The sequence below is a fragment of the Exiguobacterium profundum genome (assembly GCF_001909285.1).
Classification (GTDB): Bacteria; Bacillota; Bacilli; order Exiguobacteriales; family Exiguobacteriaceae; genus Exiguobacterium; species Exiguobacterium profundum.
This window is the reverse complement of sequence record NZ_MRSV01000002.1, coordinates 1-57,671: the sequence shown is the minus strand read 5'-3', so window position 1 is coordinate 57,671 and position 57,671 is coordinate 1. Positions and strand designations below refer to the sequence as shown.

General features: G+C 45.2%; 59 protein-coding genes (1 of these 59 running past the window's edge). 35 read left to right on the top strand and 24 right to left on the bottom strand.

What is annotated here, in order from left to right:
• The 7 genes from BBB58_RS14850 to BBB58_RS14815 all read right to left on the bottom strand — a co-directional run.
• Nucleotides 1–417, bottom strand: the 5' portion of a protein-coding gene (locus tag BBB58_RS14850) for a hypothetical protein (protein WP_074038028.1). The gene continues 384 nt to the left of window position 1, outside the view; 417 of the gene's 801 nt are visible here — the first part of the coding sequence; its start codon is at nucleotides 415–417; its stop codon lies beyond the left edge, outside the window.
• The gene (locus tag BBB58_RS14845; protein WP_167365538.1) at nucleotides 414–1,175 is read right to left on the bottom strand and encodes a ParA family protein; all 762 of its coding nucleotides are present in this window, start codon (nucleotides 1,173–1,175) and stop codon (nucleotides 414–416) included. The genes BBB58_RS14850 and BBB58_RS14845 overlap by 4 nt, the downstream gene beginning before the upstream one ends.
• 11 nt (nucleotides 1,176–1,186) lie before the next feature.
• Complete coding sequence (locus BBB58_RS14840; protein ID WP_074038026.1) at nucleotides 1,187–1,870, bottom strand: hypothetical protein; 684 nt, start codon at nucleotides 1,868–1,870, stop codon at nucleotides 1,187–1,189.
• Nucleotides 1,867–2,649: a ParA family protein gene (locus tag BBB58_RS14835; RefSeq protein WP_074038025.1), complete on the bottom strand. Its 783-nt coding sequence runs from the start codon at nucleotides 2,647–2,649 to the stop codon at nucleotides 1,867–1,869. The genes BBB58_RS14840 and BBB58_RS14835 overlap by 4 nt, the downstream gene beginning before the upstream one ends.
• Nucleotides 2,650–2,979: 330 nt before the next feature.
• The gene (locus tag BBB58_RS14830; RefSeq protein WP_074038024.1) at nucleotides 2,980–3,225 is read right to left on the bottom strand and encodes a hypothetical protein; all 246 of its coding nucleotides are present in this window, start codon (nucleotides 3,223–3,225) and stop codon (nucleotides 2,980–2,982) included.
• A 571-nt stretch (nucleotides 3,226–3,796) separates the two neighbouring features.
• Entirely contained in the window at nucleotides 3,797–4,864 is a 1,068-nt protein-coding gene (locus tag BBB58_RS14825; RefSeq protein ID WP_074038023.1) for a hypothetical protein, read from the bottom strand.
• Nucleotides 4,865–5,712: 848 nt separating this feature from the next.
• On the bottom strand, nucleotides 5,713–7,149 hold the full coding sequence (locus BBB58_RS14815) for a hypothetical protein (protein WP_074038021.1): 1,437 nt from the start codon (nucleotides 7,147–7,149) through the stop codon (nucleotides 5,713–5,715).
• Between the two features lie 232 nt (nucleotides 7,150–7,381).
• Here BBB58_RS14815 and BBB58_RS14810 point away from each other — a divergent pair, with 232 nt between their 5' ends.
• The 5 genes from BBB58_RS14810 to BBB58_RS14790 all read left to right on the top strand — a co-directional run bounded on the left by BBB58_RS14810 (nucleotide 7,382) and on the right by BBB58_RS14790 (nucleotide 12,762).
• A complete protein-coding gene (locus BBB58_RS14810; RefSeq protein ID WP_074038020.1) occupies nucleotides 7,382–8,905 on the top strand; it encodes a PDDEXK family nuclease in 1,524 nt (507 codons plus the stop codon).
• A 270-nt stretch (nucleotides 8,906–9,175) separates the two neighbouring features.
• Nucleotides 9,176–10,027: a hypothetical protein gene (locus BBB58_RS14805; protein WP_143180280.1), complete on the top strand. Its 852-nt coding sequence runs from the start codon at nucleotides 9,176–9,178 to the stop codon at nucleotides 10,025–10,027.
• Between the two features lie 55 nt (nucleotides 10,028–10,082).
• On the top strand, nucleotides 10,083–11,702 hold the full coding sequence (locus BBB58_RS15220) for a hypothetical protein (protein WP_167365537.1): 1,620 nt from the start codon (nucleotides 10,083–10,085) through the stop codon (nucleotides 11,700–11,702).
• 291 nt (nucleotides 11,703–11,993) lie between these two features.
• The gene (locus BBB58_RS14795; protein WP_074038017.1) at nucleotides 11,994–12,380 is read left to right on the top strand and encodes a hypothetical protein; all 387 of its coding nucleotides are present in this window, start codon (nucleotides 11,994–11,996) and stop codon (nucleotides 12,378–12,380) included.
• A gap of 16 nt (nucleotides 12,381–12,396) precedes the next feature.
• Nucleotides 12,397–12,762 (top strand): helix-turn-helix domain-containing protein, encoded by a 366-nt coding sequence (locus BBB58_RS14790; protein ID WP_074038016.1) that lies wholly within the window; start codon nucleotides 12,397–12,399, stop codon nucleotides 12,760–12,762.
• Between the two features lie 116 nt (nucleotides 12,763–12,878).
• Here the strand turns inward: BBB58_RS14790 and BBB58_RS14785 are convergent, their stop codons facing one another.
• On the bottom strand, nucleotides 12,879–13,904 hold the full coding sequence (locus tag BBB58_RS14785; protein ID WP_074038015.1) for a tyrosine-type recombinase/integrase: 1,026 nt from the start codon (nucleotides 13,902–13,904) through the stop codon (nucleotides 12,879–12,881).
• Between the two features lie 302 nt (nucleotides 13,905–14,206).
• Between BBB58_RS14785 and BBB58_RS15010 the strand changes: the two genes are divergently transcribed.
• Both BBB58_RS15010 and BBB58_RS14775 read left to right on the top strand, forming a co-directional pair.
• On the top strand, nucleotides 14,207–16,648 hold the full coding sequence (locus tag BBB58_RS15010; protein ID WP_084543135.1) for a DUF8426 domain-containing protein: 2,442 nt from the start codon (nucleotides 14,207–14,209) through the stop codon (nucleotides 16,646–16,648).
• Nucleotides 16,645–17,943: an McrC family protein gene (locus tag BBB58_RS14775; RefSeq protein WP_074038014.1), complete on the top strand. Its 1,299-nt coding sequence runs from the start codon at nucleotides 16,645–16,647 to the stop codon at nucleotides 17,941–17,943. The genes BBB58_RS15010 and BBB58_RS14775 overlap by 4 nt, the downstream gene beginning before the upstream one ends.
• A 132-nt stretch (nucleotides 17,944–18,075) precedes the next feature.
• Here BBB58_RS14775 and BBB58_RS14770 read toward each other — a convergent pair whose 3' ends face one another.
• From BBB58_RS14770 to BBB58_RS15650, 3 genes are all read right to left on the bottom strand, one after another.
• Nucleotides 18,076–18,882, bottom strand: a complete 807-nt coding sequence (locus BBB58_RS14770; protein WP_074038013.1) for a hypothetical protein — start codon at nucleotides 18,880–18,882, stop codon at nucleotides 18,076–18,078.
• Nucleotides 18,883–18,932: 50 nt separating this feature from the next.
• Nucleotides 18,933–19,688, bottom strand: a complete 756-nt coding sequence (locus BBB58_RS14765; protein ID WP_074038042.1) for a hypothetical protein — start codon at nucleotides 19,686–19,688, stop codon at nucleotides 18,933–18,935.
• A 550-nt stretch (nucleotides 19,689–20,238) separates the two neighbouring features.
• Entirely contained in the window at nucleotides 20,239–20,430 is a 192-nt protein-coding gene (locus BBB58_RS15650; protein WP_369126282.1) for a helix-turn-helix domain-containing protein, read from the bottom strand.
• A gap of 367 nt (nucleotides 20,431–20,797) precedes the next feature.
• Here BBB58_RS15650 and BBB58_RS15005 point away from each other — a divergent pair, with 367 nt between their 5' ends.
• The 19 genes from BBB58_RS15005 to BBB58_RS14660 all read left to right on the top strand — a co-directional run bounded on the left by BBB58_RS15005 (nucleotide 20,798) and on the right by BBB58_RS14660 (nucleotide 37,458).
• Nucleotides 20,798–21,292: a helix-turn-helix domain-containing protein gene (locus tag BBB58_RS15005; protein ID WP_167365536.1), complete on the top strand. Its 495-nt coding sequence runs from the start codon at nucleotides 20,798–20,800 to the stop codon at nucleotides 21,290–21,292.
• A 298-nt stretch (nucleotides 21,293–21,590) separates the two neighbouring features.
• A complete protein-coding gene (locus BBB58_RS14745) occupies nucleotides 21,591–21,773 on the top strand; it encodes a hypothetical protein (protein WP_074038011.1) in 183 nt (60 codons plus the stop codon).
• A gap of 12 nt (nucleotides 21,774–21,785) precedes the next feature.
• Complete coding sequence (locus tag BBB58_RS14740; RefSeq protein WP_012390467.1) at nucleotides 21,786–22,010, top strand: hypothetical protein; 225 nt, start codon at nucleotides 21,786–21,788, stop codon at nucleotides 22,008–22,010.
• A gap of 66 nt (nucleotides 22,011–22,076) precedes the next feature.
• Entirely contained in the window at nucleotides 22,077–23,177 is a 1,101-nt protein-coding gene (locus BBB58_RS14735; RefSeq protein ID WP_074038010.1) for a hypothetical protein, read from the top strand.
• A 14-nt stretch (nucleotides 23,178–23,191) separates the two neighbouring features.
• The gene (locus BBB58_RS14730) at nucleotides 23,192–25,555 is read left to right on the top strand and encodes a VirD4-like conjugal transfer protein, CD1115 family (RefSeq protein WP_143180279.1); all 2,364 of its coding nucleotides are present in this window, start codon (nucleotides 23,192–23,194) and stop codon (nucleotides 25,553–25,555) included.
• 16 nt (nucleotides 25,556–25,571) lie between these two features.
• Nucleotides 25,572–25,814 (top strand): hypothetical protein, encoded by a 243-nt coding sequence (locus tag BBB58_RS14725; RefSeq protein ID WP_074038008.1) that lies wholly within the window; start codon nucleotides 25,572–25,574, stop codon nucleotides 25,812–25,814.
• A gap of 16 nt (nucleotides 25,815–25,830) precedes the next feature.
• Nucleotides 25,831–26,247, top strand: a complete 417-nt coding sequence (locus tag BBB58_RS14720; protein WP_074038007.1) for a hypothetical protein — start codon at nucleotides 25,831–25,833, stop codon at nucleotides 26,245–26,247.
• A gap of 15 nt (nucleotides 26,248–26,262) precedes the next feature.
• Nucleotides 26,263–28,221: a pLS20_p028 family conjugation system transmembrane protein gene (locus BBB58_RS14715; RefSeq protein WP_074038006.1), complete on the top strand. Its 1,959-nt coding sequence runs from the start codon at nucleotides 26,263–26,265 to the stop codon at nucleotides 28,219–28,221.
• Between the two features lie 6 nt (nucleotides 28,222–28,227).
• Nucleotides 28,228–28,527, top strand: coding sequence for a DUF5592 family protein (locus BBB58_RS14710; RefSeq protein WP_074038005.1), 300 nt, complete (start codon nucleotides 28,228–28,230; stop codon nucleotides 28,525–28,527).
• A 1-nt stretch (nucleotide 28,528) separates the two neighbouring features.
• Nucleotides 28,529–29,149 (top strand): TraC-like domain-containing protein, encoded by a 621-nt coding sequence (locus tag BBB58_RS14705; protein WP_074038004.1) that lies wholly within the window; start codon nucleotides 28,529–28,531, stop codon nucleotides 29,147–29,149.
• 17 nt (nucleotides 29,150–29,166) lie between these two features.
• The gene (locus BBB58_RS14700; RefSeq protein ID WP_074038003.1) at nucleotides 29,167–31,119 is read left to right on the top strand and encodes a VirB4 family type IV secretion system protein; all 1,953 of its coding nucleotides are present in this window, start codon (nucleotides 29,167–29,169) and stop codon (nucleotides 31,117–31,119) included.
• Nucleotides 31,119–32,225 carry a lysozyme family protein gene (locus tag BBB58_RS14695; protein ID WP_084543133.1) on the top strand — a complete coding sequence of 369 codons (1,107 nt, stop codon included), beginning with the start codon at nucleotides 31,119–31,121 and terminating at the stop codon, nucleotides 32,223–32,225. The genes BBB58_RS14700 and BBB58_RS14695 overlap by 1 nt, the downstream gene beginning before the upstream one ends.
• Before the next feature lie 30 nt (nucleotides 32,226–32,255).
• Complete coding sequence (locus BBB58_RS14690; protein WP_074038002.1) at nucleotides 32,256–32,834, top strand: hypothetical protein; 579 nt, start codon at nucleotides 32,256–32,258, stop codon at nucleotides 32,832–32,834.
• Nucleotides 32,835–33,674: a coiled-coil domain-containing protein gene (locus BBB58_RS14685; RefSeq protein ID WP_074038001.1), complete on the top strand. Its 840-nt coding sequence runs from the start codon at nucleotides 32,835–32,837 to the stop codon at nucleotides 33,672–33,674.
• A 192-nt stretch (nucleotides 33,675–33,866) separates the two neighbouring features.
• On the top strand, nucleotides 33,867–34,118 hold the full coding sequence (locus tag BBB58_RS14680) for a hypothetical protein (protein ID WP_074038000.1): 252 nt from the start codon (nucleotides 33,867–33,869) through the stop codon (nucleotides 34,116–34,118).
• A complete protein-coding gene (gene mobP2, locus BBB58_RS14675) occupies nucleotides 34,111–35,265 on the top strand; it encodes a MobP2 family relaxase (protein ID WP_074037999.1) in 1,155 nt (384 codons plus the stop codon). The genes BBB58_RS14680 and mobP2 overlap by 8 nt, the downstream gene beginning before the upstream one ends.
• A 9-nt stretch (nucleotides 35,266–35,274) precedes the next feature.
• A complete protein-coding gene (locus tag BBB58_RS14670; RefSeq protein WP_074037998.1) occupies nucleotides 35,275–35,724 on the top strand; it encodes a hypothetical protein in 450 nt (149 codons plus the stop codon).
• Nucleotides 35,725–35,729: 5 nt separating this feature from the next.
• Nucleotides 35,730–36,017 carry a hypothetical protein gene (locus BBB58_RS14665; RefSeq protein WP_074037997.1) on the top strand — a complete coding sequence of 96 codons (288 nt, stop codon included), beginning with the start codon at nucleotides 35,730–35,732 and terminating at the stop codon, nucleotides 36,015–36,017.
• A 4-nt stretch (nucleotides 36,018–36,021) separates the two neighbouring features.
• The gene (locus BBB58_RS14660; protein ID WP_074037996.1) at nucleotides 36,022–37,458 is read left to right on the top strand and encodes an ImmA/IrrE family metallo-endopeptidase; all 1,437 of its coding nucleotides are present in this window, start codon (nucleotides 36,022–36,024) and stop codon (nucleotides 37,456–37,458) included.
• A gap of 133 nt (nucleotides 37,459–37,591) precedes the next feature.
• On the opposite strand, the gene BBB58_RS14655 is transcribed toward BBB58_RS14660, so the two are convergent.
• From BBB58_RS14655 to BBB58_RS14645, 4 genes are all read right to left on the bottom strand, one after another.
• Entirely contained in the window at nucleotides 37,592–38,158 is a 567-nt protein-coding gene (locus BBB58_RS14655; protein ID WP_074037995.1) for a hypothetical protein, read from the bottom strand.
• Nucleotides 38,159–38,322: 164 nt separating this feature from the next.
• On the bottom strand, nucleotides 38,323–38,412 hold the full coding sequence (locus BBB58_RS15680) for an ASCH domain-containing protein (RefSeq protein ID WP_500683365.1): 90 nt from the start codon (nucleotides 38,410–38,412) through the stop codon (nucleotides 38,323–38,325).
• 52 nt (nucleotides 38,413–38,464) lie between these two features.
• Nucleotides 38,465–38,689, bottom strand: coding sequence for a DUF3006 domain-containing protein (locus BBB58_RS14650; RefSeq protein WP_074037994.1), 225 nt, complete (start codon nucleotides 38,687–38,689; stop codon nucleotides 38,465–38,467).
• On the bottom strand, nucleotides 38,686–39,528 hold the full coding sequence (locus BBB58_RS14645; RefSeq protein ID WP_074037993.1) for a ComEC/Rec2 family competence protein: 843 nt from the start codon (nucleotides 39,526–39,528) through the stop codon (nucleotides 38,686–38,688). The genes BBB58_RS14650 and BBB58_RS14645 overlap by 4 nt, the downstream gene beginning before the upstream one ends.
• A gap of 304 nt (nucleotides 39,529–39,832) precedes the next feature.
• Here BBB58_RS14645 and BBB58_RS14640 point away from each other — a divergent pair, with 304 nt between their 5' ends.
• A complete protein-coding gene (locus BBB58_RS14640; protein WP_074037992.1) occupies nucleotides 39,833–40,213 on the top strand; it encodes a hypothetical protein in 381 nt (126 codons plus the stop codon).
• 398 nt (nucleotides 40,214–40,611) lie between these two features.
• Here BBB58_RS14640 and BBB58_RS14635 read toward each other — a convergent pair whose 3' ends face one another.
• The 5 genes from BBB58_RS14635 to BBB58_RS15215 all read right to left on the bottom strand — a co-directional run bounded on the left by BBB58_RS14635 (nucleotide 40,612) and on the right by BBB58_RS15215 (nucleotide 42,962).
• The gene (locus tag BBB58_RS14635) at nucleotides 40,612–40,857 is read right to left on the bottom strand and encodes a hypothetical protein (RefSeq protein WP_074037991.1); all 246 of its coding nucleotides are present in this window, start codon (nucleotides 40,855–40,857) and stop codon (nucleotides 40,612–40,614) included.
• 47 nt (nucleotides 40,858–40,904) lie between these two features.
• Nucleotides 40,905–41,357: a hypothetical protein gene (locus tag BBB58_RS14630; protein WP_074037990.1), complete on the bottom strand. Its 453-nt coding sequence runs from the start codon at nucleotides 41,355–41,357 to the stop codon at nucleotides 40,905–40,907.
• Nucleotides 41,358–41,456: 99 nt separating this feature from the next.
• Entirely contained in the window at nucleotides 41,457–42,083 is a 627-nt protein-coding gene (locus BBB58_RS14625; protein WP_074037989.1) for a helix-turn-helix domain-containing protein, read from the bottom strand.
• Between the two features lie 343 nt (nucleotides 42,084–42,426).
• Nucleotides 42,427–42,810: a hypothetical protein gene (locus tag BBB58_RS14620; RefSeq protein ID WP_074037988.1), complete on the bottom strand. Its 384-nt coding sequence runs from the start codon at nucleotides 42,808–42,810 to the stop codon at nucleotides 42,427–42,429.
• The gene (locus BBB58_RS15215) at nucleotides 42,810–42,962 is read right to left on the bottom strand and encodes a hypothetical protein (RefSeq protein WP_167365535.1); all 153 of its coding nucleotides are present in this window, start codon (nucleotides 42,960–42,962) and stop codon (nucleotides 42,810–42,812) included. Before BBB58_RS15215 ends, BBB58_RS14620 begins: the two co-directional genes overlap by 1 nt.
• A 266-nt stretch (nucleotides 42,963–43,228) precedes the next feature.
• On the opposite strand from BBB58_RS15215, the gene BBB58_RS14615 reads away from it, so the two are divergent.
• The 4 genes from BBB58_RS14615 to BBB58_RS14600 all read left to right on the top strand — a co-directional run bounded on the left by BBB58_RS14615 (nucleotide 43,229) and on the right by BBB58_RS14600 (nucleotide 46,923).
• The gene (locus BBB58_RS14615; RefSeq protein ID WP_244150798.1) at nucleotides 43,229–43,612 is read left to right on the top strand and encodes a hypothetical protein; all 384 of its coding nucleotides are present in this window, start codon (nucleotides 43,229–43,231) and stop codon (nucleotides 43,610–43,612) included.
• Nucleotides 43,613–43,970: 358 nt separating this feature from the next.
• Complete coding sequence (locus BBB58_RS14610; RefSeq protein ID WP_074037986.1) at nucleotides 43,971–44,753, top strand: ABC transporter permease; 783 nt, start codon at nucleotides 43,971–43,973, stop codon at nucleotides 44,751–44,753.
• A 21-nt stretch (nucleotides 44,754–44,774) separates the two neighbouring features.
• Nucleotides 44,775–46,268 (top strand): hypothetical protein, encoded by a 1,494-nt coding sequence (locus BBB58_RS14605; RefSeq protein ID WP_074037985.1) that lies wholly within the window; start codon nucleotides 44,775–44,777, stop codon nucleotides 46,266–46,268.
• Nucleotides 46,269–46,281: 13 nt separating this feature from the next.
• Nucleotides 46,282–46,923 carry an ATP-binding cassette domain-containing protein gene (locus BBB58_RS14600; RefSeq protein WP_074037984.1) on the top strand — a complete coding sequence of 214 codons (642 nt, stop codon included), beginning with the start codon at nucleotides 46,282–46,284 and terminating at the stop codon, nucleotides 46,921–46,923.
• Between the two features lie 471 nt (nucleotides 46,924–47,394).
• On the opposite strand, the gene BBB58_RS15210 is transcribed toward BBB58_RS14600, so the two are convergent.
• On the bottom strand, nucleotides 47,395–47,571 hold the full coding sequence (locus BBB58_RS15210) for a hypothetical protein (protein ID WP_167365534.1): 177 nt from the start codon (nucleotides 47,569–47,571) through the stop codon (nucleotides 47,395–47,397).
• A 715-nt stretch (nucleotides 47,572–48,286) separates the two neighbouring features.
• On the bottom strand, nucleotides 48,287–49,729 hold the full coding sequence (locus BBB58_RS14595) for a caspase family protein (protein ID WP_074037983.1): 1,443 nt from the start codon (nucleotides 49,727–49,729) through the stop codon (nucleotides 48,287–48,289).
• Nucleotides 49,730–50,301: 572 nt separating this feature from the next.
• Here BBB58_RS14595 and BBB58_RS14590 point away from each other — a divergent pair.
• A complete protein-coding gene (locus BBB58_RS14590; RefSeq protein ID WP_074037982.1) occupies nucleotides 50,302–50,850 on the top strand; it encodes an Abi family protein in 549 nt (182 codons plus the stop codon).
• A gap of 738 nt (nucleotides 50,851–51,588) precedes the next feature.
• On the opposite strand, the gene BBB58_RS14585 is transcribed toward BBB58_RS14590, so the two are convergent.
• The gene (locus tag BBB58_RS14585; protein WP_074037981.1) at nucleotides 51,589–52,629 is read right to left on the bottom strand and encodes a hypothetical protein; all 1,041 of its coding nucleotides are present in this window, start codon (nucleotides 52,627–52,629) and stop codon (nucleotides 51,589–51,591) included.
• Between the two features lie 267 nt (nucleotides 52,630–52,896).
• On the opposite strand from BBB58_RS14585, the gene BBB58_RS14580 reads away from it, so the two are divergent.
• Genes BBB58_RS14580 through BBB58_RS14570 form a run of 3 tightly spaced genes read left to right on the top strand, consistent with a single transcriptional unit; the run spans nucleotide 52,897 to nucleotide 56,190 of the window.
• On the top strand, nucleotides 52,897–53,886 hold the full coding sequence (locus tag BBB58_RS14580; protein ID WP_143180278.1) for a P-loop NTPase family protein: 990 nt from the start codon (nucleotides 52,897–52,899) through the stop codon (nucleotides 53,884–53,886).
• Nucleotides 53,887–53,908: 22 nt separating this feature from the next.
• Complete coding sequence (locus BBB58_RS14575) at nucleotides 53,909–54,865, top strand: AAA family ATPase (protein ID WP_074037979.1); 957 nt, start codon at nucleotides 53,909–53,911, stop codon at nucleotides 54,863–54,865.
• Nucleotides 54,862–56,190 carry a hypothetical protein gene (locus BBB58_RS14570; protein ID WP_074037978.1) on the top strand — a complete coding sequence of 443 codons (1,329 nt, stop codon included), beginning with the start codon at nucleotides 54,862–54,864 and terminating at the stop codon, nucleotides 56,188–56,190. The genes BBB58_RS14575 and BBB58_RS14570 overlap by 4 nt, the downstream gene beginning before the upstream one ends.
• 482 nt (nucleotides 56,191–56,672) lie before the next feature.
• Here BBB58_RS14570 and BBB58_RS14565 read toward each other — a convergent pair whose 3' ends face one another.
• Nucleotides 56,673–57,434, bottom strand: coding sequence for a helix-turn-helix domain-containing protein (locus BBB58_RS14565; RefSeq protein ID WP_074037977.1), 762 nt, complete (start codon nucleotides 57,432–57,434; stop codon nucleotides 56,673–56,675).
• Between the last annotated feature and the right edge of the window lie 237 nt (nucleotides 57,435–57,671).

Below are 57,671 nucleotides of genomic sequence, written 5' to 3'. Positions count from 1 at the left end.
GAAGGAAACGAATCGGTTTACCTGAGAATGCGACATCCCAATCTTCGCTAGGAAATCTTGCCAGTTCCCCTCTTGCTCCTTGAATCCGTCCCTTGTGTCAGGGTCGCGGAACAGGCTGCTCGCATGGGCCAGTATCCGACATTTTTCGACAAAACTCGTGGCTTGAATGGCATCGATGTGGTTATAGTACTGTACGATGCCCGCCATGTCCTCGGGAAGCCTCTTCGTGATGACACGCGAGAGGCCCGTCGCCGGCAGGGACTGGTAAGGGTTCGCCACGGTCGATGTGGCAGAGAACTCCTTCACCGCCTCGACTTGCTCGCTTCGATTGTCCGAATCCCCTGATCCTTGTCTCACCGGCAGGTTTGCATTGAACGTTGAGATCTTTGGTGTGTGCTTTTTACGATTACGGTTCATAACGAGAGTACCTCCTGTGCAAGCTGTAGGTATGCGTCCGTAGCGGGACTCTTGTGGTCGATGACCGGTCGGGACTCACGCTGCAGTGTCTGAACCTTCACCGCATACGGTATCGTCGTCAGGACCGGGATGCCCACCTCTTCCCCGAGCTCCTCGAGTTCCTCCACGGTCGTCGTATCCCCCTTGGAACGGGCGCTCACCATGGTGGGGATGAAGGCCGCGATATGAATGTCTTCTCGGAAGCGTTTCATTTCTTCCAGTTCCTCGGGAGCCGAGTAGACCGCGTCCATCGAGAACTTTTGCATCTGGACAGGCATGATGATCCGGTCCTGGGCGACCAGCGCGCAGCGCGCATAGGGATTCAAGGCGGATGTCGAACCCGGGCAGTCAATCAGGCAGATATCGAACAACTCTTCGAGTTTCGCAAGCTCCTCGCTCAGACGATATTCATAACCGATCTGACTGGTCAGGTCGCTCGGCGAGGCGGATCGTCTCGTCGGGACCAAATAGATTGTTCCTGTCTCGTATTCGCAGGTCACGATGACCTGTTCGATCGGTGTATAGAACGGGTCGTTCTCCTCTAATAGACAATCCAATAACACCTTGCCCTCATAGTCGTTCGTCAGACCTAGGCCGTTCGTCGAGGACGCCTGGTCATCGGCGTCGATAACGAGTACACGCAACCCGTCCCTTGCATAGGCGTGAGCTAGATTGATGGTCGTGGTCGATTTTCCGACCCCTCCCTTACGGTTGTACAACGCGATTTTTTTCATGACTGTTCTCCTTGTTCATCTATGTCGTCGATGATGTTGTCTGATACGGTTCGTTCAATCATTTCTGCCAGTAACTCGCTGACACTACGGTTATGGGCATGAGCATACTGCTGAAATTGTTCCGACAGGTCGCTCGGGATACGAGCGGACAAGATTGCCGATGACTTCTTCTCCTGTTGGAACGGTCTCACCTTGAGTGGCGTGTGCGTTCCTCCCTTTCGGAGGTCACGGATCTGTTTCACAGTGAGCTCCTCGACTTGCTTCCTCTCACCGTCGATGTATAGGCCCTGCTCGATCACCTCATCTATATTATCCAGATACATGAGTTCAAAGATTTTGGATGCGGGGAGGCTCGACAATGATGATTCTAGTGGATGTAACGTGTCATAGGCTTTGATGTATCGAGATGCGAGCGAGGCGGACATCGAGACGGCCTCTAAAAAAGTGCCCCACTCCTTTTTATCATGCATCTCAGATCGTGCGATGACGAGTCGTTTCCCGATTTCGAACACTGAGATTGTCTGCACTTTTGCGAGTTCATTGATCTCATAGACGAGATCTTCGACTTCCTTCGAGACAGGGAGCTTTTGCACGAGGGAACTGATATTCGTCAGCCCGCTCTGGTAAGGGTGTTGCTCACTCGGTTTGACCTTGTGGATGTTTCGGTTCCTTGCCTTCATACGGAATCACCCCTGGATGCTCGTACAATTTTCGCCAACTCCCGAAACGGTTCGGATAACTGCTTTGATTCCTTCGAGCGGTATTGGATGACACTCTTCCCACTGTCCGCCGCCTTTTCAATGAAGGTCGAACGTTTCACGACAGGCAAGATGGACAACGATTCAGCCGACGCGATTTGTTCCATCGCCTCGAAGTATTCTTTATCTGCCTTCAGCGTATGGTCCATCGCCACAGGTAGGACACCGGCGATCTCCAAATCCGGATTATAGAATTTTTTTACCTTTTGTACCGTACGGATGGTGCTTGCAAGCTGATCAAAGACGAGCTTTTTCGGCATGAACGGGATGATGGTCATGTTCGAAGTCGAGAGGACGACTTTTGAGAGCTCATTAATAGAAGGGACCGAGTCCAATATGATCCAATCGAACTCATCCTCGAGCGGCGAAATCATATCCTGTAATAGGAAAAGCTTGTCTTGTTCGGAAATCACATTGATCAACCTGGCATTTCGTTCATTCGAGGGGAGAAGGCTGACATGATACGTTTCATCATCGAACAGAATGTCCTTGATGTCTAGATTTCGTGTGTGTACATCGAACATGGTCATATATTTGATTGTGTCGGACTCTTTCAACATCAGTTTACTCAGAGAGCCTTGGGGGTCCAAATCGATGAGGAGGACACGTTCCCCCAATTCACCTAGCGCATAGGCCATATTCAAGGAACATGTTGTCTTACCAGACCCGCCTTTCGAGATATAAAACGTCAAAATATTCATTTTCTCTCCCCTTTCTATGTTTAATGATGCCATACTCTTTTTTTGGATACAACAAAAACAAAGGTCAGTCCAGGTTATAAAGCTAATTAAATTGTATACGAAACAAAAATAGCTCGTATACGACTTAAAAGAATTGTATACATTACATTTCACCATAAATTACCGTATACATTTCGACGTCGAAATCTCTCATACATCATTCACTGCCAAATAAAATAGACTCCAATCCGATTTAGGAGTCTATTTTTGAAAAAACACGTGTACATTTCCATGTCGAAATGTACACGTGTTTTTTCAAAATCTATATTTTATAGTTTTGATACTTCAAGATCAATAATACGTCCAAGGTTCTCCCTCTTCCTCATAGAATCCAGGAGGATTTAAGTACATTTCTACACCATCTGATTCACGGCGATAATAAATATAAAACACATCATCTGGTCGTTTGCTCAAAAGGTATTCTATTTTTCGTAATGTCACCATTTTACTGTAATAGTTTTTACTGAAAAAAGGCGAAGTAGCATAATCGCGATAGCCTACTATAGTCCAGATTTCATTACAATCCTGCTTGGTCATAAAATAGCTCCTCACTTAATATAGATAGAAAAATAAAGGTGATTATAATTTATTGCAGTAGTGGAGTAATTAGAGTACTTTCAACAACAGATATTCAACTGTCCATCATTTAACTCCTTTTTTGTTGCTGAAAGTTTAAATAATTTATTATGACTATATGATTTCATAAAAGAATAAAAGACCATATTCTTATGAATATAAAAGATTATATAGAATGAATAAGGATTAAAGAAGGATTGAAAGAGTTGGAAAAATGGAGGACGCATAAATCCTTGTGATACCAACGTTCACACGAAATAAAGAGACTTGCATATCTGTCATGATCAGTTTCTTTCCTTCAAAGAGCTTTCTTTTTTTTTCGTACCACTTTTGATAAATCGAACGACTTCTCTCTTTTTTTTCATGAGAAATTTGAAATAAAGATCAATAGATTTGATTTTTTTCCAAAGAGCCTAATCAAAGGAGGTCCATGACCCGGACGGTCCTCATTTTGATGGAAGACGAAGAGATATATCGCATATTCATATGGTTTTCATACAATTTTTCAAAAAAAGGCATGCCAAAAAGGCCATCATGCGATAGCCGATTTTTCAATTCTGGTCTTTAATTGCTGATGGAGGTAGAGGATCGGCTCACTGAAGAAGAGTCGATGCTCACTAGAATGCACGAGATCCTCACGGTGGTGGAGGAACGCTTGTTTCAAGTCGGACAAGACCTCACGGAACGCAGATGCCCCGAACGTGTCACTCATCGAATAGAGGGATTCGCGGCTCACCTTCAACACATCGAAGTCGAAGAACTCGCCTACCCGTTTCCGCAATTCGAACCAGGCGATCTGAGTCTCTGAACGTTCTTCCTCCCGGATGAGTTTGCTGTCCCGCGCGCTGTCCAACTTCATCTCAACGAGGACAGGTCGAGTGATGTCCTGTACACGTTTCTTGAGCGTCATGTTCTGCTTCACCACATTCAAGAAGTGGCGGCTGTCCTCTACGAGTGAGACCTGGAGGAACTTCAACCGTGACATCATCTTTTGGATGGCAAGTTTGTGGCCACAGTATCTTGGCAAGAACCCCTTGATCTCGTCATAAGTGAGGATCGCCTGCTCATTCGACTGTACATGTACATCTTTTTCGACTTGGACGAGCGTACGTAACGCAAGTCGTAAAGCGTTCACATTATCAAGCGAGAGGAGTTCAGCGAGAAGGTCATGCCAAATAGACGTGTACCCGGTCTTCGAGACGACAGAGGCTCCGTCTACAAAAAGGTCACGATAGTTTTCAAGATAATCGTTCAGTTCGATGGAGAGCACCCCAGGAAAATGACGGACAAGTCGCAACAATCCATGGCTCTCGAACATTTTCAGGTTGTTATGTAAAGAACGGACAGAAGTATGGGCGGAAGTGGCAAGCTCCGTGTCTTCCATGAATTCGATCTTGCCTTGGTCGTCTGCATAAGAAAGAAGGGTCAGAACGTGACGGATCCGCGATTTTGTCCATTTGAAGGAAGTGAAGCATGCAGGGATGTTATAGTGATGCTGTTCGTATCGATAATGTTCATCTCGTTTCGTCCAACGAGTCAATCCACTCATCGCGACAAGTAGTTTGTTCGCGACTAAAATGTGACGGTTTCTATAAGCCACCTACCCTACACCTCCTCTATCCTAAAATATGCTAGTTTCAGTATCTTGTTCTTTCGAGATGGTGTCAAAGTGTGGGTTTGGTACGATGAATTGCGACCAAATTTGATGAAACGTTGATGTTAAGCCATTTTAGCGCTATAAAATTGTGTCGTTTCAGTACGACTTTTCGCGACCAAATTAAGAGGGATTGCTTAAGAAAGCCGTTTAATACTCTTTTTAAGTAGAAATTTCAGCAGAATAGTATTCAAAATGTCGTCTCAGTACGACGGTCTGCGACCATTTTCATAAACATGTCGTCTCGGTACGACCAACCACGACCAAAACCGTCAATAATGCAGTTTCGGTACGACGGTCTGCGACCATTTTCAAGAAATGAGGGCTGATTTTTTTTTGAAGATTCTTTCGAAATGGTACGATCGGTCGCCCCGGTACGACAAATTGCGACAAAAATCTTGCATATGTCGTCTCGGTACGATGATTCACGACCAAATTGCAGGTGATGTCATTCCAGTACGACGGTCTGCGACCAATTCTTATAAAAATGTCGTTCCAGTACGAGGAATTTGGCGTATTTCAGCATACATATATCAAATTGGTAAATTTGATACCGTTTTTGTTAGTCAAAAATGTCATTTCAGTACGGCCAGATTCACCTGTGACCTTTCTCAAGTCAAATCTAGGACGCGAGACCGCGAAGCCCCAATCTTTTCCGCTCATTTGTACCCTCGGATGTCTTGGAGTCAAAGACGTGACAGATATCATTTCACGTGAAACATCAGATATTGCGAACGAACACAAAAAAGAAGCCCTCGGACCGAGAGGCTTCCCTTGAACTTTTCGAATCCCTGTCAGAGGAGCAATGTGTCCGTCTGATTCAATAGCTCCCATGACTCGAGCGGATAGAACGTGAAGAAGTAGTAGTCACCCGAGCGGTGCCAGTCCTTCAGGATGAACCCATGCTCTTTGATGCGATCCAGGTTCACCTCGAGCTCCCGTAAGTTCTCCGACTTGCGGGACTTGTTGAATCGGATCGAATAGGTGAACTGACGCCAATGTCGGCGGACGGGGCTCTGCTCCCCTGTCTGGATGGAGGCGATTCGTTCCTTTTGGAGCACGAACGCCAGGTGATAGGCGAAGCTCCCCTTCAGCTGTTCGATCTGCTCGCCGTATATGCTGACGACCTGTTGCTTGAGCAGGTCGTCATAGACCTCCTCTGCCACGGTGACGACCACCTGGCTGTCAGCGAGGGTCGTCGCATTCTTGATCGTGACGGATGAGAAGAGCCCACGGATGAAGAGGTCCCCATCGTCGTTATGGCCCGCGACCCGATAATACCCGAGCTTCATCAGGCGTTTCGTCGTCAGGTCGTAGCTCTTCCCGCTCTTGTTGGAGTAGAGTTTCTCGACCAGGCGGACCAGCGGGAAGATGATTTTCCTACTCGTCTGGAACGAGATGTCACGGTAGGACAGTATCTCGGTGAATGCCTCGAAGTCCTTCGGGTCAAGGTCGGGTACTTTCCCGTTCAGTTCCTGGATGAACTCCTTGCTGACAAGGACGGAGAGGTTCTGTGGGACCCCCTCCTTGTACTTCGGTACGACCGACTCATAGTTCAAGAGCTCGAGATTGAGCTGCGATGCGTCATTGAGCTTTTCATCGAGTTGATCGGTCTTGTTCTTGATACGGTCGGACATCCCGAAGAACGGGATGTCCACCGCCAGTGTCGGAGAATGATGGGCCACCCTCTTCGTGGAATCGATCTCCTTCGCCACCTCACCCAGTATCATCAGCACATCCGTCTTCAATGTCGTGGTCTTCTGATTCACGGTCTTTTGAGACCAGTATGGATAGGTGTGAATCAACTGGTTCGGGTCCTCTGCCCAGTCCTCGATCTCGGCGATACAGAGATTCATATAGTCCTCGATCGTTTTCACATGAAACTCTTTCTGGAGTCCCTCGACACCCGCCACCTTGACGTAGGCGGAAATCATATCATGTTTTGCCCGGAGCTCCCTGTTGTACCCACGTGACTCCTGGTAGTTGCGGACTGCCGTCCTCACCCAGCGACGTTTCAATTTCATGAAAGAATAATAGCGTATCTTCTTGTATGCGCTCTCGATGTTCTCGAGCGCATAGTGCTCCTGGTATAGCGCTGCGACGAAACCATTGATGTCAAATATGGAGACGCTATGGAGGATTTCTTCCATACCGTGCTGTTTGATAGTATTAACCGCTTGAGAAATGATTAGTTGTTGGGAGCGGCTATTGGAGTTCAAATGGTTCTCCATGCTGATCACCTCTTCTCATCTAAATATAGCATAGCACCGCGGGATAAGACCTTAAAAATCACAATGCTTTATTATTTCAAATACCGTATATTCAATTATGTGCGCCGGCGCACACTTTTTTATGATGCGAAGAAGACAAGAAGTGAATTATACTAATATTGTAAGATACAAAACATTGAAACTTATAAAGGTTTCTCCTACATAGAAAAGTTACAAAGAAAGAGGGAACATCATGAAAGAACATCTTGGTGTGTTTGATACATATATCGGTAAGGGTGCGAGACAGTTGTCGTGGGACGTCGGTCTGAACCCTGATCTGAACGAGAGCAAGGCGAAAACGTCAAACATCACGAAGCGACTCATCGACCGTCACAAGGAGACGGTCGAGCATCTGGAGAACGGCATTGAGGGACGATTGATGGTAAAGTCCGTCAACCTCAACAAAAAAGGCAAGTCGAAACAGAACACGGTCCTCGAGGTGATCGATTTCCTCTCCTGGGTGGAGACGGGATGGGAGGACAGTGCCATCATGAGATGTCTCGGGAAGACGACATACCTTTTCATGGTGTACGGGGAGAACAAGGAGGGGGATGAGTTCTTTCTCGGGCCGCTGCTCTGGAAGCCATCTGATGAAGAGGTCCAAGGTCTTAAATCCTATTGGAAGATGGTGACAGACATATTGATAGAAGGGGTTCAGATTTGGGAAGCCCCTTGGGGAAAGGAAATAATCACAAAGAACAACCTTCCTGGGCAGCGGGCGCACGAAATGGTGCATATAAGACCAAAAGCGAACAACAAGAACGACGTCACGCTCCTTCCCGACGGACAGACGATCACCAAACAGGGGCTCTGGTTGAACGCGAAATACGTGAGCGATATCGTCTCGCCACTCTTCGAGATTCGAAAGGATGAAATCAATCTGAAGAGGGACATGGTGTCGGAAGGGATCGAGCTGGACGAGACGGAGCTGGACTCCTTGAAAGGGATTGTAACGGAGGATGCTTACACCCCGGAGACCTTCGTGGAGGCTTGCAGGCAGGTCATCCGAGATTTCAATTTGGACTGGATCAGCAAAGACATGGTGGAGAGCCTCGGCTATAGGATCTCATCTCCATACATCCTCGGAAAAAAATACTTGGACAGCCGTTCATACATCGAGGAGGTCATCTTGGGGAACGACTATTTCAAGATGGAGGACACCCCAATCCTTTCCCATCCTTATGCATCGAGGATGATTGCGAAGATGAGGGACGGTTGGAGAATCATCGAGATAGAGACGGACCTCTACATCACGGAACGGGCGCTCTCCAAGGCCGGCATAACCGTCCGTTTGCTGGAGTCCTATCGCGAATCGGTACTCGGTCAGATGGAGACCGGTCTCTTCTATACGATAGAGCAGCTCGTCGACCTCATGGAGAACGACCCGCTCGAGGAGTATGGGTTCGATGAGAGGGTCTATGAAGGGATTCTGAGGAGGCCGGGGAAAATCTCCAATGTGAGGGTCGGGGAAACCTATCTATTCAATAGCGGAATGAGCCGAAACCTTCCTCAATCATTGCTGGATGACCTGATGAAGCGGCGTCCGTTCCTGCGGTTGGCCGATCTACGCGAAGAGATGGAGGACACCTACGAGAAACCTTTCGGAGAGGGAGACCTTGTTTCCTTGCTAAAAAGGTCGTCCTATCATTTCGCTTCTGATATCGACATGGTGTTTGAGTCGAAGGATGCTTATCTGTCTTACCTCTACAACGTATGATGTCATATGGGCCCCGTCAAAAGTGTGCGCCGGCGCACACTTTTGACGGGGCTGTTTAATGGATTGTTGTTCAGATGATGTAGATGACCGGACGACAGCGGACAGGTCTGACACAGACATGCTGAATGTCAACAGGTCGAGTAAGAAGATAACATAAGATTCGATGATGCAAACGATTGGTAGGATATTCAGGAATTGATAGAGAACTGGTTCATCAATGCACCCGAAGAGGTGTTTGAAAAATCTTTTAAGTTGAATGGAGGTAATGGGGTGGAAGCGAGCAAGATGTTCATCAACCTCATCCAGCTGTCACCGGTTGACCGAGGGTATGCGCTCGACGCCATGGGCTATATCGTGGAGGAGGGCACCGGGGGACGACACTTGGATGAAGTTCATAAGAAAAATTTTCGAATGACGACTTCAGAATATATAAATGTTTTGAAGAAAAGCTTGGAAGATTTCAGTCAATGGGTATGGGTCTACAAGGCCATCTCGGAATGGTATGGGACCTTCGAAAAGGAATATCAAGACCTGAACATCAACCAGTTGAAAAGCAGATGGAAGACGACACCCATACACACCTGGGTACACTTCCTATTGAATGGGGAGCTTCACCGGTTGAGGGAACTCGATCAGTCGGAGATGATTTTGGTTGAAAAAGAGACCTGGGAAAGAACGCACAAACTCTCTTTGAAAAAGAATTTGATTTCGAACATAGATGATGTTCAGGACAAAATGAAGAACCATGAAGAATTGAAGGAAGAGCTCATCAAATTATATCGTAGTGATGAAGACACGAGGGTGAAGGTCTCCTTACTCGACAAGAAGCTGGCGTTATTTTTAGATACACCATATGACGAGGCCGCCATCAACGAATACAAGCAAAGATACAATCTCCAGAAAATCACCCAGTATTCGTCGATAGAGTTGACTGAATTCAGCGTTCAATATGATATTTACGTGTTCTTGGGGAAAAGGGCCACTCACGCTGCTTTCAACAAGCTCAAAAGCAAAATATCTAGGGAACGCTTATTACAAGTGAGCGGTCAAAACATAGACATGGTGTTCAACGAAATCACGCAACAGTTAAAGGGGAAGATAGACGATGCAGCAGACCAATGAAAATTCAGTACTTTTGAACCGTTTGTCCGATGGTACGAAAGATATGTCTCGTCATTTGGAAGGTAAAGAACGAAAAAAATTCCTGTACAAGAAAATCGACCTTGCACAGATGGGTGACAATGAGATAGCGGATGACCTCCTCACACTCAGGTATATCGCAGACAATCGGAAGAGTGAGTACGAGAGCATATTAAAAGAGAAGCTGGATGATTATGAGGATGCATTGATAAAAGCCGTCGAAAATTCGTTCACTGAGCGAATTTCACGAAACATGGAGTTACTTGAAATGGTAGAAAAAGAGCTAGTTCCATATTATCATGGGCGGTTCCAAATCAACCTTTCTAGAGAAATCAGTTTCTTGCCGTTGGAACTACGCCTTCTAGTGTATACGAGACTACTTGCCATCGAAACCCGTCAAATCACCCGCTATCATCTGATGGATCGAATCTCCTTGACGTTGTACAAGTCAGGAGACGCGAGACTCGGCGAATATGCCGCTTTCCTGAAAGCGATTCTTGGCGCCGAATTGTCACCGGTTATATTCGGCACGAGAAAACATTTTGACGAACTGTTCTGGCCTGACATCGAGGCTTGTAGGAAAATCGAGACCGTGAAAGAAGAAATCTTGGATAAGGCAAGCCTTTTTTCGAAAACCGTTGAACGCGAGTTTTGGTACGGCTTCAAGGGCATGAGCGATTTGAAGAATATAAATGATGTGAATGCGGCCAAACTTTGCCTGAGGGCATTCACGCTGTATTTCAAAAAGATCTTCGAGGTGTCGAACCGTATGGAAGAAGTGTTCTTGAAGTACTATGACACGAAGAACCGAAAACAAGTGGAGCGTCTGTTGAAGGAAGAAGGGCTTGAGAACCTCGTCATCAAGCCGCGCTACAACGTGGGAACGATAGGACAAACAGGGTTGAGAGAGATGACCTCAGAAGAGGTGGAAAAATACGAAGAAGGAATGGCGAAAAGGGCAAAAACATGGAGCAGCGTCGGCCGCGATAACCTGCTGATGAACAAAGGGAAGACAAGGGCAAGAGAAGAGGTTTACCAAGCCCCCGAGGTGCTGGATCAATCCGCTGCTCGTCTCCATCTCAACAACTTGGTCGAATTGTTAACCAATCGTTCTTATACACTGGACCAGTTTGACCGATATATGTTCGGCCTGGCACTGTCCTCCCTAAAGTCAAAAGAATGGGACAAGAAACGTCTGAATCTGTTCTTGGGAGTTCTCAGAGACGTCCATTCCATGCTTTGGATCAGGAACGACAAGGACCCGGTAATCTTATTGAAAATCACTAACGATCTCATTGGACAGGACGGATTGTTAGAGTCCCACGGCGAGGGGTGGCCGATTTGTATCATAGTGAACGAGATGGGGAGGATATCTAAAAAGGATTATCTGGTCGTGTTCGAGGAAATCGAGCGGGATAATGTCTTTGCAGGGTTTGCATTCGTCTCTTCTCCTGAACCTCTTGGACAAAGCAAAATGAAACAGTCGGAAATCGAGAATGACATCGTCCAGCCGCTGTATTCAATCGCGACAGATTGGAAGAGAATAGGGCGTAAGATGGGTGCGACGAAAAAAGAATCCGCACTTCTCCAAGATGGGTTGAAAGAATTGTCGAGAGAGAAGGAAGCAATGCTTTTGATGAATTCCAATAAACGATAAGTTATGTCTTGAAACAAATGAAAGAGGCCATCGAATTCCTCTACGGGAAGACATTCGGTGACCTCTTTTGATTATAGAGTCAACAAATTGATGTTAATCATATTTTAGTTTTAGGGCGAAAATGTACCTCTTTCAAATATTACTTTTCTTCGTATCGGAAATTAGACATCTGTTCGTTTACCAAAGAATCATGTTCCTTCATGTAAAACGTATCTAGGAGGTTGTCGCTTGAATACTACGATATAATCGTATATAATCAATTTATAAAGTCATGTAAATGGAGCGAATCGAGTGAGAAAACAAAAATATAATGAAAATGTTGAATTAGTCTTTGTTTACACGGAAGTATTCAATAAAATTTGGGATCACTATGGGTTATCGGAAACAGATAAAAAGAAATTTGAAAAACAAGTGAGAGAATACGAAGAGAGCAACACGGACCCAAGCAATGTTTTGGGAGACATTATTGCAAATACCGGAGGGGCTATAAAACTTAGATTAGATAGCTCTAATGACAATGTCGGAAAAAGTGGTGGTTATAGAATTATTTATACTAAATATGGTCGACGTATTTATGCAATGCTGTTAATTTATAAGAAGTCCGATAAAGAAACACTTACAGATAAAGAAAAAAGCATTATCAAGAGTAGGATAAAAGAATTGAAGAAAACTCAGTAAGAAGGTGGTGGCTAGAATGGAATCGAAAAAATTGGATTTTGAAAGCTTAATTGAAGAAAGTGTCAGTCAGATAAATCAATTTGCCGAGGGTAATTTAGAACATGTCGAGGTTATTACTTATAAATTACGCGACTTACCCGAAATCGATCTCACTTCGATTAAAGAATTAAGAAAGTCTTTAGGTGCTACTCAGAAAAATTTTGGTGATATGCTCGGCGTATCTACACGTACAGTAGAGGCATGGGAGATTGGTCGTTCTACCCCTAACGGTTCTGCGGCAAGATTAATGCAACTCATGTTGGATAACCCTACTATTAAGGAATCCTTCAAACAGACTATTAAAAACGAGAACTTGATGAAAAGAGAGAAATCGTTTAGTTGAACAAAAATAACTGGCTGGCTAACTAATTAGGATAAATACTAATTTCAGTAAGCATAATGAATTAAATCCCCAATGAAAGTAGAATTATACTATCTTTCACTGGGGACTTTTTATTTCTATTCAAATGGTAAGTCAGTATTTGATATGTTAGATAGCTGGTTTAAAGATTGAAGGTAAGCATTTGTTGTGTTTATTGATTCGTGCCCAACCAGCTGCATCACATTGATCAATGGACTTCCATTCGCCAGGAGCTTCGTGATATAGGCGCGACGGAACCAGTGAGGGGGAGTATGTTCGCCTGTAGCAACGTGCTCCACCGCTTGGTGCGTCAGCAGTCGGAGCGCCTCATAGGACATCGCTTTGCCTGTTTTTTTTGTACTGAAGGCGATGTAAGGCGAGGTTTCCTCCTCGATCATCATTAATGTCTGAAGACGGTTGATGAGATAGCTCGCCCTCTCGGTGAGCGGGACGCGTCGCCACTTGTCACGCTTCCCCTTCACCTCGATATAGAACGCGTTTTGATTCCGTTTCACATCGGTGAACTTGACCGATAGGAGCTCGGCCGCCCGCATCCCCGTCGTCAGAAGCAGATATCCAATCGTCTCGTTCCGGAGCTCCATGAGCTCCTTTTTCTTGGCACGTTTGACGGTATGGCGGAAGGCCTCAGAAATCCGCTCGATCTCCTCGAAATCTATCTCACGACGGATCGGCTCGGGCCTTCTCTGATTCTTCACATGAAAGGCCAGGTTGTGTTGATGGTAATGGTTGACGTGAAGGTAGGTCAAGAGCCTCTTTAGCATGTTGTTCTTCCGCTTCGCGCTCCGTGGCGCGTATCTCTCGTTCACCTCGAACAGGTAGCGATGGACATCCAGCACCGTCAGACGCTTCAGCCCCTCAGATTTCGTCATCACGAAGTTCAGTACGAACTCGAGGTCCTGTTTGTAGGCCCGGCGCGTGTGAGGGCTCTTCTCGACATAGATTGGGAAGAGCTCCGTCGCCCAGAAGACCTCGATGATCTCGATGTCCGAAAGCGTCTCAAGATTGATGTGGTCGTTTCTCAAGGCGTCCACGAGCCGCGGGTTCGCCCCTGTCATCTCCTTCAGCGCCATCTCGAACATGGCCTGTCTCTTGTCGATTTCCATGTCTCTCCCTCTTTCCATAAGAAATTTTCTTCGACTTTCAAGTCTTATGATGTTCCAAGCCTGGATATCGTGTATTACATATGTAATAAATTAAATTTCACAATAAATAAGGCATATTCGTGTTGTAATTTAAGTAATACATTGAAAGTATATAAACAATTTTATTTTATTAACTTGTGATAACCACATATTATCACAAGTTAATTGTTAGATGTAGTAATTAGGTAAGTATAGAAAATGTGCCCTTGAGAATTTGAGATGGTGTAAAATAATTTTAAATAATGGATGTGAGGTGATCAATATTGGGTACTTTTGTATTTTTTTCTTCTGACCCCTCTTTTTTCAGGACGATGGCACTCCTGGGAGAATGTTATTGGCCCTTGGGATTGGCGAGGAACAAAGTGCGGACCGACGAGCGCGTCGGAGATGATGTTTTTATCATCGCTGGAAAAAAACTTCATAATGGTCTGAAATCTAAGCATGAATCCCATCTGAAACGCAAGATTATAGATGATGACTCTCGGAAGGCACCGACAATCGTCTATCATGGAAAAATTGACGCGATTCATCAGAAACCCTTAATCTACTATCTCTACACCGATAATAACGGTTTGGATTACAAGGTCCCTATCGAGGCGATACCTAGATTCCTTGAAAGAACATTGAATTTCCCCGCATTGCTGGATACAGAACGAGAATGGATGTCACAAGTATATGAGATCTACTCATCATTGTATAAAAAGAATGAGTTATCCTTTACCAATGCATATCGAAATAACGATAAAGACTATCGTAAACAAAATGAGAGAAATGGTGCCTTGAAGGCACACTCCGATTTTTTGATCTTATCAGGGGAGAACACCTATTACTGCTTGGATTCTGATTTATCGACGATTGAACCCGAACAGGATTTAAAGTTCCATAAGAATAAAGAAATATTTTTATTTTTATCCAGGGAGTCCCTGAATAGAATCAGTGAACTGTGTAGCGAATCAGGTAAAGAGATAGTGAAGCGTCTGGGAGCATTCAAAGGAGGCGAGTACTCACACGCGAGGTTATTGCACGAACCCTCTATACATATTCCTTCCCAAGAGAGACTCCATCAGGGCACCAGTACTATCGGATTGGATGATATCAATCACGACAGTCCGGAACTGGATATAGCGATTCAAGGACTCGTGAGGAACTACCTTCACACCTTCAAAGGAGACGATAAGATGACACATGGCAAAAATACAATCCTTTTCGGTCCACCTGCGACGGGTAAGACATACTCGGTGATGGAGAAGGCGCTGGCCATCGTCGCCCCTAACGCTTATCAAGAATTTCTTGACCGCCAAGCACCAAGAGAAGAGATGACCGCACTCTACAGGGAGTATGTCAAGGAACAGAGGATTGTATTCTGTACCTTCCATCAATCTTATTCCTACGAGGAGTTCGTCGAAGGGCTCAAGAGTGACGGTAACGGAAACTTCGTTCCTGAATCCGGAATCTTCAAATCAATATGTAAGAAGGCTGAAGGGGTCAAGAAGCTGGACACATGCTCATTGGAAATCCCTAATCTGTTTAAAATCTCACTCGGGAGGAAGGGTCAAGATTTAAACACCCATTGCCTCGATAATGGTCTTATCACCTTGGGGCATGGTGACGACGTGGACTTCACCGGTTGTAATGACAAAGACATGGTCTCTAAAAAGGTCAGGTCTAAATATCGTGGTCGAGGGAAAAAAGAAACCGTGATACAACAGGTTCACACATTCAAAAATGAACTGAGCATCGGCGACTTTGTTGTGGCCTCTCATGGCAATTTGAAGGTTTCGGCAATAGGCAGAGTTGTCGGTGATTATTTCTATGATAATTCTCGAAAGATTCCCTATTCTCAGTTCAGGAAAGTAGAATGGTTAATTCGATATGATGGTGACGAGAAGAGGGAAGCATCAGAGCTTGTAACTGGCCGATTCATGCAGAAGGCGATTTATAAAATCAAATTGACAGATGTCGTGATGTCGAATCTTCGCTCCCTCCTCAAAGAGATTGACTCAGACGATAATGGGAAATCTGATGAAGAAACCGAAAACTATGTTCTTGTGATTGATGAAATCAACCGAGGGAACATATCACGGATTTTTGGAGAGCTCATCACCCTGATTGAGGACGATAAGCGAAAGGGTGAGGTCAATGAGATAAGTGCCACACTGGCATATTCAAAAGAGTCTTTCCAGGTCCCATCGAATGTCCATATAATCGGTACTATGAATACGGCCGACCGTTCGATCAGTCTCATGGACACAGCTCTGAGACGTCGATTCGATTTTATCGAGATGAGACCTGACGATACGGTCCTGCCTAAAGATGTCGATGGTATCGACCTCAAGAAGCTTTTAATAGTTATGAATAAAAGGATTGAGTACCTATATGACAAGGACCATCTATTAGGACATGGTCTTTTCATCACAGATTCTCCCTCAAAGGAAAAAATAATGAAAATAATGACCTCGAAGATAATACCGCTATTACAGGAATATTTTTATGAGGACTACGAAAAGATTTCTCTCGTACTTGGAGGTTCTAGTGAGAATGAGAATGAAAAAAATAGGTTCCTCTACAAAGAAAAAATTGACGGCGCGACCTTGTTTGAAGGTGGGTACGGTTCGGAAGAAAGGAGCAAGGTACGATACCGGCTTGTAGATGACCCTGAGTTTGAGGCGATTCTCAACATTTACAAGGGATATGCTGGGTCATGAAGGTCATCACCATCAAAGAAGGCCAGGATAGAATAGGAATCAATCTTGAAGAAGAAAGTGACTTTGGTTTGACGTTCCAGGAATCAAAAATGCTGGAGGAACACATTTTATCGAAGGGATACGACCGTCAATCTTTTTTGTGGGGAAGGTCTTCCCTTCAAATTGTAAACTATGTCGGTGTGATACAGTTGAAAACGTTCAGTATTGAGATTCTTCCGAAGGTATCGCTTCAAAAATCTGATAACTTTATGGAGATGCGTAAAATCCTGTTGATGATGTTGAGAGAGTCCGGCTATTTAAAGATAGATGTGAATGACATCTCAAGATTCGACATGGTCGACGAGCCATTGTTCGAAATCCTGGCTTCTGAATACTCCAAGCAACTTTTGAAAGAGTTGAGAAGGGGCGTTATCAACCGCTACGAGGAAGTACAGGAGAACATCTCATTCTTGAAAGGTTCCATTAGAATTGGAAATCATATAAGAGAAAACTTGAGTCGAGACGTTCGGCATAGAGTCCATTGCGAGTATAGCGAGCTCAGCCCCAATCATATAATCAATAAAATTTTTGTTTACGCCAACGAGATCCTCTTGAACGTCGTGAGAAACAATGATACGAGAAGACGCCTTGAGTTAGGTAATCACCTCCTATCAGACGTGATTGCGTATCGGGGTATTGAGGAAATCGTCAATCATGCAAGGCTGGACCGGACAGAGATTCGTTATGATAAGTCGCTACAGATTGCCAAGCAAATCATATTGGCACGTTCAGCAAATCGGCACTCTAGACAGGAATATTCCTTTTCAATCCTATTCAAGATGAATGAGCTTTTTGAGGTTTATATCCGATCATTGCTACAAAAGGAGTTCGGAGAATATCTGCTCGACCCTCAGGATTCGAAGCATCTCTTGAAAGAAAAGTGGCCGAACGAGGATAGCGACATACTACGACTTCGCCCAGATTATCGCTTAAATCTTGGTGGAAAGAGTGTCATCATCGATGCCAAGTGGAAAAAGCTGAATGAGACGAGGCCGCGCACGGGCGTAGGACGCGATGACATCTTTCAAATGTATGCATATCTCTCAAGGTTCGATGATGTAAGTTGTGTGGTGTTGATGTATCCCCTCACTTATCAGGACGATAAGCGGGAACCCGCGAACCTTTACTATGAGTGGGTGACATATGACTCATCGAGAAAAAGTATAAAAGCGTATTCTCTCTCTTTGAACAAGAGGGAGGATACATTAGAAGGGCTAAAGAGAATAATAGAGGAACTGAATGGGGCAGAATCTTGAATAGACCAAAGGCAGTTGCATGGAATTTGCTCTGGCCAAATTGGCTCTAAAATCAAAATCGGGAAAGACCGGGATTCCCCGTCTTTCCCGATTTTGATTTTAGATAAAACATTCAGTTCATAAGAGCGATACTCATTGCTGAAGGGAAATTAAAACATTCATTTCGTCAGTAGATAACAAGTCTTTGAAGGTGTTTTCAATTTCAGAGATCAGTTCTTTCTTTTCATGGGCGTTGATGAACGGTGAAGCAAGACACGCATCCAGATATGGGATAAGAAGATATGAAGAACTAGAGATATGATGACATAAATCAAGGTATGTCATGTCAGGCTCAGGTAATTCACTAATATAGTATCCGCGATTGACATCGACCTCCCCTTCGTGAACGTCCATCCAATAGTTATATTCTGAATTATCAGATGAGTATTCGGTTCCTTCATTGACGATCTCATGTTTGTTAACCTCTACAATTTGCGACTTCTCCTGTTCTTTGATTAAATAGGACTTTCGTTTGTTTATATGATAAAAAAAGTTTAAGATGAGCAGACGAGAGGTGGCTGCTTTAGGGGTCAAACTGTTTCTTTTATATAGTTCCCTGTACTCCTCTTTTTCTAAGGCAGAAAATAAGAACTCAAAATCAACATAGGCGTATGAATCGAATAGTGAGATGTAATCTTTCTCCCATTTGTAAAGCGGATAGTTGACCAAATCGGAAAGTAATTGATTTTTGAGGTCTTTTGACTCGAGTTCTAGGGATTGATTGTAGACTCTGTTGAGTACGTCTGTATGATCAAAAGTCCAGATTGAATGTGTTTCTACGAATTCTCTAAGTGTACCTTCTGAGTCAGAACCGCCTAAATAGCATGCAGTGTATTCCAAGATAAAAGACGAGATTTCGTCTTCTAGTTTTTGTATCTCTCGTTCGTCAGGAAAATTCATGTAGGGTTCCCCTTTTGATTATTTATTTTTTGCGTTGGTATTGGATTGTTTCAAATCTCTGTGAACAGAAGGATTCCGTTCATTTTATCGTAATCATATTTAATTAAACGTAATCCGTTCCATTCATGGCTCCTGCCGGGACGGCCCTTTGTATAAAATCTCTTCCCCGCTCTGTTTCGTTCGGCGATGACCACGTCAGGAAAGTCGCGTGCGACGATGAATGCCTCAATCATCGAGTAGTCATGACAATACTCCTGCTCAATCCAGTCCACATATTTTAATGACTGACCGATCACCCCGATGTCTGCCTTGTCTTTTTTAATCTCAATCATTAAATATTTGGAAACGGTCTCGAACCCGGGAATAAATCTGAATCCGAATATATCAATCTTGTCCATGTAGTCTATCGGTTTGAAAGGTGATGCGATGACCTGATGGCTGACGTACTCCCATCTTCCAAATATATTGTTGGACAGATTATTCGTAATCGAGTCTATGATTGCAGATTCGACGGCCATCTCATGTCTGATTCGATCACCTGAAGAGGCTGCCTCTAAGATTGGAATCGAGGACACCTCATATCTCCCTCTGTTACTTGTTCTTAAACCTAGAATGCGCTGGTGAATCGTTTTATCGAACAGAAAGACCGAATCCTCGTCCACAGACCCGATGTACTCCTCGTTCTCTTTCATGATTTTGTCGAACAGCGCTCGATTCTCTAAATTATCGATTTTAATGAACGACAGTTTCCAGAACGCTCGCAAGATTCGAAATGCCGAAGGATTAGATTTTAAAATCTCGTCCATGTCCACGCCTTTAATGAAAAAGTTAGGGGAACCTTCGAATGTACAAAGTAATCTGTAATTCTTATCACTCTCTGCCTCGTTCAGTATCATCTTATCTAGGGAATAATCGTCTTTTTCTGGTTGAGGACTGAGGGCTGCAGGATAGTTGAGGTGGATACAGTCTCCGTCGATGGATATTAACTCACCGACTCCATAAATTTTTCTTTTATGGAAGAAGTAGATGTTGTCCCCTGGTCTCATCGAGAGGAAATCTGCGAAAGTGCCTTCGTGGTGGACCGACCAATGTTTCTTATTCGTTTGCTTGAACCTGGTTGAGTACACTCCCGTTTGAACGATTCTCTTTAGTGCATCCATGCTATTTAAGTTGAATATGTATCCTGCCATCTAAGTACCTCAAATCCAAGCGATTTAATTTCAATAATAATAAAAATATTCCTTTTTTTATAATATCAGATTTTAATTGATGTATCTAATACACTTTTATTTTCTATATTTTACATATAAAGATGGACTATAATCCTGACGTGTCCATATTCATGGGTAATAGGCTTCAATAGAAGCGTCTATCATCAAAAAAATCATTTAGGGTAATATTGAGTCCGTCACAAAATTTCTGAATCGTGCTTATCTTAGGATGCTTCGTACGACCGTTCATTAGTTCTGATATTGTCGCCTGATTCAATCCACCTCTCTGAACGACTTGATGGATGGTCAAATTACGTTCCGCAGTGAGCTCCTTCATCCGCTCGATGATTGCCTCGTTCAACTCCACTTGCTCACCCCACGATCTATGTACTCTCTTCATCACTTATTCTTTATGAACTCTTCTATTCCTCTACCCTACCATAATCTCTTGAAATCAAAATACTTGTCATTATTTTCTATCTACAATGCTTTATTTTTTACAGTTGTGCTACAAAACAAAAAATATTGAGTTACTGTTGCTCTTTATCCCTTGTATAGAGCGGATTCGACAAGAATCGTCAATTGTAAAATTTCTGACATATCAGAAAACTGATGTTCTTTGTAGCTTAATCCTGCTATATTGGAACCAACAAAAGGAAACATCTGTTTGGTCGCCGCTCTGGTTAACAGAAAGGGGAAGGCTTATGTATCGATTCGGGGAGTGGTTGAAGGAGAACCGCCGGCTCTCAGGCTGGTCACAGGTTGAATTATCAGAGAAGACGTTTGGAGAGATTTCACAGCCCGCTATAAGTCAATACGAACAGAACCGCTCGACGCCATCGATTGCCGACATCAATCATCTGGCCCGCGCATTCGGACACACGCTTGCGACGGTTCCATGGGAAGCCATCGAATTTGGATACGGCTACGGTGCAAAACATTCTGTCTCCAAGATCGAGCGCCGTCGGTTCGACCTGAAGGAACTGCCGCAGGCCGACTCGGTTCGCACGTTCGACGGGAAGACGTATGAACTGCACGGTTTCATCGGCATCGAGAAGGCGAGCGGTGAAGCGGTTCAGTTGACGCAACTCTACTATCGAATCCGTACGGTCGTCTGTGACGCCCACGTGCTCGCCAAGCGCAAGAACCCGGATGATGAGCTCATCCATGTCAAGAAGCGAAAAAGAGTCCACCAGTAATCGACATCGACGCAGCAGCACATCCTTAAGGATGGTCTAATCCAATCACATATCGGCGTGTCCCTCACCAGTGACCGGGTGGGCGGGATCTACGCATAGATGGTTCGGCGAGAGTCCCCTAAAACTCGCCATTAGGTCACAGAATCGTTCCGGGTCATCGAAAAACCCTGTACAGCTCCTTTGATTCACGAGGAGCAGAGTTCGTGGGGGAACGGCTAGAAACCCACCGCACCGAATCCGACTGTCCTTAATGATGTGCTGCTGCACATCACGAGATCAAGGGAAGGAAGTGTGTACTGTGGCATCAAAAGAACAAAAACAGAAACGTAGCTTCGCAGAAAAACTCTTACGCATCCGTGGAAAGGACTACGAGGAGTGGCTCGACGAGCAACATCAACAAGTCATCCAGGACAACCAGGAACTCATTTTGGAGGCGCTCGAGGCGAAGCTCAGCTTCAAGTCGCCGGCGCACCAGGACTAAGGGGGGAACGACATGGGACTTAATGAGACAGGGCTCAGCTTGCTTCAGTTCTTCCAGGGACTCGCCGTCATCGCCGCGGCCATCGCCTTCGCGATCGGAGGATTCTACTTCATCTTCGGCGGGGATCGTGGCCGCTCGAAGGCCGTCGGCTGGCTCGTCGGTGGCGCCGTCGGCCTGATTATCGTCATGGGCGCGTTCACGCTCGCCGAGATGGTCGACCAGAACATCAAATTCTAATGAACACTCGCGAAGCGTTCCAGTCGGAAGGCTTTTTTTGTTGCTTGAAACGAGAGGAGGAACGAGATGCTGTTTGTACGATTCACCGACGTGCCGGACACACGGATCCAGAACTATGAGCGGCTCACCTTCGCCGATGCCATCGTCGCGACACATGATCTTCACCAGCTCCTTAGCGAGGAAGGTACGAACTGTTCAGGTGAATTCCGGCTCTTCGATCAGAAAGACGAGCTGCTCTATCGAGGGACGTTCACGTTCGGGACCGGAGGCACCTATCCGAATCTGTATCATCAAGTGAAGGACCGGGTGCAACGGATCCGAACGAAAAAAGAGGATAACTCGAAGAAGATGTGGCTCCTCGACGAGATCGAGTCCGAGACACCGGATGATTATAAGCGTTCGTCCGCCAAATCGAACCCAATTGTATCGTCGACCTATCAGTCACGACTGACCCGACTGCAGCGCCGCCTCATCTACGGGGCGGCCACGGCCGGGATTCTATTCACCTCACTCTTCACTGCCGCGCAATGGTTCATCGATAAAGAGGCGCACGCTGAACAGGTGACCGGCGTCGAACAGACGTGGTTGGATGCCTATGAACAGGCACTCCAAGGTGAGGAATCCTCGCTCATCGCTTTACTGGAACGGAAAGATCGGTCCGAGGAAGAGGATGCCCTATTGGTCGACCTCTATCTGGCAGAAGGAGAAGACCAGAAGGCGCTCGAGCTCACGGATGACCCTATCCTGATCGAGACAAAGCTGGCCGAGCTCGATCTATCCGACCAGGAAAAATTGGAACGTCTCCGGGACTTCCAAGCGTCACATCCGACCGATGAGGGCGCGTTCGATATCGCGACACTGGAACGGGACCATGAGATTGTGACCAAGATGGATGACGTGGAGTGGACCGCTCCCCGAGTCTCTGCGAAAGTGACTGCCTATATCTTTCTCGAGGACATCGAGTCCGCGAACGATTGGGCGTCCAAGACAAACGACCCTACCGTACAAGCAAAGATTGATAAATACCAAGACGTTACGGCCACGATCGACGGACTGAACGAGAAACTAAAGAAAACATCTAGCAAGGACACCGCAGCTCGTGAGAAGGTTCAAGCCGCTATCGCTGCTGAAGAAATTGACCTAGAAACAATTCTTTATTCAGATTAAGGTAGGTGAAATAATTGAGAACTCAGTCTCTGTCACCACGATTCCCGATACGTCTGATCTTCCCTGCCCTGTTCTGCCTGTTGGTGGTACCGGCTGGGATTTTTTATCTGCTGAACGGGGTCTACAACATCATTCGACAAATCATGACCCCAATCGTACAAGACGGGCTGTTGGCCGGGACAACGATTCCGACGCTCTCACCCTCCTTGTTCTTGGAGGTGAGTCTTCCCTCTTCGATCGTCTCGATTGGGCTGATTGCGATTAGTCTTTTCATCGGGATTGTCACGTTCGGGAAGCTTTGGCTGAACTTCCGTGACCTGCGGAAGAATCAGAAAGGGAGCGCCCGTTTCACCTCGTTCGATGAATTGAAGCAACAGTACCGCCGCGTCCCCGACCGGAAGAAACGGTATGACGGATTAGGTGGTGTCCCTGTCGGACGGGTCAAGAACGAGCTGTTCGTCGATGACTCGCCCGTCAACAACCTCGTCATCGGCACAACCCGATCCGGGAAGGGTGAGACGTTCGTCTTTTCTACGATCGACCTGTACAGTCGAGCCAGTGATCAAGCGAGCCTGATCATCAATGACCCGAAAGGCGAGCTCTTTGCCGCATCGAAGGAGACGCTCGAGCAACGCGGTTATCAGGTCGAGGTATTGAACCTGATGAACCCGCTCCAATCGATGTCGTACAACCTGTTGCAACTGACGATTGACGCATTTTTAGAAGAGAACTATTCACTCGCCCAACAGTATGCGCGATCGGTCGCGTTCATGTTGTACCATGACCCGAAGGCGCGGGACCCGTTCTGGGCCAACTCGTCAATCGACCTGTGTACGGCGCTCATCCTCGGACTTTGCGAGGAGTCGAAGGACACGCCGGAGAAGATCAACATGTACAACGTCGCGCTCATGCTCTCGGACCTCGGGTCGCGGACGGTCGTGACGCGGCAAGGACAGGAGATTTCGGCACTCGACGAGTTCTTTCAACGGTTCCCGGAGAACCACCCAGCCCGGCTCCAGTTCGCGACACTCCATTTCTCAGGTGGACAGACACGGGCCAGTATCCTGGCCAATACGAATGCGAAACTCGGAATCTTCACGTTGAACGGGACTGGGAAGCTGACGTCGATGAATTCGCTCGACATGCGACGCATCGGATTCAACCGCTGGATCAGCGGACGGAGCGAGCCTTTGACCCGTCTTACGTTCACGTTCCCCGATGGGATGACCCATGCGCTCACGACGGACGACGATGGCAGCTTCATCGTGTACCACGCGTCGTCACTTAGAACAGGAGACGTCGTTCAAATCTCGACCGACTCAAGTACTTCAACGATTCAGTTGGAAGCGCAGGTCGAGGAAACCGGACAATTCGATTACTCTATCGACGGTTCTATCCAAATTCGTGAAGTGATGCATCAACTCCAACCTGTGGCGGTGTTCCTGATTGTCCCGGACTATGACCCGACATTCAACGTCATCGCGTCGCTCTACATCAAACAGGTATACACGGCGCTCGCCCGGGTCGCCTCGCAGGCTATACAAGGCAAATGCGAGCGGCAGGTCGTCTTCCTTCTCGATGAGTTCGGCAACATGCCGCCGATCGAAGGCATGGCCAACATCATAACAGTCTGTCTCGGCCGGAACATGCGCTTCAACCTCGTCATCCAGGCCTACTCCCAACTCGAGAACCTATACGGAGAGGATTGGAAGACGATTGACGGCAACTGTGGGAATACGCACTATCTGTTGACCGCGGACGAGTCGACCGCCGAACTGATTTCGAAGAAGCTCGGTGAGGCGACCATCGTCACGAAATCGCGGTCCGGACAGACTTTCTCGCTCAAGAAATCGAAGACGGAGAACGTGGACGGCCGTCGGCTCATGACAGCGACCGAGGTCATGGGACTCAAAGAGGGCGAGATGCTCATCATCCGTGTCATCAAGCGTCAAGATACGAAGAAACGGCGTATCCAGTCGTATCCCATCTTCCTAACCGGCAAGACGGCGATGAAGTACCGCTACGAATACCTGGCGGACGACTTCGACACGGACCGCTCCCTGCATGATATCGACATCCCCTGCCGTCACGCCGGTCTCGACTTCGAGCAAATCCGTGTCCGTTTCGCGAAGCAAGAAGACGAGACGGATAGCAACGCGCCATCGAAACAGGAAGACACGTTCTTGACGGTACGTGACGTACTTCAGGACAGCATCCTCCGCTCGATGTTCGAAGGGCATGACATCGGTGGGATGTCCCTCCCCGAGTTCGAGACGAATCTGAACCTAGGTATTTACAACGTCACCGACAGCCAGAAGAGCTTTTTGAGCACGATGATCGCGAAACGACTCGAGAAACTGAAGCAAGGCACACCGTAGAGAGGAGGCCGAACCCATGGCCGAGAGTGCGAGAGAGAAGCGAATCCAGAACGAATTGCGTGTCGTTGCAAGAATTATCGAGACGCAACGCGTCCGCCTCGAACGGGGCGATGTGCTCAACATTCAGACAATCGACGGCTTTCTGACCGTCTATCAGGACGACACCTCAGACACTCCGAAAACTGTTACACTAATAGATAAGTTCGACTTCCGCGTCAACCTGAAAGTCGCGGATCTATTAAAGGGGAAAATCGTCTGACGGAGGGGTAAACGTTATGAGGAAACTATTTGCGGGTACTTTAGGAATCAGCTTGTTTTTACTTGGAGCTTGCTCAAATTCCAATGAGTCTTTGGTTCAACGTGATATTGAACACGTTGAGAAGGTCATGACAGCCGAAGAGGATGATTATTTGCTGATTGTAAAAGAAGAAGATGGTGAACTCGAAGAGTTTGTTGAATTCGTAAAAGAGGTAGCGAACGAAGAGAGTCAACAAGTCACGCTTTATAATACGTTTCAGCCAGATGGCGAGGAACTTGTCGATCGTGGTAACTTTGAATACACTGACGAACTAAAAGGTGCCGTTCTATACTCCATTCAAGATGGAAACGTCACAGATGAAATCAATGTTGGGATGTTGACGGCGGAAAATTACGAACAACAGTTATCGGATTTCTTTACTAGGACTCAGTAGATTGGGGGTCTTTCAATGGCTGATTCCGATTTAATAACCAAATTACAGGAATATGAAGACGTACTCCAAATCAGTAGTATGGTCAATGACGCACTACGCTCAATGGGATGGATTCTTGTCAGAGGACTATCGGTCTTGATTGACGGCCTTGAATCAATCACGGATCAAATCCTATTAACCAATACATTTTTCAATAATGACCAAGTGGTTGAATTCGTTCTTACGATTCAACCTTTTTTGTATGTTCTTTTAGCAGGAAGCTTCATGTTCACTGGGTACTTGTTGATTTTCCAAAAGAAATTTGAACGTGAGAGTTTTTTGATCAACCTGTTCATCACACTATTGATCTTAGGTTTACTTTCACCAACTATGAGTCGAATTCAGGAGTTTTCTGATGAAGCAGTCGCAGAAATCGGGACAGATTCGCTTTATGACGGAGAAGCATCATTATCTGAGAGTATCTTAAAACGGAATGTACATGATTTGATTGAGCACGATTCGAAGAAATTTGATGTTGCTACCGGCGAATCATTAAATGCCATTCCGACTGGGTTGATTGATAATATCCGAATCAATGAGATTTTCGACAAGAACAACTATGATTTATCGGCAACCGGAAACAAATTGGCCGAGTCCTATATTCTATGGAACGGAAAAGAGACAAGTCTCGGTAAACTTGATCAAGGTGGTGTCGAGTGGAACAACCAGTATTACTACCGCTATCAGCCGAACTGGTTGACCATCTTCGTGACACTCGGGATCATGGGCTTCACGTTGTTCTCGATTGCCTACAAACTGGCGCGTCTGTCGTTCGAGCTTGCCTTCAACTATGTCCTGGCGATTCTCGTCGCACCGGCCGATCTTCACAGTGGTCAAAAGACGAAAAAGGTCATCCAGAGCATTTTGAACACGTTCCTCGTGATTATCCTGATCTTCGTTTCGATTAAACTGTACACGATCGGGACCGCCTATCTCGCAGAGACGTTGGACGGTTTCGCCTATCTAATCGCCCTCATCGCCTTCTCGGTCGCATTGATCGACGGACCGAACATGGTCGAGCGGCTGTTCGGGATTGATGCCGGGCTCAAACGAGGATGGGGTGTCGCGCTCGGCGCCTATGCCGCCGGGAAAGGTGTGACCTCGGTCGGTGCCCAGGCGGTCTCAAAGGTCGCGCGTGCCGCACAGGGCGCACCAAAGATGCCCTCACTCCATGAGGCCGCGACGACGCGGATGGATTCGAATGCCATGCCGCATAACGGTTCAACACTTAGTGTAGCGGACCAAGCTTCACAGCGGATGGACACCGAGAGACAAACCGATCCAGATGGTGTCGCTCAGGAGAACCAAACTGCAAGTCGCACGCAGACCGACAAAGAGAAACCGACAAATCCGAAGGACGTTGCGCAACCAATCAGTGGTCAAGAATCAGAATCAGAACCGGAATCGCAAGACTCTACACACCTAAAAGAAGCATCAGAGCGTACTTCGTCTCCAGAATCGATTCATGCGACGAACCCTGAATCAAATACCGAACGTGGGCCCGACCATCGAACGACGTCATCCGAGACGCAAATACCGGAGTCGATTCATAATCATTCGAGCTCTGGTCATTCTCCAAGCCCAGCTTCATCATCTCTCGAACCGGTCACTCGTACGATTGATAATGCGTCCGGTCAAAGTGAATCGGTAGCCAGAAACGATGCGACGTCACCACCACCTCATGAGGCACCACATTCACACGAGTCATCTTCGTCCTCGTCACCTACGACGGGTTCGAATGATGCGTCAACAGAGAAACGCCAAGACCGCGCCCGACGGACCATCCATCAGGACACCGTGCTCGACGTCGAGACCGAGGTCATCGAACAGGTGCGTGAGAATCAGACGCATCGTCATAGCCAGCACAAGGAAGAGTCACGACGGATTTATCCGACCTCGCCACCGCGACCTGACAACACGAAGAAAAAGGAGTGATGACCCATGCGTAACTATCGGATTCCGAACGAGGTCACAACCGAACTGAAAATCAATAAGATGCTCTATTTGCACGACTTCCTGTTCCTCGTCGGGCTCATCGTACTCCGACTCGTGACGCTCCCATTCATCCCGTCGGTGCTGCACATCCCGTTCACGGTCTTTCTCGTCGTCTTCGGGCTGTTCATGGTACTGCGGCCGGCGACGAACCCGCAGAAGCGGATGGTCCACGCACTCTACTACGCGCTCATCAAACGCAAAGACACCTATCTCGCACTCGACGCGCAGACGAAAGGACGTGATTGAGATGGCTTTTATCGAGGAGTCGCTTCAAGAACCGAGACGCACGGGCACTTGGCTCGACGAACGCGACTTGGTCGAGAAACGGAAGGTCAAAGACAAGGTCGTCGTCAAACCGACGGTCGCCGAACTGATGCCGGTCGTCGACATCACCGGGACCGAGTCGTTCGAGATGCGCGACGGGACCTATCTCGACATGATCCAGCTCACCTCAAAGGACATCTACTCCTTGAACGAGGAGGAAAAGGACCATGACGTGTTCTCACTCGCATACCTACTCCAGGCGTACACGTACCCGCTCAAGGTCGTGCCATTGAACACGCCACTCAGTCTCGAACGGCAGAAGATCAGCATCGAGCGACAGATTCGACAAAATCAGACACCGGCCTACCTGTCCTTCTTACTCAAGAAGAAGCAGGAGCTTGAATACCTCGAGGAGCATCGCACCAATCGCGATTATCTCCTCTTTTTTTATGCAGACGACGAACGGACGTTACGCGAGCGGAAGACACACCTCTATAAACTGCTCCGCCGCTCGAACCCGATGCGCGAGCTGACGCTCGACCAGAAGGTCCATGTGCTCTACCAGCTGAACAACCCGAACACGAAACCACAACTCGACGCTTGAAGAAAGGAGTGACGCATATGTGGCAGCGTCTGCGTGACAAATTGTCCAGACAACAGGACCCGGAGACCGTCAAGATCGAGAAAGGCTATAACCCCGACGTCATCGCCAAAATCCAACCGCAGGGCGGCATTAAGTTCGACGCCAACTTCGTCCGGCTCGGTGACGGCTATCTCTCGTGCCTCCATGTCTATAAATATCAGTCGCTCGTCTATGACTACTGGCTCGAACCGATCCTGAACATGCCAGGCGTTTTGACGACGCTCGACATCGGGACGGTCGACAAGCGTGAGATCATCCAGACCATCAACAAGTCGATGGCCGAACAGAACACACGCTTCGAGAACGCAAAAGACAACATCGACCGCATCGACGCCCGCGAGACATATAAGGAACTGAACGAGCTCTACGAACAGATCACCCAGGGCGAGACGATGAAATATCTACATCTTCGCCTTTATGTGAAGGCGAAGACGCTCGACACGCTCGAGGTGAAAGTACAGGAAGTGATGGAAGAACTCGAGGCTCGGAACTTCCGCTCAACGATCTTCCTGAACGAACAGGAATGGGAATGGCAGAGCCTGTTTACGAGCTATGACCAGCAACAAAAGCTCCCGAACCGGCGCCGAGGGAAAGAGATCCCGTCCCTTTCCATCGCCGGCGGCTATCCGTTCCACTTCACGTCGCTCCAGGACGCGACCGGCACGTATTACGGGACGACTGATACGAACGGTAGCGTCATCTTCGACCTGTTCCATAAGGATAAACAGCGCAAGTTCTATAACGCACTCATGATTGGCAAGATGGGGTCCGGGAAGTCGACGCTCCTCAAGAAGACCGTGCTCGATCAGGCAATCAAAGGCAACAAGATCCGCATCCTCGACGTCACGGGCGAGTTCTCCGACCTCGTGCGCCAGCTCGGGGGAAAGGAAATCGCGCTCGACGGGTCGGCCGGGCTCATCAACCCGCTCCATGTCTATAAGACGGTGACGAATAACGACGGCAGTGCCAACGAGGCGCTCTCGTTCATGCAACATCTGTCTAAGATGTCCGTATTCTATCACTACATCAACCCGGCGGCGACGCAGGAAGAGACGAACGAGTTCGAGATCCTGCTTCGCGATTTATACGTTCGACACGGACTCTGGGACGAGCAGGGTGAACTTCCGATCACGACGCATCCGGCGAACCGGTACCCGACGTTCTCCGACTTTTTGAAGCTCGTGCGTCGTGAGCTCTACACGGATGACACGCGTACCTCAATCAAGGACGCAATCAGTCCGAACCGGGTGCGACGTCTCGAGAACATCGAGCTCGCCGTCACGAACCTCGTCCATAACTACGGCAACATCTTCGACGGACACTCCTCGATCGACCGGTTCGACGAGGAGCTCATCGTGTCGTTCCCGCTCCGAAACCTGACGAGCCTGCGGGACGAGGTGTTCCAGGCGCAGGTTTTCTCGCTCATGAACATGCTGTGGGACGGGATGATCGCCAACGGTTCGAGTCAACTGAAGGCTTATAACCAGGGCGTTCTCCGGACCGAGGAGGCATGCAAGTACCTCATCGTCATCGATGAGGCGCACCACTTGATCAACACGCGCGACATCGCGCAACCGGCCATACTGTATCTGCAACGCTGCATGCGCGAGGCACGCAAATATTTCGGCGGCATCTTCTTCGTGTCGCATCTGATCACCGACTTCGTACCGGCCGGATCGAAGTCCGAGAACGCGGAGAACGTCAAATCGCTCTTCCAATTGACGCAGTACAAGATCATCGGCGAGCAGGATGCGGAGAGCATCCCAATCATCCAGAAGGTGTTCGATGGCCAACTCTCGAACTCCGAGATGCGGATCATTCCCTCGCTCGAGACGGGGCGTGTCGTCCTCAGCATCTCGGGCGTGCAGAACCTTATCTTTGACGTCGACGTCGCGCCCGAGGAACTTGCCCTGTTCGGTGGAGGTGCCTGATGTGGGCGTCCGCGAAACGGACGGCCCGCTTCGCCGTCACAGCGAAATGGCAACTCGCGACGCTCAAATGGCGACTCATCCTGCTCGGCATCGCGGCACTCGTCTTGTTCCTGGTCATCCTCGTCGTCGGAATCCTCGACACGCTCACGGGTGTCCAGAACGAACAACCGACCGACGTCACGTTCGACACGGCCGGTGGTCTCCAGGTGAGTGACCAGGTGCTCCAATATCGAGACTTGGTCGAATCGGAACTGACGAAGCACGGGCTGGCTGAACAGACGAACCTCGTGCTCGCGTTCATGATGCAGGAGAGCGGCGGGCGTGGGAACGACCCGATGCAGGCGAGCGAATCGAAGTGTGGACGAATTGGGTGCATCACCTCACCCGAGGAGAGCATCGTCTACGGCGTCGAACATTTCGCCTCCGTCTTCGAACGGGCGAACCGTGACGTGCAGCTCACGCTACAGAGTTACAACTTCGGAGGCGGCTTTATTGACTATGTGCAACAGAACGGAGGACGGTACTCGAAAGAGCTCGCCATCTCGTTCTCCCAAATGATGTACCAACGCGTGAAACACACCGGCATCTACCGCTGTCATCGTCCGAGCGCGGTCCAGCACGGTGCCTGTTATGGGGACATCGAATACGTCGACGCGGTGTTGAAATACCTCGCGCCGGTCGCCGTCGCCGACGGGGTCATCACGAAAGAACTGATGTCGGGGTTACGTTCCCCGCTCGTCATCCCGCTCAACGTGACATCGCGTTTCGGGTGGCGCATCGTCTTCGGACAACGGGACAACCACACCGGGATCGACTTCAGTTGCACCCCGTCCGACACGATCCACGCGGTCAAGAGCGGCACCGTCATCTATAGCGAGAACCGCGGACCGTACGGCAATCTCGTCCAAGTCCGACACGACAACTACATCACGGCGTACGCGCACCTGAGTCGTCTCGACGTCCGAACCGGGCAACAGATCGACTCTGGGCAGGCGCTCGGGTACTGCGGCACGACAGGTCGATCGAGCGGGAACCATCTGCATTTCGAGATCAAGACGAGCGAATGGTCCGGTCATATCGACCCCGCCCCGGTCTTCGGATTTTGAGTCACGGATGTATGGAAAGGAGGAGGAAGAATGAACTTCACCGCACGTCACCTCGCGTATCTGTTCGGGGTACTGCTTCTTATTTCACTCGCGGCGAACGCCTTTTTCTATCAACAAGCGACGGCTGTCACGAGTACTTCAGACCCTAGTGAGACGAAAAATGAGAGCGTCACTTCCCTTGAATCGGCAACCTCCGAGGATACGTCAGCGGACACCGAACAAGTCGTCGCTTCGAAGGAGACGGAACGAATGGAGGAGCTGACGACACGCGCGACGCGCTTCGTCGAGTACGCCTTCACCATCACGAAGGACAGTTACACGACCCAGAAACGACAGGCGAAGGACGTCATGTCGGAGGAACTCGCGGCCACGCTCTTCGCCGCTGACGGCAGTGACGTCGGCACGTTCGAGACGACCGTCCGCGACATCGAGGTGTTCCCTTCTGTCTCCGGAGAAGATTGCCTCGTACGGTTCGAACAGCACCTGTTGATCACCGAGACGGGTTATGAAGAGACGACGCAAGAACTGTTGGTCCTGACGTTCGAGTCCATCGAAGGACGTCTGGTCGTCATCGAAATGGAAGACCTGACACCTGAAGGAGGAATCTAGATGCGACGACAAACACGACGGCGTCTCACCCAAAACGTCTCCCGGTTCTACCTCGTACTCGGCGTATTCTTTGTCGTCGGCTTCCTCTTTTTCGGTACCTCGTCGTTCTTCTTCGCCGAGGAGGCACCTGTCAATGAGACGCCGATCAACGAGGCAATCCGTCTCTCAAACGGGGAGACCGTGACGCTCCACGCGTGCAGTTACGATACGGAGGCCAAGACAATACGCATCCGACTCTCGCTCGATGACGCACCGGGTAACACAAACAATCATGTCTTCCGCTATGTCTACAAGGCACGTCCGGATTCCGAGAGGGAAGTTGATTTGCTCTACGATTGGAACGACCAGTACGTGCTCGAACTGGTTGACGTACCGAACGACTTCGACCAGATCGCCGTCCGAATCTATGGAGTGGACGAGGCACAATCAGTCGACGTACTCACACCCGAGGAACGGGAGAACAGTCTTTTGACGTCCCTCTATGCCGACCGCCGGACCATCGAACAGGCGAACCACAGTTCATCTGATGAGACAACTTTCACGAGACTATTCGTCGAGGACGAGCTCGCGCAGACCGAGCGCCAGTTAGAAAAAGCGCAGCAGTCAGTCGAAGCGCAGCGGCAACAAATCGAGCGGCTCGACCGTGACAAAAAGGAGCTCGAAGGCGAACTCTCCTATCTCTCGCTCGACGAACAGGTCGAACAGGAGAACGAGATCTTCGACCTCGGCCGGAAACGTGATGAGCTTAACTTGGAGCTCGAGAAGCTCGAACAGTCGGTCTCAGCGCTCGAAGAAAAGTACGACAAGTTGCGCGTCCGGCTCCGGGAACTATCGATTTAAATGGCACATTTCGTGCCAAATCGCTGGTTTTACTGGCACATTTCGTGCCGTTTTCGGACTTTTGGTGATATCACGGAAACCCCAGGCTCTGCCTGGGCTATCACGACAAGTGATAGCAGTTTCCCCTTATGCTCTTTGAACGAACTTTTCGGACATCAGCAATATACAGCCTCTAGAAAGGTGGTCAGGTAGATGGATCTGTTACTCCGCGACATCGACCCCGTCATCGTGAAGCAGATCGATGAATGGGCGAAGGAACATAACCGCTCTCGGCAACAATATTTGAAAGAACTGCTCGCCTCCTGGTGCGCGAACGGCATCCAATCGACGCAGGTCGAGCGACTGGAACGACAGCTCGAGGCGAACACGCTCCATTTGAAACGGAGTGCGGACGAGCTCGCCGAAGTGGCCCGTTTGTTGAGCGAGGTGATGCAGGATGCGTGAGACGCCGGGCGTCGTTATCAAGTCGAAATTTAAGGTGCCGGATACGAAAAAGAAGTCGCGTCGTTATACGACATACCTCGACTACATCAATCGACCGGACGCGAAAGATAGCCGCGAACAGTTCGAGACGTATCATGACTATATGGAAGACGAGACGAAATCGAGCGGTCTGTTCACACGCGAGGACGACCGGTTGAGCGACAAAAAGCGTCGCGCCGTCCGCGACATCTTCAAGCATGCGCAAGTGAGAGGGAGCATCCTCTGGCAGGACGTCATCTCGTTCGATAACGCCTGGCTTCGAGAGACCGGTGTGCTTCACGACGACCTCGTCGACGAGAAGCGATTGATTCAGGCGACGCGGGACGCGGTCGATTCAATGCTCCAAAAAGAGAAGATGGTCCACGCCTATTGGACCGGCGCCGTGCATTACAATACCGACAACATCCACGTGCATATCGCCATCGTCGAGACGAGCCACATGCGCGAGCGCGGCAAACGTAAACCGAAATCGATTGAGCTGATGAAGTCGAAGGTCATCCATTCCCTCGCCGACCGGACGAAAGAACAGGAGAAACTGAACGCGTTCATCAGAGACGAACTGATCGCCCATAAACGGAACCGGAAGATCCAAACTCTCCCGAACCGTGTCCTGCATCCCGAGCTCGTCCGTCAGTTCAAGGACATCTATGAACAGTTACCGGAAGACAAACGACAGTGGCGCTACAACATGAACGGGATGCAGCCGCTCCGTGAATCGCTCGATTGTCTGACCGACCGTTATATCGATATTCACTTCAAACAGGAGTTCCAAGCCTTCAACGAGCGGCTCGAACAGGAGGTGTCGTTCCATCGTCGCAGCTACGGCGACACGGAGAAGGCCGAGCGTTACCGGATGACGAAGCGACAGGACCTCTACACCCGAATGGGGAATGTCATCCTCTCCGAGATGCGCGATTTGTCAAAAGAACAAACGGTAGTTGGGAAAAATAGAGCCCCTATACATCCGGTCAGACGCGCATTCAACCAACAAAAGATATTCACCGAATCCCTCTACCGGATCGAACGGCACATGAATGACGAGTTCGAACAATTGAAGAACCAACGCGCTTTCGAACAGCTGGAGCGGGACATCGAATATGGAAAGTGAGGGAGGATGATGGAAGAGTTGAGACAGATCCGTCTCCGATTAAAACCGGAGACGGTCGCGTATTTGGAGGAGTTCGCCGACGACAAACGCTTCGGCCATCTCGGTCAGGTCATCGACCATATCACAGAAGAACATAGACAACTGGCCGACGAGAAGTGGGACATGCAGTTCCTCACCCGCTCGATCAGCACACAGGTCTCCCGTCATATCGAGGCGTTGATGAACGAGCAGATATCGGCGGAACTCGAACGGATCCGGCTCGCCGCGAACCGCTCCGACCGCCACGGACAAATCCTGACAGAGCTCCTGCAGGCGCTGATGCAGACCGAGGGCATCGAGGACATCATGACGACGGACCAGTTCAAGCCGACGTTCCTCGCGACAGCCGAACGTGTCGTGCAGGAACGCATCGAGCATCAAAAACAGAAGAAGGACACACTAACTTTTGAGAGAGGATGAATCTTATGCGACCACTTGACCGTCCCTTCACGATGGGACAACTGTTGACGCTTCAACCGGATACCGTTACGGTCCTCATCTATGGAAAGCGATACGACATCCCGGTGTCCGTTTCCGAGCACCAACTTTTGACCGCCGTCGCGCAAGACGAGATCGTCTTGCTTCCCGTCAATTTCGAGCGGACACAGCTGTTACTCGACATACCGGAAACGTCTCCACAACTCGAGCGTGAACTGGACGAATTTGCGGATAGTGATGAATCTGTCACCGACTTGTTGAAGGAAGGAGTCTGACACGATGGCCAAGATGAAGACGAACGAAGAACGGAAGGCCGAGCTCGAGGCCTTGACCGAACAGATGGGACAACAAATCGACAGCTATTTTGAAAGCCCAGAGAAGATTCGTGAGCATCTACAGTTCCTCGGCAAGTTCCATCAATACTCGATGCGGAACGCGGTCTTGATCGAATCCCAGTTCCCCGGCGCAGTCGCAGTCGGCTCTTATCCGTTCTGGGAGAAGCAAGGCGCACAGGTTCAAAAAGGTGAACGTGGCATCAAAGTGTTCGTCCCGAACCCGGTGACGTACGCCTTACACAAAGATGAATGGGTACCGCTCAGCAAGGCACCGAAGTCGATCAAGGACGGCGTGAAACAAGGGCGAGTCCCGTCACGCAAGATGATGTACTTCAAAATCGGTCACGTGTTCGAGTACACGCAGACCGACGCGCGCGAGAAAGGGATTGAGGTCTCGGACATCTTCAAACGGTATCACCGGGACGGCGGGATGGAGAACGAACAAGACATCCTTGACGCCTTGACGACGCTCGCGGATGCCCGGAATGTGACGCTATTGGAGGAACCGCTCGACGAGATCGGAACGGCGAAGGGTTGTTACTATCCGGAGTTACATGCGATCGCCTTGAACCCGCGGAACACACCGATTGAGGACATCAGCGTCCTGATCCACGAGCTCGCTCATGCGGAGCTGCACAATCAGGAACGGAATTTTGAACGGGACAAACCGCTTACGGCACCCGAGAAGGAGTTTCAGGCCGAGATGGTCGCCTATGTCGTCTCACATCAACTCGGGTTCCCGACGGACGACTTCTCGCTCTCCTATCTGGCCGGTTGGACGAAAGACAAGGAACTCCTCGACAAGGAAAAATTGTTGCAGGAGGTCCATCAGACATCCGCGACTTTTATCGACCATATCGAGTCACACTTAGAAAAGGTACTCACATTGGAGCACGAAAAGGAACAGATCCCACTTGAATATATCGAGCAGTTGAACCGCCGCATAGGATGGAAAGACGCTGACCTCAGTCTTAATGAACGGGTTCATGCCGTACTGAATGTGTTTCCTGAGGAGGTGGAGCCTTATCTGAACGCAAAAGCGGCCCTCGAGACGAACCTGAAGGTGGATCGTATCGATGAGCCGCTCATGTATATTCACGATAAAGGATTCGGGTTCCAATCATTCGGTGTCACCAACAATCATGACTTTAGTGAAGATATACTTGTCGCCTACACAATCGCCTTACCGAATCAGCTATTAGTCAGTGGTCATTTCGACCCTGAAAGAACCGTGCATCCATTGCACGATCTAGAGAAGAAGAACAAAATTGAAAAACCACTTCTCAAAAACCTTGAAGAGAGTTGGCATAATGTTTTACTCGAAGAAGAAAGGACATCTTTATCAAGAACCGCTATATTAAATATCGAAAGATTGATTTAGTTCTTCCTGTATAGGGCTGATTTCAGCCCTATACTAATTTGATTACACACGAAATTAGGCACTTAAAGCAAATGTACATGCCTAAAAAATATAAAATATCACTTAATAGTTTTCTTTTTTACATTCTGTTTAATTAACGATTATCTTTCGGAGCAAATATTGAAGCAAGAAGAAGTGCTATTATCGTGTTTGTCTGAGGAGACTCGAAAAATGATATTCCAACCATCTGTAGACTCGTCAAAATGAATAGAAGTCTGTAAGCAATCGTTTTATCTGAAAGTACATTTTTTGTTTGCTCAATCGAGTCAATATCTTTTTCAATCTCGGACAATCTAATGCCTTCCTGAAATACAAGAGTGTGCATGCTTTTTTCCCAAGAATCCATTATCTCTGGCGACACCATAAAATTATTCAAATGAAAATTCTTCATCATATCAATTTGTTCGCTTAATTTTTCAATAGTTCTTGATGGAAGTTCGAACGGCTTCACTTGAAAGTTCCGCATTACATCGATCTGCCTGTTAAAGTTTCCGATGGTTTCCGATGGAAGTTCGAACGGTTTCACTTGAAAGTTCCGCATTATGTCGATTTGTCTGTTAAAGTTTTCGATGGTTTCCGATGGAAGTTCGAACGATTTCACTTGAAAGTTCTGCATTATGTCGATTTGTCTGTTAAAGTTTGTGAGAAAAATATTTTCCATAAGCATGGCCTCCATTGATTCTCTTATTCCATTTCAACATCTTCTCAAAAGATTCGTTCAAATGCAGTTCACAAAAGGACTCAGAAGAAGATAAACATGAAACTTTGACTCTCAACCTCTTGTTTACATTTGAAGTATCACTAAACTCAATAAAATGATCTATCTCAATAGATTGTCTTAGGGTCATTTAATCTTACTTCAATCGACTTGATACCATTTTGAATTAGAATAAAATACTCGGAATGGAATCCCATTTGATGAATCTTTTTGTTCCCCTTTCAAAATATACCAATCTAATAACAATGTTTAGTCTTCCCAGAGTTCCTCCATCAACTCATCGATTTCCTTTGATAGGAGTTGCTTTTCCTCTACATCTACCTCAACTCGCCCGTCTTCGTAAAACCACAGCACGTCGCCATGTTGAACTGCTTCCGGAAGTCGTGACTTCGGAATATCTTCCATCACTTCCCCGAATTCGATGACGGCCAAGTCCCCTTCAAATCGGTCGATGATTCCCCGCCGTCTCTTCATTTGGATTTTTTCACGGCGTAACTCGAACCGTTCCCCGTGATGATGATTGTACCGTTCTTGTCTGTGCGAAGCGTGTTCGCTTTTTGTCGCTTCAAATTCGTCACTACTTCGGACGTCGGGTGCCCGTAGCTGTTCTTCCCGACACTGATGATGGCATGCTTCGGTTTGACCGTGTTCAGAAACGTGCTGCTCGTCGACGTCTTGGCACCGTGATGACCCACTTTCAAGACATCCGCTCGGAGCGTCTGTTTCTTCGCCATCATGTCCTTCTCGGAAACGTGTTCCGCGTCCCCCGTGAACAAGAACGTGTTCTTCTTGTATGTGACATGAAGGACCGCACTCCAATTATTCAAGTCGCTGTTCGAGTAAGACTTGACCGGACCGACAAACTTCGCACTCACACCTTTGATCGGCAGTTTCACTCCGGCCTGTGCTGTTTTGATGGTCTTGCCTTCCCGTTTCACAGCTTGTAAGAAGTCTTTATAGGCCTGGGTCGTGTGTTTCACTTTTGGTGCGTAGATGTTCTCGACACGATAGGCGTCTAGAATCTCGTCTAATCCACCGATATGATCGGCATCCGGATGTGTCGAGATCAACACTTCGATATCGTCGACTTTTTGTTTTTTGAGATAGGCAACGATGGCATCACCTTTTCCTTTATTCCCACCATCGATGATGACGTCCTCACCACTCGGCATCTTGATGTAGATGGCGTCACCTTGACCGACATCGATGTAATGGACTTTGATGCTCGTAGCGGCCGATGCTTCCCCGTATGGCGACACCAATAGCGCTCCACTAAATAGAACGGCACTCCCAATCTTGATCAATTTATTCATCTTCTATCACTCCACTTTAAAATTATTGTAAAATTATCCAACATACATTTATTATAATCCGGTATTTGTTAAATAGCTTCTAAATACTAAGAATGACCAGATACAAAAACAATCAAGGTGAAATTGAATGGGAAGCGTTAAAGAAATGGGGTTACGAAAACCAATCGCAATAAATGCGACGTATAAACCGGTTTTGATTTTTAAGGACGGCGCAGAATTAAAAGAGTATGCGATTTGTACATAAACTCGTCACTGTTTACCATACATAACACGGGATACACTTAAATCAAAAAGGAGTCATCCCATGAAACTTCAAGAGTGGATTCGATTGGTTCACAAGACGGAAATACTACGATTCGATCATCTTTGGAAATACATGAATACGACACCACAAGAACTCGAAGCGTACATCGAGCAACTCAATCCTTGGTTGAACATCGCTTTGAAGTCCTCTGATGGCATTGATGACGCGGAAATCATCGATGAGCTTGAGGATTATCTGCTTCACCGATTCGAGAAACGAAAAAAGAAAGTAAAGGTCACGCTCGAGGTCGAGTTGGAACTACCGGACGATGCCTTCAATTTTTCTCAGAGCGAAAAATTTAGAATGATTGAACGGGTCACCAACCATATGGCAACCCAAAATTTGAAGGATTGGCGCATCGTGAGGATGCAAAGGATATAATTGATTTAGGTGTATACAGATTCGTCTACATATACCTACACATATTCTGTACGGATGATGTCATCCAATAGGTCGGCGGCGCAACCGAATTCGAGATGGACATCACGTATCTGGTTACGACATAAGTACACCTACACTGTGAGAGGGAATGTCATCACCGATTCGTTCGACAATGGCCACTGGCTCTATTCCTATCTGCGTGACAATGACAAGGATAGGATGGGCGAGGAGTAATATACCTGCACTTAACACAATGACCATTGTAAAAGGCGTATTCTTCTGCGATGGGAGAATACGCCTTTTAGTGTTAGATCAGCTCCAAATGATCATTCGTGAAAATCAATTTTTTGAGCGACAACGATGAGACATTTGAATCTCTCGATGCAAAGAAGTAAACCTCACCCTTCGATTTCATCGTCCCACATCTGATAAAAACCATCTCCTACTCGCATCAGCACGTCGTCATCAGCCTCCGGTTCCAATCCATACCATCGAGCCGTAGTCACGACTTCCCCATCCAATCGAATGCTGATATTCTCCTGTGTGTACGCGATACCCGAGACGGCCTGCCGTTTCACTTGACCGAGCTCTGCATCTACTTCCCTTATCACACCTGTGTGGTAGTCAATTGTGTATGTTCCCATATGTCCTCCTGTTTCTACGTCGAGATGTGTCGTATCTTTTGATGAAGCTAGTCTTGTTTGGGCAGATGCGTCGCTTCTAACAATAATCGTCCTTTGTAATAAGCGTCCTCGGCCGTCAAAAAACCTGATTTGTAGTGGCGTTTCCCCGCCACGGTGATCCAAGCACGGTAACGTACCTCTTGGCTCTTGCGGGTCTTATATTTTGACACGCCTCTGAAACCCGTCGAGCTGTCCTTTCGAGGTTCTTTTCCCTTGAACAAGGGCAACATGACATCGTTCACACGTTTATCCTCATACTCATCTCGCAGATGCACCTTTTCTTGTTCCCGCTTCAAACAGCCACATGACTTGGTGTCTCCAGTCGTCAAATAGATTCCCTTGACGACGACTTCTTCTCCACAGTCACATAGGCAACGCCACCTTGTTCTCCCTGCCTCGGTTCCCATAAACTCTAAAACACTCAATCTCCCGAACCGGCGTCCGGTCAAATCCTTTCGCATCAACGCACCACCTACCTGTCTTTTTGAAAAGAGTATTCATTCATCTAGACATTCAATTCGCCGATGGACTGCGCACGTCCTTTATATGAAACGAATCTTTCACGTCGTATCAGCTTCATTCTTATATTTTCCTGACCTTGCACTCATACGGACATGTTCGATTAGGGCCTGCAGGATTTGATCTTCTTTCATATCAAAACTCTTATCAAACGGCACTCGCTCTCCTTCAAATAAGAACGCGTCAACTAAATACAAGACGCGTGGTTTTTTTCGGGGAGCACTGTTCTTGAGACATCGCTCCCATACCAGCTGCTCGAACTCTTTTGAGTAGCGTCTATGCGCGACTGCATTCCGCACCATCTTACGATTGATGTCAAAATCCCCTTCCCATAGCCAACGGCCGGCCACTTGATGCCACATGTCAATACGCCCTCGTTCTTCAATCGCCGCGATATCGATTTCGACGTGATACGGCACCTCGTCTTCATTCTTGACGACATCCCGAGCTTCCCCTGTCACCGACTCCGGATACAGCTCCCATCCTTCCGGCATCCGTTCTTTGATGAACTGTTCGAGCGCCTCCTCACTGATCCGATAGCCTTTTTTTCGCGACTCGAGCGGTTCTGCCTGGATTACGCCTTTTCGTACCCAGTTGCGGACCGTCTCCTTATGGCTTGTGAGCTTGTTCTTCGATAAGATTTCAAATGCTTCGTCAATCGTATACATACATATCCCCCTTTAACACAATGATGATTTTATTAAATAATACCATGAGCATTGTATTAAAGTAAGCAGTTACTTTAATCGATTTCGCATTGATTAGAATTTACTAAATGCACATCAAACAAAAACACCATTCGGCCGAATGGTGTACATCGCGCGGCGTTAGACGCGCCCACGCTCTTGCTTTTGACCTTGTTCTTACGCCCCGTGCCTTCCGTCAGAAAGGACCAGGAACATAGAGATGTGGCTTATGAGCCAGCAGCTCTTGTTATCGGGCCGTCAGGGAGGCAGCGGTGCGATGAGCGACTTCGCCACGAAGCGTTAGACGCTCACGCATGAGCCCGGATCACCATTCCTTCTCCCATGCCCCGTCTTCAGACACGCCCCAATCCTCGAACCGATACTTGATGAGCCAATGGACATGCATTACTTCATATTCGAATACACCCTTGGAGAGCTCTGAGACCACAAAACTGACGTTTCCATTCCCCACCACCCATGTCCCATATAGATACACCTTTTTGATTGGACGCTCTTCTGCATCCAGATAGATCACCACGCGGAAGTAAGGCGAGTTCCGTCCGTCATCGAACCGGACGACCTTCTCGACGCAATGTTCCTTGTCGACAACACGCATCCACTCGGGATGTTCCATCAGTTCCGAGAACACGGTCCGAACGAACGGATCCAATCCCGCGAACGCATAGTCATCAAGCAGCCCTTCATCCATCACGTCTCACCCCCTTCCTTCACATCACAAAGAAGATCCATGCTCACGAGTTTTAAGTCGTCAAAATCTTCTTGAAGCCGGTCAGGAAGACGTCGAAGCAACACCTCCGTCATCTCGTCCATCGTCTGTTGGTCTAGTTGAAAATTATCCATCTGAATCATCCTCTCCATTTGATAGCTCAACGATACCTCGAATCTGACCACTCGACATCTCAGCTTATTTCATATAAGCCCTAGGCTTGTTTCAAACAAGCCCCGAGCTTATATAGGAAAAAGGACCATATTGCATTGTTTATTTAAATATATATGTAGGACTTTGTATTTATTTTTTATATAATCCATATATTTGGTATTAATATCATGTGAAAAGTATTATTATGGAATTTGTAATACAGATTATTGGAAAAGGGGAATTTATCTTGAAGAAAAAAACTTTAGCTACATTGGGACTTACAGCCGGTTTATTATCAGTTGTTGGTTTTGCGCAAGCAGCAACTACTCCTTTGGGTTACAACGTGACAGTTGGGAGTTACAATGGTTCCGCAAACACTACATCTCAAACTAAGGCGATCTCAGATGCTCGCGGTGAATTGAGATCTAGTATTGTTGGCGGTGACTATACAGTTGACGCTCGTATGGCAGCATCATCTGGTACAGGATCTTGGGTTCGTGGTGTAGGCGATTATGAGACTCGCGGTCTTCCAAATTCAATTAATAAAGGGACTGCTGCACGTGTTCAATTTAGTAACGATCTTACAACTCCAGTAGATGTAAAAGTTACAGGATCTTGGATAAGTAACTAATAAATATTTTTGTTTAAAAGTTAAGATTAATTTGTCTCATGCTACTATAGTGAATAAAAATGTAAACGACTTGAGTTCAATTATATTTAGGACTTAGGTCGTTTTACGTTTTATAAATTGTATTCAATAGGCACAATAACTCTTTTTCACATTTTTTTAGGAAAATAGAAGTGTTTTTATCAATATAGAGTTTTCCTGTTTAAAAGTTACTTTACTTAAAAAGGTGCTCTAGAGTAATCTTAAGATAGAAAATAATTCCTTTAAGGATAGTAAATATTTGTGAAAAAATTACTCGAATCTTTGATTTGAAAATAATTAATTCCTTAACAAAAGGATGAAAATGAAGTGAGGTTAATCAATGTTTAAGCAAATTAAAAAAGAATTGGTAAATGCGCTGACAACTAAAAATTTAATATTATTTGCATTTATTATTTTCATCGTCCCTTTAATCCAATTTTTAACAGTGTATAATACTTATGAATTTTTTAAGCCAATTGAAGTTTTTGAGGAGAGTATCTCTACTATTCCGGCAATGATCTTTCCAATTCTTGCGGTTTTAGTATACGTTCCTTCATTTATTTCAGAGTATAAAAATAATTTTTTGACTTATACGAGAACTAGAGTAAACCTTAACGATTATCTCGTTAGTAAAGGAATTGTTAACGCGATTTTAAGCGGAATTGTATTATTTTTAATGGTTTTCGTTACATACTTGTTTGTACAGTTTATCGAGCCTTGGTTAGGGTTAGTAAATTATACACCGATAAGTGAATCGACTGGTGATGTGAAGAATGTATTTTCGTCTTTAATTGAAAACAGCCCGTTTTTATATGCCACGATTTATGCTATATGGATTGGATTAAATGCTGCTCTATACGCTACGCTTGCTTATATTCTTGTATTATCACTTAATAGTATTTTTGTAGCGATCTCGATTCCGTTTATGGGATATCACCTTTTAAATTTTGTTTCAGGAATTTTCCAGTTTCCGCAATTTTCGCCATTGAGTACCTTGTTTCCGTTCAATATTACAGCACAACCAATTTGGACAGTTTTTGTTCCATTCACAGTAATACTTTTTATCAACTTAATCATATACAAAGTATATATTTCAAAAAAAGAAGAATGGACTTTCAATTAAGTAAAGCAGGTGACAAATTTAATGCTTGAAACAATCTTTAAAGAATTTACAAAAATAAAGTGGCTGTTAGTTGGTACAGTAATATTTTTTTATAGCTTATATCTAAAAAAACAAATATTTAGTTTTGCAGGAGAATACTCATTAAATATCAATATATGGGATCCGATCTACTCACTTCAAAATGATTCATATCTTATGGTGTATTTTTTAATTCCGATTATAATCTTTACTTCAGTCAAAACAATCACTACTAAATTTGATTACATATTGCTTATACGACTAAAGTCGTTCAATTCATGGATGCTTTATACGACTAAAGAATTTTTAGTTCAAATCTTCCCTATGTTTGTCCTGTTGTTTATACTTAGCCTGTTAATGTCTATCGGCTTACCATTCCAGATGCACTGGAGTGAATATAGCAAATTAATTAATGGTGTGAACGAATTAAACGAGTTATATTCAGAATTTCAAAATCCTCTAGCACCACTATTCTTTCAATTCTTATTATGGATAGTTACTTCAATAAGTCTTCATGGAATGCTGGTTTTATTATTTTTAATGCATCAGAAGTACCAGTACTTGTATATCGAGGCAGCTCTTTTATTTTTACTTTGTGTTTTTGGATTTAAAATTTTTCCATCAGAATTTAAATTTTTATCTCCTTCAGTTTATTTTACAATTGCTGCTGCAATAAATGCTTTATCAAGTATATGGATCATTTTTATAATTCCTATAACGCTTTTTATTTTTGAATTTTTTATTATTAAGTATTTAATTGAATTAAAAAAAATATTTAGGATAATAAAAAAAGAGACGCTCCCTTATACTATTTACAGTACATTGATATTTATTTATATTTTGATGACTTATCAAAATAACAAAGTAGATATTTTAACACTGGGTGACTGGATTACGGTAATTTTCTTGGGAGTGAGTGCTTTTAATTCTTCTTTTACATCTTTATTTGCATATCTGATTATTTTTTTTGGATTATCATATTTAAGCCAAATTCGACTCTCTCATGAAATCGGTGAAATAAGTCATTACAAAATTATTAGATACGGAAGTATTGATAAATGGTTCTTCAAAGTATTTATGAAAGAATCATTGTTCCTTTTCAGTGTTTTATTATCCATTATAGGATTTGTAGTTTTATTTGGGATCTTTAATGGGTTAGACCCTTCTTTGAAAACAGACATAACATCACTACAGAATAGTAACTTGATTCTTTTTATCATTTGTTTCTCATTCCTTCAGCTTGTATGTTATTTGCTTTTTAGCTTTATTACTTTATGGAAGTCCTCTGAGGGTTATTTTTTACTAATCTTGTTTGGAGTATTATCTTTTATGTTATTACCAGGGATAAATGTATGGGGTGTTTTTCCGGTTGGATTAAATGCTGTAATCGTTACTGAGTCATTCAGTCTTCAGCATTTGCTAATTGTTTTGTTCGCTTATATTGTAGGTTCTTTAATGTTTTTAAAAGTAATGTTCTCTAAAAGTCTTAAAGTATGAAAGGGGTAGTAAAATGGGAATAATAAGTTTAGAAAACGTATCGAAGACATATATGGGCAATATCTTATTTGATAGTGTTGATTTAACAATCAATCAAGGTGAAATTGTTGGTATTGTTGGACCAAACGGATCAGGTAAATCTGTCTTATTTAAAATGATGTGTGGATTCGTTTTTCCTGATGAAGGGACAGTAACAGTAAGAAATAACAAGCTACATAAAAAAAACCGCTTTCCAAAAGATTTTGGGATACTTATTGATCGTCCAGGTTACATAGCAAATAAAACAGGTTTTGAAAATTTAAAACAACTCGCTTTGATTCAAGATAAAATTAACGATAAAGAAATTGAAGAAACAATGATTAAAGTCGGTTTACAACCAAAGAATCAACAAAAGGTAAAAAATTATTCATTAGGTATGAAACAGAAATTAGCGATTGCACAAGCCATTATGGAGAACCAAGACGTTCTTATTTTAGATGAAGCGTTTAATGCGCTTGATCATGACAGTGTAAAATCATTACGAAACATGCTTTTAGATTTCAAGAAGGAAGGAAAAACGATTCTTATAACTAGTCATAATTCTGAAGATATTGATGCGCTGTGTGATAAAGTTTATAGAATCAATCAAAGCAAGGTTGACTTGGTACAAAAATAAAAAAACATATGAAGCGTAAACGATATGGCTCCCTCAAAAATGTACAGTTGAAATAATAAAACTGTATATTTTAAGGGAGTTTTGTCTATGTCCAGAATAAGTACTCTGCCAATGAAAAGTTAACAGTCGTTAAAAATTTTGAAGAAGATTTCAGAACGATGTGAACCTAGATAAAATTTACAGTTTTTGCTCGATACGATTTTACACTATTGCCGAAGAATCAGAACACAACTCCTATAGATTAATGAGGTCACTGAAAAACTCAAAATGATATTGAACAGTGGAGCGTTGTCCCGACAAGAGTTGACGCTCTCCTGTTTTCCTTTTGACGAATCCGATTTTTGGGTCCAGGCGAGAGCAACGCGAGTCGCCGCCCCACAAAAGAAAAACGCACGTCTTTCGTCCTTGCTCTTCTCGGATGGACCGAGATCGGTCAACCGGCCCCACTCCTTCACGTTTAACCTCGCTGTTTCATGCTGACGTATGACTCGTCCGCACCGAGGATGAGATGTTCGAGCGGCGGGATGCCGATGACCCGATTTGTCGGGCACTGTCCGGAGAATGGATGATGGCGTGCTCGAGGGCGACCATTTCCTCGTGAACCTCTTGGTTGATGCGGATGACCTCGATGATGGCAGATAGTTCCATGATGGTTTGTCCCCTTTCGGATAGATAAGCTGACCACAGAACAAACACCGTTGTACATCCTGTGGACGGGTCGGTATCGATGACTGGGCTTGAAGAAAACGAAAAAAGTACGGGACAATCACCTGCGACCTTGAGACCAGACGGCCGATTGCCTTGCTTTCCTCTCGGGATGTTAACACCGTCTCTGCCTAGTTTCGCTCACATCCTACCATTCATGTCGTGGCATGGGACGTATCCGTCGAGTTCCGGGAGACCATCCGTTTGGTCGATAAGACGATTCAAGAAGTCAAAGATTCCGGATTCAGCATGCCAATCAGAAGTGGCCATTGGCTGTATCCTTATATGCAAGACAATGACGGAGATGGCATGGTCGGAGAGTAATCATACTTATTCGACGGTCAAATAGAATCACATTGATTAAACGCATCCTCGTAAAATCGAAGGATGCGTTTTTTTTATCCTGCTTCATCCTGCAATTTTTATACGGTGGTAACACCTGACTTTGAAACGTATTTCACTGTTGAGACTCACGGCTCTCCGATTCGCCTTGGCTGACCACATGTTTGGACATATCGTATAAGCTTACAAACACCATTGCATTCTTCGTCATCTTTTCATCCATCGGTGTTCTTAATTAAAAAAGCATCCGGCAAGCATGCTTCATCTCGATTCTCCTGATTATGCTTACTTGCTCTGCGTCTTCTTGTCTTTACAATCATTTCAATGAAAAATGTACAGGTTGGTCCACCGTGATGGTTGACGGCGTGACATTTGTGTAGACGCGGGGACGTCTTCCTTGAAGGGTGATACGGGTGATGGCGTGATCTTCGATATACAAGTTCAAAGAACTCACCTCAGCCACGATGGATTTAAAGACGAGCACCGCGATCAGGTGAAGCCTGATGCATTCCAGCGGTACATGCTGATCGAGGAGGTCCGGAATCAATCGATCGGACACCTCATAGTCGGATGACATCCCATAAATGACTGAAGATGAATGACCGATTTTGACATGGCTTGGCACTTCTTTGTTGAACAGATAGTGGTCGATTCTCAGTTTGGCAATTTCATCAGGTGTGATACCATTGAACGAAGCGTTATCAAACATAGGATTCCCATGCTTATTATCACTGGAGACCAGCTTGAGATTGATTGTTTTTTCGCCCCCAACCACTTCGACATCCACTTCGTCTACACGCACAAATTCAGCCGAGTCCTCAATCGCGAGCGGTTGCTCCGTTCTCCACATCTGCTTGAGCACCTCCTCGATTCCTTTTGAGTTGGGTTTGGCCTCCAAGATCAAAATGTATGACTTGTCAGAACGATTGTAGCGATAGGAGAAGTAGCGTGCGTGTACACGTCCTAGTAGAAACCAATCTCCAGAGTTGTCGACCACTCGCTGCCCACCATCGAAGAGTGGTGCCGGTGACAGATTCGATCCGGCCTCTCTTGTCTTCACATTCTTGATGACGACGGGTGGACCGGAGAGCTTACCCTTCATGACAGGATGTTGATTTGGGAACTCGTTAGATAGTGCCTGACTGACATACGAATAGAGGTTGTAGATATCGACTTCCCCGCTCGAATTCGTCGCCCCACCTTCCAGACCACGGATCAAATGATCGGTGAAGGCGCCGTGTCCATCACGATCCCAGGCCGACTGATTTTCCGTGCACGCTGCGATGACAAACTTCCCAGATCCTTTGATTTCAAGCCCTCTGTCCATCAGACTGTCGATTGATCGCATGACCGCACCGCTATGGCATGTGTCAAAAAAGCTCAAGACCGTGCGCGCCGGCGTTCGGTCGATATGATCCCGGACGTCGGACATATTGATGCTCGTGTCTCCGATAGCATGACGATCTGCATCGTACGGAAGGAAATACGCACTGGTCTCGCTGAATCCCCCATGCCCCGCCCAATAGAGGAACAAGACGTCCTCTGGGGACGCCTCCTCAAAAAAGCTTCTCAGTGTATGTGTTAATATCGACTTGGTCGTCAAGTTCCCACTCAGAATCTGCACATCGGATTGTCGGAAGATGGCCGGCGCCTCCGTCAACAATCGATTGATTTCGCTGACATCGTTAAAAGTGTTCGGAAGAGCCGTTATCTCATGATTCCGTTGCTCGTTGACTGCGATTAATAGCGCTTTGTACAAACTTACCCCCTGCCTCTCTACTATTTACATATATTGTATTATACAATATACCACGCTCCCACAACGAGGCAAAGGCAACTTCTTATTGCGCTATTTGTTATACGAACAAACCTGTTCACTATTGCTTATTCAGTTAATCCGTCATGCATCCAAGGCCATCTTATGATCAAGTAACTGTCCGCTGGAACATGTTATTGGTAAGTCAACGTTACCTGAAGAAAATCTATTTTTTCTTCCCCGTCAGGGAGCCTTACCTACAGAGTTTGACTACATAATGATGTGACGATCGAACACAAACATAATTTCCTCACTTGCTGAATAGATACTACATATAGTCTTATCTCTACCATAATCCACCCTTATCATCTATATTTAGTTAAAAAGTTCTTTACTTGTTCGCTGAATCTGTGCTATTATGTTTAGCGTTGTCATTGACATATTGGTACCGGTCGAATATAGTATAAGTAATCAATGAGCAGGCTGGACTGACCAGCCAACAACGGCCCCTTACCTTTCGGTAAGGGGCCGTTTATTTTATACTAATCATATACTGCCTATGAAGGAGCACAAACATGTCAAAACCGGAAAAGGTCTTCAAGTCAACGACCGATCAACTGAAATTGCTACAAGAGCGCGGTCTGGTGATTGATGATCCGATATTCGCAGAAGAGGCCTTGACTCGAACGAGTTACTACGAAATCATCAATGGCTACAAAGACCTGTTCATCAACATAGACAGTGAAGAAGAGCAATTCGAATCCGGTACAACGTTCTCGGAAATCTATTACCTCTATGAACTCGATAACACCATCCGTTTCGCGATGCTGTCGGCGACCCTTTCCGCGGAGAACCTGTTACGTTCAGTCATAGCCTACGTGCTTGCCGAGAATCACGGTCATTCCATCAAGGACTATCAACATAACAGAAACTTCCGACAAGGGAAAAAAATGATTCGAGGGCGCGCCAAAGGGAAATTTGAGCGGGAACTATTGTTGCAGATTTTCTCCGAGGTCTATTACTCTACACATCAACCGATGACCTATTATCGGGAGACCTATCAGGATATGCCACCTTGGATCCTGGTAATCAGAAACACGGTCGGGGACGTGACGATATCCTGAGTTTTATCATCGCCCTGTCCTATCTACGAGACCGAGAAATCGAAGACCGATTCACCCGATCGGTCACCTCAGAGATACATGATTACTTAATCAGCTTCTCGAGGCACGAAGGGATGCTCTTGAGTCAGATGAACATCCCACCGTCATTATATAGAGAGTTGCTACATAGTTTAGAGTCAAGAAGATAAAAACCGGAAAGATTCGAACATGAAGCTTCCCGGTTTAATTTGTTCGTTCCGACGCAAGCGTTTATCTAACGGCCCATCAAGCCTTTTTTGTCGCCTGTTCACTTTCTGACGCGAATTACCAGTGCTAGCCGCTATGCTTCTAATGCCGAGTCCTTGCTCTTTAAGTTTCAGGATGGCCGAACAGCGTAGAATTAAAAGCCCTGCCTATGGTAATGTCACATCATCGGGTGTGAATATTAATCATGGAAGGCAATATAGAGAATGGTCGGGGCTATGGCATCGCTCGGTAATTTGTTTGTGATTATTCGGTAAAAATAAATCGCTTGACCGGTATATTTCGACGGCCGTAATCATCTATAGATAGTTTTCGAGAACGCAGTACAAGATTACTGGAATCACGCCATATCATGTGTCACAAGCTTACGTCACTATTTTCAAAATGGGTTCCATTCTCTATATTGAACATCATCGTTTTTTCTTTAGCACATTATTTAAATTTGAAAGCGAGTCGCTTGGATGGTTAGATGGCAAACTTTCGATTTTTCCAGGCTCAAGAATTTCTCGACACCTCAAGTCTTGAAAAATGAAATTTTTGTTGATGATTCATTCGAAGCAACACTTTATAAAGGTCCATATCGCCAGAGTTTTCAAAATCCCTCAAGCATTTCTCAAGTATCGTATAGATTACTAAAAGGTTTTCGACCTTGACTGCCAGGCAACCTTTATATGGAGATAAAACAGTCAACTGTTCTTCCCATAATCCATCGTATAGCATTTGAAATTCTTCTTTTGATAGTCTTTGAATTTCTTTTTTCTTATCATGAACTAAATATGCTGTTTCATGACCTGAATTGACTTTTGTCTTTTCAACTAACTGTCTTCTGTCGGGTACCAAATATAGTTGAGCATTCAATTCTTGCTTTTGAGAAAACAGGCGTGGACGGATTGTTAAATGTTCACCTGAGAGATAGGAGAGGACCTGGAGCACCATATCGTTAATTTTTTTCATCTTATCTGACAAGTCTTCTTTCAAGTCAAAAGATTGAAGAACCTTGAGAACCTCTCCAGCAAAAACATGATTATTAAAGTCAGTCAAAGGACTATCTTCACCTTCGATTCCAACGATGAATGCAACAGCACTTTGAATCTGCGAGTCTGTCTTCAAAAGCGTTATAAGTTTTTCCGGATTGTACAGTTCATATTTAATTTCATTCTGATGCATCAAAGATTCAAATGCTTCAGCCTGTTCAAACCCTAACTTGAAATTAAAGATAAATTTGAACGTAAACTCATCATATTTTACAGCGTGCTTGATCATCTCGCTCAAATCGTTTTCAATTTTTCTCATCTTTATATTCCAGCGAGTCGACTGTTCAGGACCATAAATTGAATAAAGAACCACTGATTTTTTATCATTCGATTCCCTTTTTATTATTAAACCATCAACTCCATCGTCTCTTTTCATACGTGTACCTATATAATTATTATTTTCCAGTCCTAAAATATACTGAACAAATGTTTCGAAATTATTGTCAGTCGCATACTCCAATTCTTTTTTAACACCATAGGTTCTTAGTATTTCTTGACCCATCAACTCTCTTCCCTTCAACTGATTCAATTTTCCGGGTATGAATCACTTATATAAATTTACTCTTTAAAGTATCACCCATAGATTTGAAACTCAAACCAAATACCTTCAGAAAAGTCCCTTTATTTTTGAAAATATATGAATGTATTACATAATTTTTCATGTATTATTATAGAGGAACATTGAACGTTTTACATATAAATACCGTATTCGGAGATCAATATTTTTTATTGATATTTAACTTATAATTTTTTAAAAGGATTGATGACATTGAGACTTGTTTATTTACTTAAGAAAAAATCTAAACATGAATTTGAAGAATACAAGTTCCACGACATCCTCGATATTTGCTATGATGAGCAATCAAATGAAGTCATATTATCTTCATTCAGCCCCGATGTTTTAAAAATCGAAAGCTACTTGTTGGGTAAACGTGAAAACATTAAAGGGATTGATGTGATCATCGGCGACAACGGTGCTGGTAAAACAACTTTGTTAAAAACGATACAAAGTTTTTTGGACTTTAGCCAGCACAAGTTTCTCTCAGATGGGCTTTTGGGTATCTTCTTCGACGATGAGACGAGGAGTATCTTCCATCATTCAGTGAACATAAAAGAGGAGATTAGAGTTTATGGCAGTGATGATGTAACCAATAGCAACGTAACTACTATAGAGCAAATCGAATTGAACGGATATGTGACTAAAAAAAGCATAATTTACATCACCGAGTCCATAGACAGAGGAGACTTTTTCGAGCTGGAATCCGCTTCCGTCTTCAATGGATCTACCGGTTCGACGATGAGAAGTTTATCCGATGAGCATTCAGAAAATTCCTCCATCACCAACCCTATCGCGCGTTATTTTTTGAACGAGACATCAAGACAACTAAAATTTATATATTTCTTTAATGAAAAGATTAAAGAGGGTGGGCATAACTTTACCCTTCCATTCAAATTACCTGATAGCCTTGAAATTAAAGTCGATAACAATAATGTGCATCGCTCTTTAGTTGAATTATTTTCTTCAAAGAACCACAAAGATACGAACGCTGTTGAAAAAGCCACTCGTAAAATCTCGAATAAAATTCAAGACACTTTCATCCTGAGACATAAAAAATTGACCTTATATACGATGACATATGAAAATGCAATGATAAATTTTCCTATACGAATTATTAGAGGACTTGGTTTTAAAATCAGACGAGAAAACTTTGGTCAACACGAGAAAAAAATTCGTTTCATTTTCAAATGTCTTCTCTGAACCAGATTTGGTAGATGAAAACTTGTTCAAATATATGACAAATCTCTACAGTGAGATATTTGATTACGATACATCAAGGAAAAATAACGTTATTACCCGCTATGAGGGAACTCTTGAGTGGATTCATGATGTTCTATACAGCTCGATGTCTGAAGATTCTTTCGAAGAGAGCAGATACGTACTATCTTTAAAGAATACCAACCTCAATACATTCCTCGATCTGTATGAAAACATATCGCCAAATCCGTTCCTAAATTTTTCTTGGGGGATGAGTGCCGGCGAGAGACACTTTTTAAACCTTTTTTCAATCTTATTACAGGCAAAAAACGGGCGAACTAAAGAAGATGAAAAAAGCGAGTTAAAGAACCATATTTGGCTTCTCGTGGATGAAGGTAATGCCTCGTTTCATCCAGAATGGCAAAGAAAGTACGTAGATTGGTTGTTACAATTGACTTCTTTAATTTTCGAAGATGAGAGGGTGCAAATAATTATGACCACACATTCCCCAATCATTTTATCTGACACTCCTCACCATAATGTCACTTACCTCAAGAAGATAGACCCGACAGAACAAACTTCGAATGAAAAAAATCAAGTCAGTAGGACGTTCGGGCAAAATATCTATAATTTATTTTCTAAATCTTTTGAAGTGGACAAAGTAATCGGAAGCCTAGCTGAAAAGATATTTATCGACATCGACAAAAATTTAGAAAAAATGGAAGAAATGATTTCAAAAAAAGAAAGGGTGACCCCCTTACCGAACGATAGATTGAACTCCATTCAATCTATCGTAGAGATAATTGGTGAAGAAATCATACGTGTAGATTTTCAAAATAGGATTTCCCAAATCATCTCAACCCCTCAAACAAACAAGGTCAGAGATTCTATAGAGCTATTTTCATCCATGAGCAGTGATGAGAAAAAATTGCTCATCAATTATATTATTTCCTCACACGATAAAGGTGGTGGCCAATCATGATAAGACTCACCTACAGTTCAGAAATAGAGAACCGCCATAATGAATATTTCAAAACATCCATTCTTCCTAAGTTGAGGACGCTTCAAATAAAGCCTTTCCAATTTGACCCGGTGCTGGATCAATCTTTTTTGAATCAAATTTCTTTTCGGGGAGACGGCGATGCTTTTAATGAAAGTCTAAAGGAGGAGCAGTGGGGACTCTACAATCTTGTTGAAAACAAGGTTGATTTGTTTTCAAAGGGCTCCCCGACCCTCTTAAGAGGACTACAAGACGAAATTACGTCCTCTTTTCCCTGGACTGTAAAACTGTTGGAGCCAGAACATAGAGATATTGCTAACTCATTCAGTACATATTTATATGAATTATTTCAATACGAAAATTTCAAGACAAAATCTTTGTACCATTATTACCGTGCAAAGGCACTACATAATACATCGGAAAACAAATACTCGGAAAATGTAAAAGTAGAAATCATTCGATTGTTGATTGATGATTTTCCAGAAATAGAGAAATTTAGAAATAAATTAGAGGCGGATGAGAATAAGAAAGCAAAAGCATTTGAGCGAATCTTCAATAAATTGACTGGAGTAAGTTTTACTCTAAAGGGTTTTAATTCATTGACTGTGTTTAATCATGAATGGAACGATTATTCGCTTATCATGGACGGTAAAATTACTGTCTGCCCTTATTGTAATCGCCAATACATAACTCCATTTCTTTCGAACAGTGGTAGAGTCAGGGCAGACATCGATCATTTTTATTCAAAGAAGCGTTATCCCTATTTCTCGATGTCTCTATATAACTTGATTCCTTCCTGCAAACAATGTAACCAGTCTTTAAAGGGTGAAAAACAGTTCCCGTTCGATGGGCTTCATCCTTTCGAACATAGTCTTCATGACTATTTCAGGTTCAAAGCAATCAAAAGCTATAGTCAAGACAACATAGAAATCGCTCTCGAGACCGTCAATCATCAGCCGAAGAATATCAAGGACTATCTAGAGATTTTTAAGCTGGGCCCACTATATAGTTACCATGACAATCATGCCAAAGAACTTGTAAAGAAAAGAAAGATTTACAATGAAAACTATCTAGAAGATTTACTCGAAAATGATTTTGCTGGAATTAAAAAATCGTTTAGAGATATTGATGACCTGAAAGGGTTTATTGTCGGCTACACTGTCGATTTGAATCTCCTTGGGAAAGAACCTTTAGCCAAGCTCAGACGAGACCTTGCCATACAGTTGGGCTTCTTAGACATACACGCCTCAAATTTCGATAGTATTGACGAAGATTTGATTGATGCTTTACAAAAACTCGTAGATTGAAATATCAAGGTACCCATATAGCAAACGAGACAAAAAGGATTTTCAAGTTAAAAAAAGCGCTGACATAAAATGCCCAGATATAGACCACGAATTTAACTAACGCACTAGCCTCATTTTTCTTTTTAATGATGTTTTTAGTAACACAATGTTATCACCGTACTTTAGTTGCTTTAATTGACATGGCCCATCCCTTTTCACTACATTATAAGCAATCAACTAGAAGGCTGGACTTACCAGTCGACAACGGCCCCTCTCTTTCGATAGGGCCGTTTATTTTATCCTGTTTATACCTGAACTATATCTATGAAGGACCTCATCCATGTCAAGACCAGAAAGGATATTCAAACCCACGACCTTTAAATTCGAACTTTTACAACAACGCGCACTAGGAAGTATACTAAGTTTTATCTAAAAAACGTAGAAGTGAATTTTTATTCTCAACTTCCATGAGCCACCCTATCTTTTTTAATTTGCATTCGTTGTTAAATTTGACCCAAAATTTTTAAACAATGTTTCGATTTCTCTTCATCAAGAATGCGTAAGCCTTGAAGCGATCTGCTCGCCTTTCCATAAATCTGTTTGGTCCATTCTGAATATTCTTCGTCCATGGGTCTTACGTCTTTTATGATATAGATATTCTTAAAATCATGGCTTTTCCAAAGTTCCATAGACAAATCTTCACTAATAATTTTCCCAACTATCGTCCCATATGCGATAAACTTCTGAGCGGAATAAAACATGACTATATCACCTTTTTGTATACGCTGAAATTTATTGAACGTCATATAGTTATTGCCATCTTGAACACCCCATACCGATACAAATCCACTTTCAATCAACTCCACTTCTTCGCGGACCGGTTCCAACCGCATATCTTTTGTACTGACAGGTGGAGATGAAACCTTTTCACTTAAGATACTGCTATAAAAATTTCTTAGATCACTTCCCACGGGTTGCCAGATTATCTGTTCCGTTTTTTTCTCAGTTATGACGTTTTCTACAGATGTATCCCCTACCAACCCCATCTCTTCAGGCGTGGGCAGTCTCATCTTCTCTGATAATAAATCAGGATTATCTATCTCAAGAACCTTCTTCAATTCATCTAATCTTTTATAAGGAATATTTTTTTTTCCGTCAATCCAGTCTTTTACACTAACTTCACTGACACCCAATTCTTTTGCTACATCTTTATTAGACAGCTTTTTTTGTAACATTAAAATTTTGAAAAACGTTAAACTTTCCATGGCTAAGTTCTCCTTTATCTAATGCAGGTTTTCTTCTTATTTAATGGCTAGTTTTTTCAACTACTCATCTTGATACTTTATCATTTTATAATTGAGTATAGTTTCACTCGAGTTCTTGTCAAATTTTTATAGATAGACAAAAAAAGCGGAGAATTACTCCCCGCCTCACCCTAAAAGCCCCTCGAGCTTCGTCCCGTTCAGCTCGCTCAGCCGCCTCAGCCCGCGAACGACGCCATC

Excerpts from the sequence above, each read along its gene's own strand:
- BBB58_RS14785 (WP_074038015.1), bottom strand. The coding sequence starts at position 13,904 with ATGGAAATCGACAAGAGACAGGCCATGTTCGAGATGGCGCTGAAGGAG.
- BBB58_RS14690 (WP_074038002.1), top strand. The coding sequence starts at position 32,256 with ATGAACTTCACCGCACGTCACCTCGCGTATCTGTTCGGGGTACTGCTT.
- BBB58_RS14765 (WP_074038042.1), bottom strand. The coding sequence starts at position 19,688 with ATGGACGAGATTTTAAAATCTAATCCTTCGGCATTTCGAATCTTGCGA.
- BBB58_RS14790 (WP_074038016.1), top strand. The coding sequence starts at position 12,397 with ATGGAATCGAAAAAATTGGATTTTGAAAGCTTAATTGAAGAAAGTGTC.
- BBB58_RS14600 (WP_074037984.1), top strand. The coding sequence starts at position 46,282 with ATGGGAATAATAAGTTTAGAAAACGTATCGAAGACATATATGGGCAAT.
- BBB58_RS14840 (WP_074038026.1), bottom strand. The coding sequence starts at position 1,870 with ATGAAGGCAAGGAACCGAAACATCCACAAGGTCAAACCGAGTGAGCAA.
- BBB58_RS14835 (WP_074038025.1), bottom strand. The coding sequence starts at position 2,649 with ATGAATATTTTGACGTTTTATATCTCGAAAGGCGGGTCTGGTAAGACA.
- BBB58_RS14725 (WP_074038008.1), top strand. The coding sequence starts at position 25,572 with ATGGCCGAGAGTGCGAGAGAGAAGCGAATCCAGAACGAATTGCGTGTC.
- BBB58_RS14620 (WP_074037988.1), bottom strand. The coding sequence starts at position 42,810 with ATGGATGAAGGGCTGCTTGATGACTATGCGTTCGCGGGATTGGATCCG.
- BBB58_RS14605 (WP_074037985.1), top strand. The coding sequence starts at position 44,775 with ATGCTTGAAACAATCTTTAAAGAATTTACAAAAATAAAGTGGCTGTTA.
- BBB58_RS14815 (WP_074038021.1), bottom strand. The coding sequence starts at position 7,149 with ATGGAGAACCATTTGAACTCCAATAGCCGCTCCCAACAACTAATCATT.
- mobP2 (WP_074037999.1), top strand. The coding sequence starts at position 34,111 with ATGCGTGAGACGCCGGGCGTCGTTATCAAGTCGAAATTTAAGGTGCCG.
- BBB58_RS15210 (WP_167365534.1), bottom strand. The coding sequence starts at position 47,571 with ATGGAACTATCTGCCATCATCGAGGTCATCCGCATCAACCAAGAGGTT.
- BBB58_RS14740 (WP_012390467.1), top strand. The coding sequence starts at position 21,786 with ATGGGACTTAATGAGACAGGGCTCAGCTTGCTTCAGTTCTTCCAGGGA.
- BBB58_RS14735 (WP_074038010.1), top strand. The coding sequence starts at position 22,077 with ATGCTGTTTGTACGATTCACCGACGTGCCGGACACACGGATCCAGAAC.
- BBB58_RS14570 (WP_074037978.1), top strand. The coding sequence starts at position 54,862 with ATGATAAGACTCACCTACAGTTCAGAAATAGAGAACCGCCATAATGAA.
- BBB58_RS14585 (WP_074037981.1), bottom strand. The coding sequence starts at position 52,629 with ATGGGTCAAGAAATACTAAGAACCTATGGTGTTAAAAAAGAATTGGAG.
- BBB58_RS14720 (WP_074038007.1), top strand. The coding sequence starts at position 25,831 with ATGAGGAAACTATTTGCGGGTACTTTAGGAATCAGCTTGTTTTTACTT.
- BBB58_RS14660 (WP_074037996.1), top strand. The coding sequence starts at position 36,022 with ATGGCCAAGATGAAGACGAACGAAGAACGGAAGGCCGAGCTCGAGGCC.
- BBB58_RS15650 (WP_369126282.1), bottom strand. The coding sequence starts at position 20,430 with ATGAAGGAGCTCACTGCGGAACGTAATTTGACCATCCATCAAGTCGTT.
- BBB58_RS15215 (WP_167365535.1), bottom strand. The coding sequence starts at position 42,962 with ATGGATAATTTTCAACTAGACCAACAGACGATGGACGAGATGACGGAG.
- BBB58_RS14665 (WP_074037997.1), top strand. The coding sequence starts at position 35,730 with ATGCGACCACTTGACCGTCCCTTCACGATGGGACAACTGTTGACGCTT.
- BBB58_RS14715 (WP_074038006.1), top strand. The coding sequence starts at position 26,263 with ATGGCTGATTCCGATTTAATAACCAAATTACAGGAATATGAAGACGTA.
- BBB58_RS14590 (WP_074037982.1), top strand. The coding sequence starts at position 50,302 with ATGTCAAAACCGGAAAAGGTCTTCAAGTCAACGACCGATCAACTGAAA.
- BBB58_RS15680 (WP_500683365.1), bottom strand. The coding sequence starts at position 38,412 with ATGGGATTCCATTCCGAGTATTTTATTCTAATTCAAAATGGTATCAAG.
- BBB58_RS14695 (WP_084543133.1), top strand. The coding sequence starts at position 31,119 with ATGTGGGCGTCCGCGAAACGGACGGCCCGCTTCGCCGTCACAGCGAAA.
- BBB58_RS14565 (WP_074037977.1), bottom strand. The coding sequence starts at position 57,434 with ATGGAAAGTTTAACGTTTTTCAAAATTTTAATGTTACAAAAAAAGCTG.
- BBB58_RS14770 (WP_074038013.1), bottom strand. The coding sequence starts at position 18,882 with ATGAATTTTCCTGACGAACGAGAGATACAAAAACTAGAAGACGAAATC.
- BBB58_RS14700 (WP_074038003.1), top strand. The coding sequence starts at position 29,167 with ATGTGGCAGCGTCTGCGTGACAAATTGTCCAGACAACAGGACCCGGAG.
- BBB58_RS14610 (WP_074037986.1), top strand. The coding sequence starts at position 43,971 with ATGTTTAAGCAAATTAAAAAAGAATTGGTAAATGCGCTGACAACTAAA.
- BBB58_RS14640 (WP_074037992.1), top strand. The coding sequence starts at position 39,833 with ATGAAACTTCAAGAGTGGATTCGATTGGTTCACAAGACGGAAATACTA.
- BBB58_RS14645 (WP_074037993.1), bottom strand. The coding sequence starts at position 39,528 with ATGAATAAATTGATCAAGATTGGGAGTGCCGTTCTATTTAGTGGAGCG.
- BBB58_RS14810 (WP_074038020.1), top strand. The coding sequence starts at position 7,382 with ATGAAAGAACATCTTGGTGTGTTTGATACATATATCGGTAAGGGTGCG.
- BBB58_RS14830 (WP_074038024.1), bottom strand. The coding sequence starts at position 3,225 with ATGACCAAGCAGGATTGTAATGAAATCTGGACTATAGTAGGCTATCGC.
- BBB58_RS14650 (WP_074037994.1), bottom strand. The coding sequence starts at position 38,689 with ATGAAGAGACGGCGGGGAATCATCGACCGATTTGAAGGGGACTTGGCC.
- BBB58_RS14710 (WP_074038005.1), top strand. The coding sequence starts at position 28,228 with ATGCGTAACTATCGGATTCCGAACGAGGTCACAACCGAACTGAAAATC.
- BBB58_RS14630 (WP_074037990.1), bottom strand. The coding sequence starts at position 41,357 with ATGCGAAAGGATTTGACCGGACGCCGGTTCGGGAGATTGAGTGTTTTA.
- BBB58_RS14705 (WP_074038004.1), top strand. The coding sequence starts at position 28,529 with ATGGCTTTTATCGAGGAGTCGCTTCAAGAACCGAGACGCACGGGCACT.
- BBB58_RS14775 (WP_074038014.1), top strand. The coding sequence starts at position 16,645 with ATGAAGGTCATCACCATCAAAGAAGGCCAGGATAGAATAGGAATCAAT.
- BBB58_RS14655 (WP_074037995.1), bottom strand. The coding sequence starts at position 38,158 with ATGGAAAATATTTTTCTCACAAACTTTAACAGACAAATCGACATAATG.
- BBB58_RS14635 (WP_074037991.1), bottom strand. The coding sequence starts at position 40,857 with ATGGGAACATACACAATTGACTACCACACAGGTGTGATAAGGGAAGTA.
- BBB58_RS14670 (WP_074037998.1), top strand. The coding sequence starts at position 35,275 with ATGGAAGAGTTGAGACAGATCCGTCTCCGATTAAAACCGGAGACGGTC.
- BBB58_RS14685 (WP_074038001.1), top strand. The coding sequence starts at position 32,835 with ATGCGACGACAAACACGACGGCGTCTCACCCAAAACGTCTCCCGGTTC.
- BBB58_RS15005 (WP_167365536.1), top strand. The coding sequence starts at position 20,798 with ATGTATCGATTCGGGGAGTGGTTGAAGGAGAACCGCCGGCTCTCAGGC.
- BBB58_RS14680 (WP_074038000.1), top strand. The coding sequence starts at position 33,867 with ATGGATCTGTTACTCCGCGACATCGACCCCGTCATCGTGAAGCAGATC.
- BBB58_RS14625 (WP_074037989.1), bottom strand. The coding sequence starts at position 42,083 with ATGTATACGATTGACGAAGCATTTGAAATCTTATCGAAGAACAAGCTC.